Source organism: Gordonia sp. NPDC003376 (assembly GCF_053589235.1).
The window spans coordinates 25,301-82,971 of record NZ_JBSFRM010000004.1 but is presented as its reverse complement, the minus strand read 5'-3'; the positions used below and the strand labels follow the sequence as shown (position 1 = coordinate 82,971).

51 protein-coding genes (1 of these 51 cut by a window edge) are annotated in these 57,671 nt (G+C 68.6%); 14 read left to right on the top strand and 37 right to left on the bottom strand.

What is annotated here, in order from left to right:
• A protein-coding gene (gabT, locus tag ACWDUA_RS06100; protein ID WP_449750117.1) for a 4-aminobutyrate--2-oxoglutarate transaminase crosses the window boundary here: on the top strand, positions 1-918 show its 3' portion. The gene continues 459 nt to the left of window position 1, outside the view; 918 of the gene's 1,377 nt are visible here — the last part of the coding sequence; the start codon falls outside the window, past its left edge; it ends in the stop codon at positions 916-918.
• 37 nt (positions 919-955) lie between these two features.
• Complete coding sequence (locus ACWDUA_RS06095; RefSeq protein WP_449750116.1) at positions 956-2,425, top strand: NAD-dependent succinate-semialdehyde dehydrogenase; 1,470 nt, start codon at positions 956-958, stop codon at positions 2,423-2,425.
• On the opposite strand, the gene ACWDUA_RS06090 is transcribed toward ACWDUA_RS06095, so the two are convergent.
• Positions 2,343-3,236 (bottom strand): hypothetical protein, encoded by an 894-nt coding sequence (locus ACWDUA_RS06090; protein WP_449750115.1) that lies wholly within the window; start codon positions 3,234-3,236, stop codon positions 2,343-2,345. The genes ACWDUA_RS06095 and ACWDUA_RS06090 overlap by 83 nt on opposite strands.
• A 165-nt stretch (positions 3,237-3,401) precedes the next feature.
• On the opposite strand from ACWDUA_RS06090, the gene ACWDUA_RS06085 reads away from it, so the two are divergent.
• Positions 3,402-3,971, top strand: a complete 570-nt coding sequence (locus tag ACWDUA_RS06085; protein ID WP_449750114.1) for a YdcF family protein — start codon at positions 3,402-3,404, stop codon at positions 3,969-3,971.
• A 96-nt stretch (positions 3,972-4,067) separates the two neighbouring features.
• On the opposite strand, the gene ACWDUA_RS06080 is transcribed toward ACWDUA_RS06085, so the two are convergent.
• From ACWDUA_RS06080 to ACWDUA_RS06070, 3 genes are all read right to left on the bottom strand, one after another.
• The gene (locus tag ACWDUA_RS06080) at positions 4,068-5,231 is read right to left on the bottom strand and encodes an acyl-CoA dehydrogenase (protein ID WP_449750113.1); all 1,164 of its coding nucleotides are present in this window, start codon (positions 5,229-5,231) and stop codon (positions 4,068-4,070) included.
• Between the two features lie 82 nt (positions 5,232-5,313).
• Positions 5,314-6,147 carry a TetR/AcrR family transcriptional regulator gene (locus tag ACWDUA_RS06075; protein WP_449750112.1) on the bottom strand — a complete coding sequence of 278 codons (834 nt, stop codon included), beginning with the start codon at positions 6,145-6,147 and terminating at the stop codon, positions 5,314-5,316.
• A 63-nt stretch (positions 6,148-6,210) separates the two neighbouring features.
• Positions 6,211-7,911 carry an AMP-binding protein gene (locus tag ACWDUA_RS06070; protein WP_449750111.1) on the bottom strand — a complete coding sequence of 567 codons (1,701 nt, stop codon included), beginning with the start codon at positions 7,909-7,911 and terminating at the stop codon, positions 6,211-6,213.
• 134 nt (positions 7,912-8,045) lie between these two features.
• Here ACWDUA_RS06070 and ACWDUA_RS06065 point away from each other — a divergent pair, with 134 nt between their 5' ends.
• Positions 8,046-8,900, top strand: coding sequence for a response regulator transcription factor (locus ACWDUA_RS06065; protein WP_449750110.1), 855 nt, complete (start codon positions 8,046-8,048; stop codon positions 8,898-8,900).
• 45 nt (positions 8,901-8,945) lie between these two features.
• Here ACWDUA_RS06065 and ACWDUA_RS06060 read toward each other — a convergent pair whose 3' ends face one another.
• Positions 8,946-9,401, bottom strand: coding sequence for a MarR family winged helix-turn-helix transcriptional regulator (locus ACWDUA_RS06060; RefSeq protein WP_449750109.1), 456 nt, complete (start codon positions 9,399-9,401; stop codon positions 8,946-8,948).
• 169 nt (positions 9,402-9,570) lie between these two features.
• Between ACWDUA_RS06060 and ACWDUA_RS06055 the strand changes: the two genes are divergently transcribed.
• Complete coding sequence (locus ACWDUA_RS06055; RefSeq protein ID WP_449750108.1) at positions 9,571-10,803, top strand: MFS transporter; 1,233 nt, start codon at positions 9,571-9,573, stop codon at positions 10,801-10,803.
• Positions 10,804-10,936: 133 nt separating this feature from the next.
• Positions 10,937-12,901, top strand: coding sequence for an acyl-CoA dehydrogenase family protein (locus tag ACWDUA_RS06050; protein WP_449750331.1), 1,965 nt, complete (start codon positions 10,937-10,939; stop codon positions 12,899-12,901).
• A gap of 73 nt (positions 12,902-12,974) precedes the next feature.
• Here the strand turns inward: ACWDUA_RS06050 and ACWDUA_RS06045 are convergent, their stop codons facing one another.
• The 9 genes from ACWDUA_RS06045 to ACWDUA_RS06005 all read right to left on the bottom strand — a co-directional run bounded on the left by ACWDUA_RS06045 (position 12,975) and on the right by ACWDUA_RS06005 (position 21,418).
• The gene (locus ACWDUA_RS06045; protein WP_449750107.1) at positions 12,975-13,700 is read right to left on the bottom strand and encodes a hypothetical protein; all 726 of its coding nucleotides are present in this window, start codon (positions 13,698-13,700) and stop codon (positions 12,975-12,977) included.
• A complete protein-coding gene (locus ACWDUA_RS06040) occupies positions 13,697-14,197 on the bottom strand; it encodes a hypothetical protein (RefSeq protein WP_449750106.1) in 501 nt (166 codons plus the stop codon). Before ACWDUA_RS06040 ends, ACWDUA_RS06045 begins: the two co-directional genes overlap by 4 nt.
• Entirely contained in the window at positions 14,175-15,107 is a 933-nt protein-coding gene (locus tag ACWDUA_RS06035; protein ID WP_449750105.1) for a hypothetical protein, read from the bottom strand. Before ACWDUA_RS06035 ends, ACWDUA_RS06040 begins: the two co-directional genes overlap by 23 nt.
• 72 nt (positions 15,108-15,179) lie before the next feature.
• Positions 15,180-16,157, bottom strand: coding sequence for a porphobilinogen synthase (hemB, locus tag ACWDUA_RS06030; protein ID WP_449750104.1), 978 nt, complete (start codon positions 16,155-16,157; stop codon positions 15,180-15,182).
• Between the two features lie 14 nt (positions 16,158-16,171).
• Positions 16,172-17,929, bottom strand: coding sequence for a uroporphyrinogen-III synthase (locus ACWDUA_RS06025; RefSeq protein ID WP_449750103.1), 1,758 nt, complete (start codon positions 17,927-17,929; stop codon positions 16,172-16,174).
• Between the two features lie 53 nt (positions 17,930-17,982).
• The gene (gene hemC, locus ACWDUA_RS06020; RefSeq protein ID WP_449750102.1) at positions 17,983-18,930 is read right to left on the bottom strand and encodes a hydroxymethylbilane synthase; all 948 of its coding nucleotides are present in this window, start codon (positions 18,928-18,930) and stop codon (positions 17,983-17,985) included.
• Positions 18,927-20,312 carry a glutamyl-tRNA reductase gene (locus ACWDUA_RS06015; RefSeq protein ID WP_449750101.1) on the bottom strand — a complete coding sequence of 462 codons (1,386 nt, stop codon included), beginning with the start codon at positions 20,310-20,312 and terminating at the stop codon, positions 18,927-18,929. Before ACWDUA_RS06015 ends, hemC begins: the two co-directional genes overlap by 4 nt.
• 20 nt (positions 20,313-20,332) lie before the next feature.
• Entirely contained in the window at positions 20,333-21,031 is a 699-nt protein-coding gene (locus ACWDUA_RS06010) for a redox-sensing transcriptional repressor Rex (protein ID WP_449750100.1), read from the bottom strand.
• A gap of 126 nt (positions 21,032-21,157) precedes the next feature.
• Positions 21,158-21,418: a glutaredoxin family protein gene (locus tag ACWDUA_RS06005; protein WP_449750099.1), complete on the bottom strand. Its 261-nt coding sequence runs from the start codon at positions 21,416-21,418 to the stop codon at positions 21,158-21,160.
• A 113-nt stretch (positions 21,419-21,531) separates the two neighbouring features.
• On the opposite strand from ACWDUA_RS06005, the gene ACWDUA_RS06000 reads away from it, so the two are divergent.
• Positions 21,532-22,722, top strand: coding sequence for an HAD family hydrolase (locus ACWDUA_RS06000; RefSeq protein WP_449750098.1), 1,191 nt, complete (start codon positions 21,532-21,534; stop codon positions 22,720-22,722).
• 58 nt (positions 22,723-22,780) lie between these two features.
• On the opposite strand, the gene ACWDUA_RS05995 is transcribed toward ACWDUA_RS06000, so the two are convergent.
• The 10 genes from ACWDUA_RS05995 to ACWDUA_RS05950 form a co-directional block, all read right to left on the bottom strand.
• On the bottom strand, positions 22,781-23,944 hold the full coding sequence (locus ACWDUA_RS05995) for a zinc-binding dehydrogenase (RefSeq protein WP_449750097.1): 1,164 nt from the start codon (positions 23,942-23,944) through the stop codon (positions 22,781-22,783).
• 119 nt (positions 23,945-24,063) lie between these two features.
• Positions 24,064-25,203, bottom strand: a complete 1,140-nt coding sequence (locus ACWDUA_RS05990; protein ID WP_449750096.1) for a lysophospholipid acyltransferase family protein — start codon at positions 25,201-25,203, stop codon at positions 24,064-24,066.
• A 148-nt stretch (positions 25,204-25,351) separates the two neighbouring features.
• Positions 25,352-26,404, bottom strand: coding sequence for an NAD-dependent epimerase/dehydratase family protein (locus tag ACWDUA_RS05985; RefSeq protein WP_449750095.1), 1,053 nt, complete (start codon positions 26,402-26,404; stop codon positions 25,352-25,354).
• Positions 26,405-26,608: 204 nt separating this feature from the next.
• Entirely contained in the window at positions 26,609-26,710 is a 102-nt protein-coding gene (locus tag ACWDUA_RS05980) for a 30S ribosomal protein bS22 (protein ID WP_003402602.1), read from the bottom strand.
• A 259-nt stretch (positions 26,711-26,969) separates the two neighbouring features.
• Positions 26,970-27,203 (bottom strand): helix-turn-helix domain-containing protein, encoded by a 234-nt coding sequence (locus tag ACWDUA_RS05975; RefSeq protein WP_053776997.1) that lies wholly within the window; start codon positions 27,201-27,203, stop codon positions 26,970-26,972.
• Between the two features lie 220 nt (positions 27,204-27,423).
• Positions 27,424-28,254 carry a pyrroline-5-carboxylate reductase gene (gene proC, locus ACWDUA_RS05970; RefSeq protein ID WP_449750094.1) on the bottom strand — a complete coding sequence of 277 codons (831 nt, stop codon included), beginning with the start codon at positions 28,252-28,254 and terminating at the stop codon, positions 27,424-27,426.
• Positions 28,255-28,321: 67 nt separating this feature from the next.
• The gene (locus ACWDUA_RS05965) at positions 28,322-29,200 is read right to left on the bottom strand and encodes a thioesterase family protein (RefSeq protein WP_449750093.1); all 879 of its coding nucleotides are present in this window, start codon (positions 29,198-29,200) and stop codon (positions 28,322-28,324) included.
• A 77-nt stretch (positions 29,201-29,277) separates the two neighbouring features.
• Positions 29,278-30,138 carry a sugar phosphate isomerase/epimerase family protein gene (locus ACWDUA_RS05960; RefSeq protein ID WP_449750330.1) on the bottom strand — a complete coding sequence of 287 codons (861 nt, stop codon included), beginning with the start codon at positions 30,136-30,138 and terminating at the stop codon, positions 29,278-29,280.
• Positions 30,139-30,173: 35 nt separating this feature from the next.
• Entirely contained in the window at positions 30,174-32,015 is a 1,842-nt protein-coding gene (locus tag ACWDUA_RS05955) for a DoxX family protein (RefSeq protein ID WP_449750092.1), read from the bottom strand.
• A 50-nt stretch (positions 32,016-32,065) separates the two neighbouring features.
• The gene (locus ACWDUA_RS05950) at positions 32,066-33,061 is read right to left on the bottom strand and encodes a Ppx/GppA phosphatase family protein (protein WP_449750091.1); all 996 of its coding nucleotides are present in this window, start codon (positions 33,059-33,061) and stop codon (positions 32,066-32,068) included.
• Positions 33,062-33,178: 117 nt separating this feature from the next.
• Between ACWDUA_RS05950 and ACWDUA_RS05945 the strand changes: the two genes are divergently transcribed.
• A complete protein-coding gene (locus ACWDUA_RS05945) occupies positions 33,179-34,009 on the top strand; it encodes a hypothetical protein (RefSeq protein ID WP_449750090.1) in 831 nt (276 codons plus the stop codon).
• Positions 34,010-34,770: 761 nt separating this feature from the next.
• Here ACWDUA_RS05945 and ACWDUA_RS05940 read toward each other — a convergent pair.
• The 7 genes from ACWDUA_RS05940 to mshA all read right to left on the bottom strand — a co-directional run bounded on the left by ACWDUA_RS05940 (position 34,771) and on the right by mshA (position 41,944).
• Positions 34,771-35,457: a response regulator gene (locus tag ACWDUA_RS05940; RefSeq protein ID WP_449750089.1), complete on the bottom strand. Its 687-nt coding sequence runs from the start codon at positions 35,455-35,457 to the stop codon at positions 34,771-34,773.
• Between the two features lie 19 nt (positions 35,458-35,476).
• The gene (locus ACWDUA_RS05935) at positions 35,477-36,847 is read right to left on the bottom strand and encodes a sensor histidine kinase (protein ID WP_449750088.1); all 1,371 of its coding nucleotides are present in this window, start codon (positions 36,845-36,847) and stop codon (positions 35,477-35,479) included.
• Between the two features lie 166 nt (positions 36,848-37,013).
• The gene (locus ACWDUA_RS05930) at positions 37,014-37,340 is read right to left on the bottom strand and encodes a GNAT family N-acetyltransferase (RefSeq protein ID WP_449750087.1); all 327 of its coding nucleotides are present in this window, start codon (positions 37,338-37,340) and stop codon (positions 37,014-37,016) included.
• Between the two features lie 66 nt (positions 37,341-37,406).
• The gene (locus ACWDUA_RS05925; RefSeq protein WP_449750086.1) at positions 37,407-38,153 is read right to left on the bottom strand and encodes a phosphoglyceromutase; all 747 of its coding nucleotides are present in this window, start codon (positions 38,151-38,153) and stop codon (positions 37,407-37,409) included.
• Between the two features lie 123 nt (positions 38,154-38,276).
• Positions 38,277-39,878 (bottom strand): AMP-binding protein, encoded by a 1,602-nt coding sequence (locus ACWDUA_RS05920; RefSeq protein ID WP_449750085.1) that lies wholly within the window; start codon positions 39,876-39,878, stop codon positions 38,277-38,279.
• Between the two features lie 71 nt (positions 39,879-39,949).
• Complete coding sequence (locus ACWDUA_RS05915; protein WP_449750084.1) at positions 39,950-40,543, bottom strand: YbjN domain-containing protein; 594 nt, start codon at positions 40,541-40,543, stop codon at positions 39,950-39,952.
• Between the two features lie 57 nt (positions 40,544-40,600).
• Entirely contained in the window at positions 40,601-41,944 is a 1,344-nt protein-coding gene (gene mshA / locus ACWDUA_RS05910; protein WP_449750083.1) for a D-inositol-3-phosphate glycosyltransferase, read from the bottom strand.
• A 57-nt stretch (positions 41,945-42,001) separates the two neighbouring features.
• Between mshA and ACWDUA_RS05905 the strand changes: the two genes are divergently transcribed.
• The 4 genes from ACWDUA_RS05905 to ACWDUA_RS05890 all read left to right on the top strand — a co-directional run bounded on the left by ACWDUA_RS05905 (position 42,002) and on the right by ACWDUA_RS05890 (position 46,074).
• A complete protein-coding gene (locus tag ACWDUA_RS05905; protein ID WP_449750082.1) occupies positions 42,002-43,255 on the top strand; it encodes a cytochrome P450 in 1,254 nt (417 codons plus the stop codon).
• A gap of 116 nt (positions 43,256-43,371) precedes the next feature.
• Positions 43,372-44,340, top strand: a complete 969-nt coding sequence (locus tag ACWDUA_RS05900) for a metal ABC transporter solute-binding protein, Zn/Mn family (protein ID WP_449750081.1) — start codon at positions 43,372-43,374, stop codon at positions 44,338-44,340.
• 64 nt (positions 44,341-44,404) lie between these two features.
• Positions 44,405-45,199, top strand: coding sequence for a metal ABC transporter ATP-binding protein (locus ACWDUA_RS05895; RefSeq protein ID WP_449750080.1), 795 nt, complete (start codon positions 44,405-44,407; stop codon positions 45,197-45,199).
• Positions 45,196-46,074 carry a metal ABC transporter permease gene (locus ACWDUA_RS05890; RefSeq protein WP_449750079.1) on the top strand — a complete coding sequence of 293 codons (879 nt, stop codon included), beginning with the start codon at positions 45,196-45,198 and terminating at the stop codon, positions 46,072-46,074. Before ACWDUA_RS05895 ends, ACWDUA_RS05890 begins: the two co-directional genes overlap by 4 nt.
• Before the next feature lie 150 nt (positions 46,075-46,224).
• Here the strand turns inward: ACWDUA_RS05890 and ACWDUA_RS05885 are convergent, their stop codons facing one another.
• On the bottom strand, positions 46,225-46,767 hold the full coding sequence (locus tag ACWDUA_RS05885) for a DUF2599 domain-containing protein (protein ID WP_449750078.1): 543 nt from the start codon (positions 46,765-46,767) through the stop codon (positions 46,225-46,227).
• Between the two features lie 36 nt (positions 46,768-46,803).
• Here ACWDUA_RS05885 and ACWDUA_RS05880 point away from each other — a divergent pair, with 36 nt between their 5' ends.
• Entirely contained in the window at positions 46,804-47,925 is a 1,122-nt protein-coding gene (locus ACWDUA_RS05880) for a beta-mannosidase (RefSeq protein WP_449750077.1), read from the top strand.
• A gap of 28 nt (positions 47,926-47,953) precedes the next feature.
• Here ACWDUA_RS05880 and ACWDUA_RS05875 read toward each other — a convergent pair whose 3' ends face one another.
• The 5 genes from ACWDUA_RS05875 to ACWDUA_RS05855 form a co-directional block, all read right to left on the bottom strand.
• Positions 47,954-49,630: an ArnT family glycosyltransferase gene (locus ACWDUA_RS05875; protein ID WP_449750076.1), complete on the bottom strand. Its 1,677-nt coding sequence runs from the start codon at positions 49,628-49,630 to the stop codon at positions 47,954-47,956.
• A complete protein-coding gene (locus tag ACWDUA_RS05870; RefSeq protein ID WP_449750075.1) occupies positions 49,627-51,168 on the bottom strand; it encodes a glycosyltransferase in 1,542 nt (513 codons plus the stop codon). Before ACWDUA_RS05870 ends, ACWDUA_RS05875 begins: the two co-directional genes overlap by 4 nt.
• The gene (locus ACWDUA_RS05865) at positions 51,165-52,679 is read right to left on the bottom strand and encodes a hypothetical protein (protein WP_449750074.1); all 1,515 of its coding nucleotides are present in this window, start codon (positions 52,677-52,679) and stop codon (positions 51,165-51,167) included. Before ACWDUA_RS05865 ends, ACWDUA_RS05870 begins: the two co-directional genes overlap by 4 nt.
• A 10-nt stretch (positions 52,680-52,689) precedes the next feature.
• Positions 52,690-54,654, bottom strand: a complete 1,965-nt coding sequence (locus tag ACWDUA_RS05860) for a hypothetical protein (RefSeq protein WP_449750073.1) — start codon at positions 54,652-54,654, stop codon at positions 52,690-52,692.
• A 198-nt stretch (positions 54,655-54,852) separates the two neighbouring features.
• Positions 54,853-56,460, bottom strand: coding sequence for a carboxylesterase/lipase family protein (locus ACWDUA_RS05855; RefSeq protein ID WP_449750072.1), 1,608 nt, complete (start codon positions 56,458-56,460; stop codon positions 54,853-54,855).
• A gap of 32 nt (positions 56,461-56,492) precedes the next feature.
• On the opposite strand from ACWDUA_RS05855, the gene ACWDUA_RS05850 reads away from it, so the two are divergent.
• Positions 56,493-57,251, top strand: coding sequence for a LamB/YcsF family protein (locus tag ACWDUA_RS05850; RefSeq protein ID WP_449750329.1), 759 nt, complete (start codon positions 56,493-56,495; stop codon positions 57,249-57,251).
• Positions 57,252-57,671 lie beyond the last annotated feature (420 nt).

Genomic DNA, 57,671 nt, shown 5'->3' with positions numbered 1-57,671 from the left:
GTGGTGTGCTTCGACCACGCCTACCACGGCCGCACGAACCTGACGATGGCACTGACCGCCAAGAACATGCCGTACAAGCACGACTTCGGCCCGTTCGCGCCCGACGTGTACCGGATGCCGATGAGCTACCCGTACCGCGACGGCTTCGGGGCCGACGGCGTCGCGGCTGCGCGACAGGTGATCTCGACGATGTCGGTGCAGATCGGCGCGGACTCGTTGGCCGCGGTGGTCATCGAGCCGATCCAGGGCGAGGGCGGATTCATCGTCCCCGCGCCGGGTTTCCTGCCGACACTGGCCGCATGGTGCCGCGAGAACGGTGTGGTCTTCATCGCCGACGAGGTACAGGCCGGATTCGCCCGCACCGGAACATGGTTCGCATCCGACGACGAGGGAGTGGTCCCGGACCTGATCACGATGGCCAAGGGGATCGCCGGGGGGATGCCGTTGTCGGCGGTCACCGGTCGCGCCGAGCTGATGGACGCGGTCCACATCGGCGGACTCGGCGGCACCTATGGCGGCAACCCGGTGGCCTGTGCGGCGGCCCTCGCGGCCATCGAGCAGATGGAGACCCACGATCTGCCCGCCCGGGCACGACACATCGGGGAGGTCGCCGTCGGCGAGTTGACGTCGGTGGCCGAACATCTTGCCGCACTGGGAAAGCCGGTGATCGGTGACATCCGCGGCCGCGGTGCGATGATCGCCGTCGAGTTCATCGACGGCGACGAGCCGGCCGCCAAGATCCCCGATGCCGCACTGGCCAAGGCCATCGCCGCCGAGTGCGCGTCACAGGGTGTGATCGTGCTGACCTGCGGCACCTACGGCAACGTCATCCGGCTGCTGCCGCCGCTGGTGATCGGCGACGACCTGCTCCGCGAGGGACTCGATGTCTTGCGCGAAGCCATTCTGAAACTCGCCTGACCCGCACAATAGTCAACCGAGGAAGGGAATCCCAGGTATGTCCTCCACCGATGTTCTCGATTCGCAAGCCGTTCTCGACGGAGTCCCCATCGGGTTGTGGATCGGGGGTGAATCGGTCGCCGCATCCGATGGCGGCACCTTCGAGGTGATCAACCCCGCCACCGAGGAGCCGCTGACCGCGGTGGCCGACGCGGGAGTCGAGGATGCCCGACGAGCGCTCGACATCGCGACCGCGGTGGCCCCCGAATGGGCTGCCACGGCACCTCGTGAACGCGGTGAGATCCTGCGTCGTGCATACGAACTGGTCGCTGATCGTGCCGACGACCTGGCGATGTTGATGACACTGGAACTCGGCCGCGCCCTGCCCGACAGTATCGCCGAGGTGCGCTACGGCAACGAGTTCCTCCGCTGGTTCGCCGAGGAGGCTGTCCGGATCGGTGGACGGTTCACCGCCTCTCCCGCGGGGACCGGCCGGATCGTGGTGTCCCATGCACCCGTCGGCCCCAGTCTCGCGATCACACCGTGGAACTTCCCCCTCGCCATGGGAACTCGCAAGATCGGGCCGGCGCTGGCCGCAGGCAACGTCATGCTGGTCAAGCCGGCGCACGAGACCCCGTTGACCATGCTGGCGCTCGCCGAGGTGTTCGCCGAGGCGGGCCTACCCGCCGGGGTGCTCACCGTGCTGCCGACGACAAACGCACGTGAGGTGTCGTCGGCGATCATCACCGACGACAGGATTCGCAAGATCAGCTTCACCGGATCGACACCCGTGGGTCGAAACCTGTTGGCACAGGCGGCAGAACGCGTCCAGCGTACGTCCATGGAACTCGGCGGCAACGCGCCCTTCCTGGTGTTCGACGACGCCGACGTCGACAAGGCCGTCGAGGGCGCGTTCCTCGCCAAGATGCGCAACGGCGGCGAGGCGTGCACCGCGGCCAACCGATTCCTGGTGCAGTCCGGCGTGGTGGAAGAGTTCACCGAGAAGCTGACCGCGAAGATGTCGGCGGTGCGGATGGGCGCCGGTTACGAGGAGGGCGTGACGCTCGGCCCGCTGGTGACGCAGGCGCAACGTGACAAGGTCGCCGAGTCGGTGGAGAACGCCGTCGCCCATGGCGGACGAGTCCGGTTGGGCGGCAAGGCCCCTGAGGGCAAGGGATACTTCTACCCGGCGACCGTGATCGATCAGGTCGATGCGTATGCGCCGGTCACCCGCGGCGAGATCTTCGGTCCGGTCGCGGTGGTCAGTTCGTTCGAGACCGAGGAGGAGGCGATCAAGGCCGCCAATTCCACCGAATACGGTCTGGCCGCATACTTCTTCACCCGCGATCTCGACCGTTCGCTCCGCGTGGCGGCTGCGCTGGACTCCGGCATGGTGGGCGTCAATCGCGGTGTGATCTCCGACGTCGCGGCACCGTTCGGCGGCGTCAAGCAGTCGGGTATCGGCCGTGAGGGCGGTTCCGAGGGAATCGAGGAGTACCTGACGGTGAAGTATGTTGCGCTGAGCTGAGATCGCGGCATGAGAGTCGGGGCGTCCACGAGGTGGGCGCCCCGTTCGCCGAGCGCACCCCTGCACCACATTCACCGTGCCCTACGCGAAGTAGGCACCACGCTTCCGGAGGAGCGACCATCCGCTGCTTGTTGGCCCGCACCACGACCCAGCCGAGCACGCCCACCTCGTCGTCCCGGACCACGTCGTGTCGTTTCTGCTCGGGTGACGAGTGGAACTCCTCGCCGTCGTATTCGACTGCCACCCGCGGGCCCCGATATGCGAGGTCGAACCGGGCGATCAGCCGTGCGTACTCGTCGAAGACCTCCACCTGACTCTCGGGTTTGGGCATCCCGGCGTCGGAGAAGAACAGGCGCAGCCAGCTCTCCCCAGGCGATTCCGCCCGGGGATCGATGTGCGGGATCAGCTCACGGATCTGCCGGACATTCCGGGTGTGTTTCTGTTTCCGGGCGAACGCGGCCAGTTCGTCGAGGTCCACCGCCGCCGCTGCGGCGAGCGCGTCGAGGCGCCCCAACGCTCGCCGTCGGCTGGGTTGTCGGCCAAGGTCGAAGGCGGTCCGAAGTGAGGACGTGACCAGGATCCCGTCGATCGCGACGATCTCCGAGGGTTCGAGATCGCCCGCCTGTCCCACGACGGCGATGATGCGTTCAGTCGCGGACATCAGGGTCGATCGCTCGATGTGGCCTCGGCCGCGGAGACGTTGGAAGTCGGCGGCGAACTGTTCGGCGGTGAGCGCCTCCTCGGCGAGGACGTCGGGACGGCGGACGACGTCGGGAATCGTGATCGATGGATGTATGTCGGGTTTGTCCATGAATGATCAGACGCACCGGGACGTCGTCAGGTTTCACCGACTTGGCGACGGTGCCCGGTCAACGAGAACAAGCGCCCGGTCAACGAGAACGGGGGCCCGGTCGGCGTGGTCGGCCCACCCGGATTCGATTCGCACTCCTCACGAACTTCCGTACACTCTGCGGGTATGCGACTCCGAGTGATCGTGGTAGCACTGGCCATCGTCACCGCACTGGCGACTTCGCTGGCGTCACCGGCGCGCGCCGCCCCGGAACCGCGGCCGGCGGCCGGTGACTTCGGCAGTTCCGAGCTCTTCTCCCGGGAAAGCCTGTTCCTGTGGCAGAGTCCACCGACCCGCTACATCGTGGTACTCGGCGCCAAGATGGGGACATTCGGGCAGACACCGGCGATCCTGTCGGCGCGGCTCGACACCGCGGCACAACTGGCACGGTCGCACCCGTTCAACCGGGTGATCGTGTCCGGCGGCAACACCTGGTGGCTGCCGGTCTCCGAGGCCCAGTTCATGAACCTCGGACTGATCAAACGTCGGGTTCCGGTGTGGCAGATGGTCAACGAGGGCCGGTCCACCAGCACCGTGCAGAACGCGAGCTACACCGTCGGGATGCTCAAGGCGATGGGTGCGACCGGCGCACTGATCGTCACCAACGGCTTCCACATGCCGCGGGCGCTCAAGGACTTTCGGGACGCCGCCGCGAAACAGGGTGCGCGCCTGACCTTCCAGCCCGCCTACGCCTGACCACCGAGACGACGACGAAGGGCGTCCACTCCGCGGAGTGGACGCCCTTCGTCGTGTGAGAGGGAATGCAGTGGTGCGTCAGGAATACAGAACAGATCAGCGCAGCAGTGCGCGGCTCATCACCACGCGCTGGATCTGGTTGGTGCCCTCGTAGATCTGGGTGATCTTGGCGTCACGCATCATCCGCTCCACCGGGAAGTCGCGGGTGTAACCGGCGCCACCGAACAGCTGCACCGCATCGGTGGTGACCTCCATGGCGACGTCGGAGGCGAAGCACTTCGACGCCGAGCTGATGAAGCCCAGGTTCTTCTCGCCACGCTCCGCGCGGGCCGCCGAGGTGTACACCATCAGCCGCGCGGCCTCGACCTTCATCGCCATGTCGGCGATCATGAACTCGACACCCTGGAAGCTCGAGATCGGCTTGCCGAACTGCTTGCGGTCCTTGACGTAGGCGATGGCCTGGTCGAGTGCGCCCTGCGCGATGCCGACGGCCTGTGCACCGATGGTGGGACGGGTGTGGTCGAGGGTCTGCAGCGCGGTCTTGAAGCCGGTGCCCTCGTCGCCGATGATGCGGTCGAGCGGGATGGTGCAGTCCTCGAAGTACAGCTCGGCGGTGGGCGAACCCTTGATGCCGAGCTTCTTCTCCAGCGGGCCGACGGTGAAGCCCGGGTCGTCCTTGTGGACCATGAACGCGGAGATGCCGTTGGCCTTGCGCTCCGGGTCGGTCACGGCCATCACCGTGTACCAGGACGACTTGCCGCCGTTGGTGATCCAGCACTTCGAGCCGTTGAGGACCCAGTTGTTGCCGTCCTTGCGGGCGCGGGTCTTCATGCCGGCGGCATCGGAACCTGCTTCACGCTCGGACAGGGCGTAGGAGGCCATCGCCTCACCGGAGGCGATCGACGGCAGCACCTGGGCCTTGAGCTCGTCGGAGCCGTTGAGGATCAGGCCCATGGTGCCGAGCTTGTTGACGGCGGGGATCAGCGACGACGAGGCGCACACGCGGGCGACCTCTTCGATGACGATGCACGCGGCGACCGAGTCGGCACCCTGGCCGTCGTACTCCTCAGGGACGTGGATCGCGTTGAAGCCGCTGGCGACCAGGGCATCGAGTGCCTCCTGCGGGAAGCGGGCCTCTTCGTCGACCGCGGCCGCGTACGGCTCGATCTCCTTCTCGGCGAGTGCCCGGATGGCCTCGCGCAGCGCGACATGCTCCTCGGGCAGCTGGAACACGTTGAAATCCGGATTACCAAAACCCATGACAACTCCTCACGACAGTCTCCGGGCACTCAGTGCCACAAGAGTGGCTCGCTACCAGTTCAGCATGGCACGCAGTGCCATGTCAATCGACGTCCTGTTCCATTGTCCCAGCTCCGGGCCGATCGCACCCAGGTGTAGAGGCACCGAGATGGTGACGAACCGCCTCGGCCACGTCGTCGGCACCAGTACCCACCGGGTAGGTAACGACAGTGATGGCCTGCGGCGCGGGGGGGATGGCCTGCGGCGCGGGGGGGATGGCCTGCGGCGCGGGGGGGATGGCCTGCGGCGCGGGGGGGATCGCCTCGTCGGACACCGATTCCCAACTCCCGGCACCGAGTGCCAGACGAATGCGTGTGAGTTCGGTGCGCAACCGCGCGAGCGTGGCATCGGCCTCGCCCCGGATCATGGCGCGCAGGAGATAGTTGTGTGCAGCGGTGACCGCGGCGGCGAAGCCGATCAGCCGCACCGGACTCTCACCGGGCAGCCGGGCCCGCAGGTAGTCCTCGAACAACCGCTGATAGCGGGTGGTGGTGACCAGTTCCCGCTCCCGTAGCGCGGACACCTTCTGCACCACATGCAACCGGCGGACCGCCAGGTCACGGGTCGTGTGGAAGTGGACGAACACGATCTCGGCCGCATCGCACACCGTCGACCACGGATCGGCGCCGCCGTCGCCGCCGTCGTCGTCGCCCGCCAACCGCTCGGCGACCTGCGCGAGCAGCGCCTCGTGGTCGCCGAAGATCATGTCCTCCTTGGACCGGAACTGCCGGAACAGGGTGCGTCGTGACACCCCGGCGGCCGCGGCGATCTGGTCGACGGTGGTCGACTCGTAGCCGTTCTCGCTGAACAGCCGGATCGACGCCGCGACCACCTGCGTGCGCAGGTCTGGGGGATCGGCCATGTCACTCGGTGCCATGGTCACCAGTATCGACCCGACCTGCGCCCGCAGACATCCGGTCCCGGCAGTCACTCCGGGAGACTATGCCGACCCCTCGGCGGCGTCCTTGCGGAGCTCGAACTTGAGCACCTTTCCGGTGGAGGTGCGCGGCAGGTCGTCGGCGAAGACGATGTCGCGCGGAACCTTGTAGCCCGCCAACAACTTCCGCGCGTAGTCGACGAGTTCGTCGGTGGTCAGGGTGGCACCCGGGTTCAGCAGGACGTAGGCGCGGGGACGCTCGCCCCACTTTTCGTCGGGCACGCCGATCACCGCGACGTCGAGCACGGCGTCGTGGCTGACGAGCGCCTGCTCCACCTCGATCGTGGAGATGTTCTCGCCGCCGGAGATGATGATGTCCTTGGCGCGGTCGCGCAGCTGGATGTAGCCGTCGGGGTGCATGACGCCGAGGTCACCGGTGTGGAACCAGCCGCCCGCGAACGCTTCTCGCGTGGCGTCGGGATCCTTGAAGTAGCCGGCCATCACGTTGTTGCCGCGCAACACGATCTCGCCCATGGTCTCGCCGTCGGCGGGGACGTCGACCAGCGGCAGCTTGCCCTGCACGACCACGCGCGCGTCCTCGGCCTGCACCATGCCCACGCCCTGCCGGGACAGCTTGGCGGCACGCTCGGCGGGCTCGAGGTCGTCCCAGGCGTCCTGGTACTCGCAGATCGTGTACGGACCGTAGACCTCGGTGAGGCCGTAGACGTGCACCACGGTGACACCGAGTGCCTCGAGCTGACCGATCACCGTCGGCGACGGTGGGGCCCCGGCGGTGGTGATCCGCAGCTGCCGGTCCAGCCGGTGTGCCAGCGGCGAACCGGCGATGGTGGTGCACACGGTCGGGGCGCCGCACATGTGGGTCACACCGAGGTTGTCGATCGCATCCCAGATCGCGTCGGCGCGCACCGCACGCAGACACAGATGGGTGGCCGATGCGTGGGTGACCGCCCACGGCGTGCACCAGCCGTTGCAGTGGAACATGGGCAGCGTCCACAGGTAGCGGCTGTGACCGGTGAACCCGTTGTGAAAGGCCTCACCGAACGAATTCAGGTACGCCCCGCGGTGGGTGTACATGACGCCCTTGGGTTTTCCGGTGGTGCCCGAGGTGTAGTTGATCGTGATGACGGTGTTCTCGTCGTCGACCGTCCACGGGATGGGCGTGGGGTCGAGGTCGTCGGCGAGGGCGACGAAGTCGGGGTAGGCGACCAGACCGGTGATCCCGGACGCCTCGACGGCACCCTGGGTGGGCCCGAACTCGGGGTCGGTGATCTCCACGGTGGTGGCCATCTCGGGGACCTGATCGGCGATCGAGGCGACGGTGTGGCGGAACTCGGCGTCGAAGAACAGCGTGGTGACACCGGCGTGGTTGAGGATGTACACCAGCTCCGGGCCGGCCAGACGCGAGTTGAGGGCCACGAGCACGCCACCCGCCAGCGGCACGGCGTAGTGGGCGACCAGCATCTCCGGGATGTTCGGCGCCAGATAGGCGATCCGCTCACCCGGCGTGATGCGGCTCTTGAGGACGCGGGCGAGGCGCTGCACCTCGTCGGCGAGCTCGGCATACGACGCGGTGCGCTGCCCGTAGATCACCGCCGCACGGTCGGGGAACACCGACGCCGACCGTTCCAGGAACCGCAGCGGCGTCATCTCCGAACGGTTGGAACCGCCGCAGTCGATGCGGCCGAACTCGGCGTCGAGATCGGTGGTCGGGACGCCGGTGGCGTCGGAAGCCGAGACAGACATCGTCTCCTCCGGGGTTGTGATCGGTGCCGGTGAGGCCGGCGACGTTTGGACTCCTTCCACGGTATGAATCACACTGGACGGTGCACCACCCCCGAAATGGGGTGGTCGGGTGCGCGGAGTGGAGGTGATCGCCGATGGCGGACGATCCGCTGCTCCGACCCGACGACGCCGACACCGTGCGCGCAGAGCTTCGCGAGGCCCAACGATCCACCGGATTGCCGGTGCTGTTCGGCGGTGTGGTGGACGGCCCCGACCTGCTGCTCAGCGGGTTCGTCGGCACCCGCAGCACCATCCTTCGCGACCTCGTCATCAGCTCGCGCTGCGGGCTCGGCGGCCGGACCATCGTCGAGCGTCGGGCGGGATCGATACCCGACTACTTCAACTCCACCGAGATCACCCACGACTACGACCGTGAGGTGTCCGGCGAAGGCATCGAGTCGCTGCTCGCCGCACCCGCCGTGGTGGGCGGGCGCACCCGAGCGGTGATGTACGGCGGTCTTCGCTCGCCGGCCCCGATCGGCGACACCGTGGTCACCCGGGTGGTGGTGGCCGCGCGACGGCTGGCCCGCGAGATCGAGGTCCGCGACGAGGTGGATCGCCGCGTCGCGCGCCTCGACCGGGCGCGCGCCGAGACCGCTCCCATGCCCGCGTCGGTCGCCGACGGGATCATCGAGAGCTGGGTGGCATTACGGGAGATCGCGGCGGCGACCACCGATCCGGCGCTCGCCGAACAGTTGCGCGGGGTCGAGGAACGTCTGCGGGGACTCGGTGCGGTCACACCCGCACCGAACGCCGCCCGGCTGTCGGCAAGGGAGAACGACATCCTGGCCCACCTGGCACTGGGATGCAGCAATGCCGAGATGGCCGACCGCCTGGCGCTGCGGCCGGAGACGGTCAAGGGATACGTCAAGAACCTGATGGCCAAACTCGGTGTGCACAACCGCCACGAGGCCGTGGTCGAGGCCCGCCGCCAGGGACTGCTGCCCTGACGGGCGCCGAAACGCCCGCGCTCGACGATCGGTCCCGGGTCCGGTTCAGGAGGACCGGGCCGGCGCAGCGTCGTAGAGGGCCGAGACCAGGGGCGCGAGTTCGGGCAGTTCGCGCGCGCGGGACAGGGTGTCTTCGAGGACGTGATCATGGGTCGGGCGGGCCTCGTCGAGGAGCTTCTGTCCGTCCGGCGTGAGTTCGGTGTAGATGCCCCGGCGGTCGTCGGCGCACAGGATGCGAGTCAGCAGGTTCCGGTCCTCGAGCCGGGCGACCAGGCGGGTGGTCGCGCTGGACGAGAGTGCAGCGGCGCGGGAGAGCTGCCGCATACGCATATGCCAGCCGTGTTGACGGCTCAGCGCGTCGAGCACGGTGAACTCCACCACCGACAGCCCGTGCTCGCGCTGCAGTGCCCGCTCGAGCTCCGGTTCGATCATTCCGTGCAGGGCGGCCAGGGTCCGCCAGCCCTTCGCCCGGATCTCCACCGCGTCGTCGGCAACACTCATCGCTCGTATCCCTCCCTCGTGTTGGGCCCCCCGAGACTACACCACTTGCGCCGATAGTGAGCGTGTGCAACTATTCATTGTGCCGCGTGTGCAACTACCTCTGTCCGCAATAGATTGCGCACGCACCTAGAGCGCGTTCGTCGCTCAATCATCTGAGAGGAACCGCCCCATGCCCATCGCATTGCTCGCACTCGCCATCGGCGGGTTCGGTATCGGACTCACGGAGTTCGTCATCATGGGTCTGCTGCCCGAGGTGGCCGCCGACTTCGGCGTGACCGAACAGACCGCGGGCTATCTCATCTCCGGCTACGCGCTCGCTGTCGCCGTCGGTGCCATCGCACTCACCGTGGCCATGTCCAGGGTGAATCGGAAGAAGGTGCTCATCATCCTGATGGTCCTCTTCCTCATCGGAAACGCGCTCTCCGCACTCGCTTCCACCTACGAGATGATGATGCTCGGGCGGATCGTCGCCGCGCTGTGCCACGGCGCGTTCTTCGGTATCGGCTCGGTCGTCGCGGCGAGCCTGGTCGCACCGACCCGCCAAGCGGCCGCGATCTCGATGATGTTCGCCGGACTCACCGGTGCCAACGTGCTCGGTGTGCCACTGGGCACCTTCCTCGGCCAGGCCGCCGGATGGCGCTCGACCTTCTGGGCCATCACCGTCATCGGCGTGATCGCCCTGATCGGGATCATCACGCTCATCCCCGCCGCCAAGGTCGAGCCCACCCACCACGCGAGCGTCCTCGGCGAGTTCCGCATCTTCCGTTCCGGCCAGGTCTGGGCCTCGATCTTCATCACGATCCTCGGCTACGGCGGCATGTTCGGCGCGTTCAGCTACATGGCTTTCACCCTCACCGGCGTCTCCGGCTTCGCGGCCTCGATGGTGCCCTGGCTGCTCGTCTTGTTCGGCGTCGGCCTGTTCATCGGCAACATCGTCGGCGGTCGCGCCGCCGACAAGAACCTCGGCGCGACCCTCCTCTTCCTCCTGACCGGGCTGACGATCATCCTGGCGGTGTTCTCCATGGTCGCAGAGTCCAAGATCGCCACGATCATCGCGCTCCTGCTCATGGGCGGCTTCGGATTCGCGACCGTGCCTGCGATGCAGACGCGCATCATGCGTCACTCCGAACAGGCCAAGGCCCTCGGCTCCGGCGCGAACATCGCCGCATTCAACATCGGCAACGCGTTCGGCGCATGGATCGGCGGCATCACCATCGCCGCCGGTCTCGGCTACGCCTCCCCACTGTGGGCAGGCGCGATCGTCACCGTCGGAGGCCTCGTGGTGTTCCTGGTCGCCGGCCGTACCCGCGGGGGCGAACTCCGCAAGGACCACCGGGTGGTGTCCTCGGTCTCGCCGGACACAGCCGATGATGCCGCACGGCGCGTGGACACCGGTGTCTGAGCCCGCTTCGGTCGGGCGGGGGATTCGTCCATCAACCGCTCCGAACGCCCCCATCCCGACATCGGCGATCCGTACGGTGGATCCCGTGTCCACTCCCGAGACGACGACCACTCCCGAGACGACCACTACCGGCGTGCCGGCCGGCCCCGACGAGACCCCGGGTGCCGGGGATCTGCTCGTCGCCGGACTGCGGCGCACCCTCGACGGTCGCTGGCATGCCGTCCGCGACACCGTGCGGGACCAGATCGACCGCCCCGACCTCCTGCCCGATCCGTCCCGGACGCTTGCACAGGCGCGGGCCCGATCCCTCGAGCAGATGCAGGCCCTCGCCGAACGGGGTTTCGCGGCAGCCGGATTCGGCGCCGACCACGGTGGCACCGGTGACGTCGGGGCATCGATCACCGCGATCGAGATGCTCGGCTACGCCGATCTGTCCCTGATGGTGAAGGCCGGCGTGCAGTGGGGACTGTTCGGTGGCGCCGTCGAGAACCTCGGCACCGCACGCCATCACGAACGCTACGTCGCCGACATCATCGACCTCGATCTGCTCGGCTGCTTCGCCATGACCGAGACCGGACACGGATCCAATGTGCAGGAACTCGAGACCACCGCCACCTACGACGCCGACACCCGCGAGTTCGTCATCCACTCCCCGACCCCGTCGGCGCGCAAGGACTACATCGGCGGGGCCGCCGAACACGCGACGGTGGCCGCGGTGTTCGCCCAGCTGATCACGGCGGCGCCGGGTGCCGAACCGGACGGCCACGGCGTGCACTGCTTCGTCGTCCCCATCCGCGACGCCGACGGCCACGACCTGCCCGGCGTCACCACCGGCGACTGCGGATACAAGGGCGGCCTGCCCGGAGTGGACAACGGCCGCATCGCTTTCGACCATGTGCGCATCCCGGCGGAGAACCTGCTCAACCGGTATGGCGACGTCGAGGCCGACGGCACGTATCGCTCACCGATCGACAACGTCAACCGACGTTTCTTCACGATGCTCGGCACCCTGATCCGGGGACGGGTGTCGGTGGGGGCGACCTCCGGTGCGGCCGCACGCAAGGCCCTGACCCTGGGCACCCGATACGGGTTGGTCCGACGACAGTTCGATGCGCCGGACACCGACGACGAGATCCTGATCCTCGACTACCTCGGGCACCAGCGAAAACTGTTGCCTCTGATCGCGAAGTCCTATGCGATCGCGTGTGCGCAGAACGAGCTGACCGCCGAACTGCACGAGGTGCAGTCGTCCACCGACACCGGCGACGACCATGCCACCCGTCAACGTGAACTCGAAAGCGCCGCAGCAGGTCTGAAGGCCTACTCCACCTGGCATGCATCACACTCGATCAACGTGGCCCGCGAGGCATGCGGTGGCGCAGGCTATCTCGACGAGAACCAACTCTCGATCCTGCGCGGTGACATCGACGTGTTCACCACGTTCGAGGGCGACAACACCGTCCTGACCCAGCTCGTCGCCAAGGAACTGCTGTCGGCGTACGCCGAGGACGTGCGCGGACTCTCGACCGGGGGCTGGGTGCGGTTCGTCGCGGGGATGGCACGCGATGTGGTGGCCGAGAAGACCGCGGTGCGCCAGGTGGTGCAGACCCTGCTCGACAGCTCCGACGAGGACACCGAGGAGTCGGCACTCACCGACCGCGGCACGCAGATCCGGTTGTTGCGCAACCGGGAGGACCACCTCGTCCGCACCTGTGCACAACGCCTGCGGCGTGCCCGCGACGACGACAACGACGCCTTCGAGGTGTTCAACCACGCCCAGGACCACCTGCTCAAAGTGGGGCGGGCGCACACCGAGCGGGTGGTGCTCGAGGCCTTCGTCCAGGCGATCGACGACTGCGATTCCCGGGCGGCCGCCACACTGCTGAGCACCGTCTGTGACCTGTTCGTCTACTCGGTCCTCGAGGAGGATCTGGCCTGGTTCCTGATGCACCGGCACGTGTCGGTGGAGCGGGCCAAGGCCATCCGGCGCGGGGTCAACGACCTGTGCCTACAGTTGCGACCGCACGCCCGCGCCCTCGTCGACGCCTTCGGTGTGCCGGAGCGGTTGCTGTCGGCGCCGATGCTCGACCACGGCTGACGTCCCGCCCCGCACCGAGGCGTCAGCGCGGGGGCTGCATGTCGTCACGGGCGCGCAGGATCAGCGGGAACACTCACTCCGTGGAGCCGCGGGGTGGAAGGCCCAGCCGGACGGCGAGATGCGCCTCCGACAACTCGCTACGGAAGCGGGAGACGTCACGCGCCCAGGCCTGCGCCACCGCACCGGTGGAGAGTTCGACGCCCACCCCCTTGCGTCGACGCGGCACACCGTGCAGCTCGCCGAGCGCGGGCGCACTCTCCCACGTCAGTGCCTTCGGTCCGTTGTTCTCGGGGTAGATGCGCGCGATGTCGGCCAGTGCCACTGTCCGTGTGCCCTGCCGCAGCGTGGTCTCGGTGAGTTCCACACTGACGTGGCGCCGCGCGGCGACCACCTGGATCACCGAGAAACCGATCACGATGAGTCCGAAGATCGTGATGATCGGCCAGTGCACCTGCCCGGGACCGCTGATCTCCATCGCCAGGACCGCGCCGATCAAGATCGGGCCGATCGCGACCACCCACCAACTGCCACCCGACTCGGTGAACAGGACCTCACCCGGCTCGACGCGCGGCTCGGGGATCGAGGGAGGCGCGGGGACGACCTCATCGTCGGCCTCGTCGGTCTCGCCGTCCGAGCCTGCGTTGTCCGATTCTGCGTCGTCCGACCCGGCCGCCCGATCACCCGACTCGTCGTGGGTGGGCTCTGACTCCTCGTCGGTGGGCTCTGACTCCTCGTCGGTGGGCTCTGACTCCTCGTCGGTGGGTTCAGGGTCGCCCGAAGGCGTCGACGCACCGCTCACGAAGAACTCCGCCCCGGCTTCTTGCCGCGTCCGGTACCGCCCTTGGTGGACCGCTTCGAGCGACGCCCGCGCTGCTGGTCGGCCATCTCACTCGGGTCCTTGCCGGTGAACCACGCATCCGACTCCGGCCGGTAGGCCAGCAACGACCCGAACAGGCCGACGATCGCGGCGAGCAGCGCGAACGCCAGGAACATCGCCAGGAAGCTCAGGATCAACAGCATGGCCACCGACACGAGGGTCAGGGCGGCCAGCGATGACCGCCAGCGCTCGTCACCGGTGTAGGCCTTGGTGCCCATCAGCGCGATCGCCGCACCGACCACCGCGACCAGCACGCCGATGCCGACCGGCGCCAGCGTCGCATCCGACACGAACACCCCCAACACCACGAAACCGATCCCCAGCAGGATGAGCAACGCGCCCGATGTCACCCAGCAGCGATATGCCCAGACGACGATGCTCGGACGTAGTGCGGGATCAGGCCTGTTCACTGGATCCACCCCCGGGATGCTGGCGGTTCGGGTCATCGTCTCCGGCTTCGTCGTCGCTGTTGCTGGCTGGTGGGTACTGCGATTCGGCAGGTGCCGACGGCATCGAAGGATACCCACCGGACGGCGGTGAGGTCGGCCGGTCGGCGTCCGAAGCAGGCGGATACTGTCCCGCGCCCGGGTACTGACCGGACGGCGGAGCGGTGGGATACGGGGACTGCGTGGGATTGGGCGACTGTGTCGGATACGGGGACTGTGTCGGATACGGGGACTGTGTCGGATACGGCGACTGCGTGGGATACGAGGACTGGGCGGGATACGGGGGTTGTCCGGGGTACGGGCCGCCCGGATAGACCATCGACGGGAGCGGCGGTTCCTGCGGCCGTGTGGACTCGCGCCGGAACGTGGCCATCTTCTTGCAGTAGGTGTCGGATTCGCGGCGCAGGAACAACACCACGGCACCGAGGGCGGCGACCCCGCCGATCACGGTGGGCACCATCGCCCATGCCGGTGAGACATCCGCGAAGAGTGTGAAGAAGGTGGTGATCACCAGATACAGGCTGATCGCGCCGATCAGGAACCGTGCCCAGTTGTATCCGCGACGAGTCAGCAGGATCAGGACGATCGCCACCCCGAACTGGATCACGGCACCGACCACGAGCGAGCCGATGAACAGGCCCGACGACGTGATCAGGTCACGCTGCTCGGCGGTGGCATCCTTCAGCATCCCGTCGACCATGTCGAGGTACTGAGCGCGCTGCTGGTCGTAGGTGGCCACCAGGGTGACGATGTGCGCCAGGATCACCACGATCCACAGTTCGGATGCGATGACGATGGATTCGGGCAGTCTCGGCCGGGAGCCGTCGGGCTCGTCGGCCGGGTGCGGCCCGGACGAGGCAACCGGGTCGGGGGATGCAGACATGGTCCCCAGGTTAGTCACTTCGCCGCGAGCCGGGCGGCGGCTGCGACCGGCCAGGGCCCGCGGCCGCCCCGATCAGCGGAGTCGCCCGGCCATCTCCATGGCCCAGTAGGTGAGGATGATCGACGCACCGGCACGCTTGATCGAGGTCAGCGACTCGGCGATCGCGGCATCGCGATCGATCCAGCCGCGTTCGGCGGCGGCGGTGATCATCGAGTACTCACCGCTGATCTGATAGGCGGCGACCGGGACGTCGGCGAGCTCGGCAACATCGCGCACGATGTCGAGGTAGCTCATCGCCGGTTTCACCATCACGATGTCGGCACCCTCGTCGAGGTCGAGACGCACCTCCCGCAACGACTCCACGCGGTTGGCGGAATCCTGTTGGTAGGTGCGGCGATCGCCCTGCAGCGACGAGCCCACGGCCTCGCGGAACGGGCCGTAGAACGCCGACGCATACTTCGCCGAGTACGCGAGGACACCGGTGTCGGTGAACCCCTCCGCGTCGAGCGCCTCACGGATCGCCGCGACCTGACCGTCCATCATCCCGCTCGGGCCGAGCAGATGCGCGCCGGATCGGGCCTGCGCCAACGACATCGCGATGTATCGGTCCAGGGTGGCGTCGTTGTCGACACGACCGGAGGAATCCAGCACACCACAGTGGCCGTGGTCGGTGAACTCGTCCAGGCAGGTGTCGGCCATCAGGACGGTGTCGTCACCGAAGTCCTTGCGCAACAAGCGCAATGCCCGGTTCAGCACTCCATCCTCGGCGTCGGCACCCGACCCCTGGGCGTCCTTGGTCGCCGCGTCGGGCACGCCGAACAGCATGAGCCCGCCCACCCCGGCGCGGACCGCCTCCTCGGCGGCCGCCCGCAGCGAGTCGTCGGTGTGCTGTACGACGCCCGGCATCGATGCGATCTCACGCGGGGCGTCGATCCCGTCGGCGACGAACATCGGCAGCACCAGATCCTGTGGCGCCAGAACGGTCTCGGCCACCAGGCGACGCATCGCCGGAGTGGTCCGCAGCCGTCGGGGGCGGATCACCGGAGCCATCTCACGCACCTCCCTCAGGACCGCGACCGCCGCGTCTTCTTCCGCGGCGGGGGCAGCGCACCCTCGGCACGCAGCCGGGCGGCGTGCTCGGCCAGCGCATCGACCAGCTCGGTGACCGAGGCGTTCTCCGGCTGCACGTCGACGCGCAATCCGAATTCCGTTGCGGTCTCGGCAGTCTTGGGCCCGATACAGGCAACAATGGTGCGCGCGTGCGGCTTTCCGGCGATACCGACCAGGTTGCGGACGGTGGAGCTGGAGGTGAAGCACACGGCGTCGAAGCCGCCGGTCTTGATCATCTCGCGGGTCTGAGCGGGCGGCGGAGCGGCCCGCACGGTGCGGTAGGCGGTCACGTCGTCGATCTCCCACCCACGCTCACGCAGCCCCTCGGAGAGGGTTTCGGTGGCGATATCGGCGCGCGGCAACAGGATTCGGTCCACCGGGTCGAAGACGTCGTCGTACGGCGGGAAGTCCTCGAGCAGTCCGAGCGAGGACTGCTCCCCCGACGGCACCAGCTCGGGGTTGATCCCGAAGGCCCGCACCTTGGCGGCGGTGGCCTCACCGACGCAGGCGATCTTGACGCCGGAGAAGGCCCGGGCGTCCAGACCGAACTCGGCGAACTTCTCCCACACCGCGCGCACCGAGTTGGTGGAGGTGAACACCACCCACTGGTAGCGGCCGTCGACCAGGCCCTTGACCGCCCGCTCCATCTGCGCGGGGCTGCGCGGCGGCTCGACCGCGATGGTCGGGACCTCCTTGGGGATGGCGCCGTGGCTGACCAGACGCTCGCTCATGTCGGCGGCCTGGTCCTTGGTGCGCGGCACCAGCACGGTCCAGCCGTACAGAGCACGCGACTCCCACCAGGAGAGCTTGCCGCGCTGGGTGACGACCTGACCGATCGTCAGGATCAGCGGGCCGGTCAGCGCATTGCCCTGCTCGTTGAGCGTGGCGAGGGTGGCCTCGATGGTGCGCTGTGCACAGGTGGTGCCGTTGATCGTGATCGCGACCGGCGTCTGCGGGGCCAGGCCGTGCTCGGTCAGCGCGCTCGCGGTCTCGGCCAGATGACCCGACGTCGCGTGCAGCACCAGCGGGCCCGGTGCGGCGGCCAGCGCCGCCCAGTCCACGCCCTCGGCGCGGACATCGGCCTCGGTGTGCCGCGAGCCGAGCGGCATGCCGGCATAGCTGGGCACCACCGATGCGGCGGGCAGGCCGGGCAGCACCTCGAAGGTCACCGAGGTCCGGGCCACGGCGTTGACCTCGGCGAGCACCGAATCGGTGGTCAGCGGATCACCCGAGACCACCCGGACCACGTCGTCACCGGCCTTGGCGGCGGCGACCAGGGTCTTGGCGACCTCGGTGGGGTCACCGAGCGCCGGACGGACGATCTGGTCCTCGGTCTCCTCGGCGGGTCTGTCGGCCTGGACATCAGGTGCCTTGACGTCGGGGGCCGTGAGATCGGACCCGGTCGCGGCCGACGAGGTGGCGTCGTCGGACGTGGCGGCGTCGGCTTTCGCCTGATCCTTGGCGGCGTGATCTCTGGCGGCCTGGTCCTTCTTGGCCTTGGCCGTCGATCGGCGCTGGTCGTCGGCGGGTTGTTCGCGGTGGTCGGCACCGATCATCGCGACCACGGTGGCCGGGACGTCGGGATCGACGTAGGCGGTGGTCGCGGAGGTGATGACGCTCCGCGCCCGCACGGTCAGCAGGTCTGGGTCCCCGGGTCCGGATCCCACGAACAGAATCCGTCCCGGATTGGCCTTCTTCGTCGTACGGCTCATGCGTTCGCACTCTCCTGCCCTCACATGCGGAGGGCTGCAGTTCCTTGCCGGAACTAGGGAGTGTCGACGAGTTCGCCCGCTCCCAGTTCCAGCAGTTCGGCCGCGAGTTCCCTACCCAGCTGATCGGCGCGTTCGACCGGACCCACCACCGAGGCGCGGATCACATCGGATCCGTCCTCGGCCGCCACTGCCGCGCGAAGCGACAGTTCGGCGATGATGCGCCCGTCGTCATCGAGCGACTCGACCACCTCGGCGATCGCCCCGATCGGTGCAGTACATCCGGCCTCGAGGGTCGCAAGCACTGCCCGTTCGGCGTCGACCGATGCGCGGGTGGACGCGTCGTCCAACTCGGCGAGGGTTCTCACCAGTTCGGCATCGTCGGAGCGGCACTCCACGGCCAACGCGCCCTGTGCCGGTGCCGGCAACAGGACCACCGGATCGAACGCCTCGGTGACCACATCGGCCTTTCCGATTCGTACGAGCCCGGCTCGCGCGACGACGACTGCATCGAGTTCACCATCTGCGACTTTGCCCAACCGAGAATCAAGGTTGCCTCTTAGGGGGCGGATTTCCAAACCGAGACCCAATGCTCTAAGCTGCGCCGCCCGTCGCGGGGCCGAGGTCCCGATCACCGAGCCCGACGGGAGCTCGCCGAGGACCTTGCCATCCCTGCTGACCAGGGCATCTCGGGGATCCTCACGCAGCGGGACGGCCGCGATCACCAGACCCGGATCGGGTGCGGTGGGCAGATCCTTGTACGAGTGCACGGCGACGTCGATCTCGCCGGCGTGGAGCGCGTTGCGGATGGCCGTGGTGAATACGCCGACGCCGATCTCGGCGACCGGTGCCGCCGAATCGTCACCGGCGGTCCGGATGATCACCGGCTCGGCCGGATGGCCTGCCGCGATCAGCGCATCGACGATGGTCTGCGTCTGGGTGCGGGCCAACAGCGACCCGCGGGTGCCGACGCGAATGACGTCCCGGTCAGTGGGCTTGGTCACCGTTCTCCCTGTTCGGTGGAATCCCGGTCGGTGTCGGCGACACCGCGCCGGCCCTCGGGAGCCGACACCGCCTCCACCGACCCGGGCTTGAGCTCGAACAACTCACGCAGCGCCTCGGCGTAGTGGTCGCCGTTCGGCGTGGAGGCGAGCTGTTTGACGCGCACTGTCGGCGCATGCAGCAGCTTGTCGACGACGCGGCGCACGGCCTTGGCGACCTCGTCGCGCTGCGGGTCGTCGAGTCCGGGCAGCTTGGCCTCGAGGCGCAGGATCTCGGCCTCGACGACGTCGGCGGCGCGCTGACGCAGCGCGGCGACGGTCGGGGTGACCTCGGCCTGACGCTGCGCGGTGAGGTAGTCGGCGAGCTCGCCGGCGACGATCGAACGGGCCGCCAGGGTGTCGTCCTCGGCGGCCTTGGCGCCGGCGTCGCCGCGCAGTCCCGCGATGTCCACCACGTGCACGCCGGGCAGGCGCGCCGCGGCCGGGTCGACGTTGCGGGGCAGACCCAGGTCACAGATGACCAGCGGCTTGTCGGCGTCCTCGGTACGTCCGCGGGCCGCCAGCGCCGAGTGCACGTCGCCCACCCCGATCACCGAGCCGACCGAACCCGTACACGCGACGACGATGTCCGCGTCGGCCATCGCGGCGGGCAGATCGGCGAATCCGACACCCGACACCGCGATGCCGTGGTTGGCGGCGATGTTGCCCGCCAGATGCTCGGCGTTGGCGACCGTGCGGTTGACCACGGTCATCCGCGCGACGCCCTCGCGGGCGAGGTGCGCGGTGGCCAGGCCACCCATCGCGCCGGCTCCGACGACAACCGCCGAGCGTGCCCGGGACACCCCTGCGCTCTCCAGGAGCTGTCCGGCGCGGTGCAGGGCCACCGACACCACCGATGCACCGGCGCGGTCGATGCCGGTCTCGCTGTGCACCCGCTTGCCGACGCGCAGCGCCTGCTGGGCCAGTTCGTGCAGCACGGTGCCGGCGCTGTGGTTGGAGTCGGCGTCGAGGTAGGCGTTGCGGATCTGGCCGAGGATCTGTTGCTCGCCGACGACGAGCGAGTCGAGGCCTGCGGCGACGGTGAACAGGTGCTCGACCGCGGCCTCGGAGTAGCGCACGTACGCGTGGGGCGTGAGCTCGTTGACGGTCAGCCCGGAGTGGTCGCCGATGACCGTTCCCACCGCCTCGAGAGCCGGGTGGAAGGCGTCGACCACCGCGTAGATCTCGATGCGGTTGCAGGTCGAGACCAGCATCGCCTCGGAGATCGCCTGCGACGACAGGAGGTCGTCGATCAGCTTCGGGCGGTCGTGCTCGGAGACCGAGATCCGCTCGAGCACCTCCACGGGCGCACTCCGATGCGAGACACCGAACAACAAAACACTCACGTCGTCACCGTTTTCTTCACCTACCGGTCCACCACTGCACGCAGTTCACCTGCGTTGCGGGACCCCATCGGGACACGCGACGCCTGAAATGCCAACACCTGTAGTTCCAAGGCTAGATCAACCTGTCGGACGACGACATCAGAGTCCGTGGACAAGGTGATCTGCGTGACGTTGAGCAGCTGCCGCACCCCCACCGCCGCGAAGGCGTCGGCGACGGCCTGCGCCTGCTCGTCAGGTGTGGCCACCACCCCGATCTCGATCGGTCCGACCGTCGGATCCGTGCACACCTTCTCGATGTCGGTGAGTGGGACCACCACGGGCGACTGAGGGGCCAGCCCCCGGCCGATGACCGCCGGATCGTCGTCGAAGAGGGCCACCACCCGGAAGCCTCGGCCGAGACCGGTGTGGTCGAGCAGCGCCCGGCCGAGTCGGCCGGCACCGGCGAGGGCGACCGTCTGGTCGTTGTCGGTGTGCAGGGCGATCGAGATCCGGGCCGTGAGCTTGCCCACGTCGTAGCCGACACCGCGAACACCGTTGGCGCCGACGTAGGACAGGTCCTTGCGGAGGATCGCCGGGTTGACCCCGGCCGCGGTCGCGAGCTGGCGGCTGGAGGCCAGCACCACGCCGCGCTGGGAGAATGCGCGCAGGACGTGCAGATAGGTGGCCAGGCGGGCCACCGACGGCTGCGGGATGGCACCCGTCGTCGAGTTGACGCTCATTCCCGCACACCCACTTTCACCGTTCCGCGCGGCCGGAGGAGGCCACCGGACCCCTGGTTGCGGATCAGCGTATACCGGTGCACAATGCCCGCCGCGCCCACCCCGGCCCGGCCGTCCGATCAGGCCTCAGTGGGCGGCGCGGGCGGCCAGATCGGCGCGCAGCCGGGGCTCGTCGACCTCCCAGTAGCTGTGTTCCTCACCGTCGAGCAACACCACCGGCAACCGGTCGCCGTATTCGGCGCGCAGTTCCCGGTCGCCGTCGGTCGCCGCGGCGTCGACGTCGACGGTCTCGAAATCGGTGCCCAGCTCGGTGCAGATCCGGCGCAGATCGGCGGCGGCGGTCCGGCAGGCCGCGCAGCCGTCGCGGCTCAGCAGGGTGATCGACATGGGCGTTCTCCCGTTCGATGTTGGTTGCTCGCCAGAACAGTCTGACACCCCGGCTAGGCTGTACTCGTCGAGCCCCAACAGCCCGCCGACGGGCCGTCATGGAGGTGTGAACTGTGGGTGTGACCGCTGATGGTGACGCGAATCCGGGAGACGTCCGCCCGGATCCGGATGTGGCCGCGGAGAACGTGTCCGGTGGGGCCGTGATCGGCGACGCCGGGCCGGCCGAGACCGAGGAGGGCCCCTCCGCCGAGGACTGGGAGGCGCACGCCGAACGTGTCGACGGTGGGGTGGTGTCCGACGACGACGCCGTCTCCGCTCCCGACGACTCCGCTGCCGACGACTCCGACACCGCCGAGGAGGACGAGAGCAGCCGGGTGACCGCCTGGATCGCCGAGCGCGCGAGCGCCGCGGGCGGCCGGTTCCGGCAGACCGCCCAGGAACTGCGGCAGACCCTTGCCGGTGAGGCCAGCGCCCGCGCCGCGGTGGCCGCGTTGCGCGCCGGGCCACCGGTGGTCGACGACCCCGACGCCCCGCGTGACCTGACCGCCGCGGCCTTCTTCGACGTCGACAACACCCTGGTCCAAGGCGCCTCGATCGTGCATTTCGCCCGGGGGCTCGCCGCCCGCAAGTACTTCTCGTACTCCGACGTGCTGGACTTCGCGTGGTCCCAGGCCAAGTTCCGGATCACCGGTAAGGAGAACGCCGACGACGTGGCCGAGGGCCGCGAGAAGGCGCTGAGCTTCATCGCGGGGCGGTCGACGTCGGAGCTGGCGGAGCTCGGCGAGGAGATCTACGACGAGTACATCGTCGACAAGATCTGGCCGGGCACGCGAGCGCTCGCGCAGCGGCATCTCGACGCCGGGCAGCAGGTGTGGCTGGTCACCGCGACGCCGGTCGAACTCGCCCAGACGATCGCCGACCGGCTGGGCCTGACCGGCGCGCTGGGAACGGTCGCCGAGAGCAAGGACGGGGTGTTCACCGGGCGCCTCGTCGGCGACATCCTGCATGGCCCCGGCAAAGCACATGCGGTGCGCGCGTTGGCCATTCGCGAGGGCTTGAACCTCAAGCGGTGCACCGCCTACTCCGACTCCCACAACGACGTGCCGATGCTCTCACTGGTGGGCACGGCGGTGGCGATCAATCCCGACGCCGACCTGCGCGACGTGGCCAAGGTGCGCGGCTGGGAGATGTATGACTTCCGCACCGCCCGCAAGGCCGCCAAGTACGGCGTCGGTGGCGCCCTGGTGGTGGGTGCCGCCGGTGGCGGTGCCGCGGCCGCGGTGCGGCTGCTCCGGGGTCGCTGAGGCCGTTCCGGGGGCACTGAGGCCGTTCCGGGGGCACTGAGGCCGCCGAACCCACGGCCTACAGGGTCGTCACCGTCGACGTCGGGTCGATCAGCACCTTCGCGTGGTGTTCGGCCGAACCGAGCGCCTCGAAGGCGTTCGCCACGCCGTCGAGGCCGACGGTGGCGGTGACCAGCGGCGTCACGTCCACCTTGCCGTCGGCGATCAGGTGCAGGGTGTCGTGGAACTCCGCCGGGTCGTAGCCGAAGACGAACCGCAGGTCGAGTTCCTTGTTGATGCCCACCACCGGCCGGATGTGGTCGGCCTCCATGCAGACGCCCACCACCACGATCCGCGAACGCAGCGGCGCACCGGACATCACGTGATCGAGCATGCCTGGTACGCCGACGCACTCGAACACCACCGGTCCCGTCGGGGTGGCCCCGAGGCGGTCGGCGAGGTGGAACATCGACGCCCACGGCACCAGCGGGATGCGGCGCAGGGTGCGCATGCCGTCGAAGGCCGCCCCGAAGAGTTGATCGACGTTCGCGACGTACTTCCCCTTCGCCACGGCGACGTCCCACGGGGAGTCGATGGCGGGATCGACCACGATGTCGGCGCCGACGCGACGGGCGAGATCACGACGCCCGGCGGACGGGTCGGAGGCGACGACGGTCCGCACACCGGTCGCCTTCAAGACCGAGATGACGGCCAGACCGATTGGGCCACAACCGATCACCACGGCAACGTCGCGTCGTCCGACGTCACCGCGACGCACCGCGTGGTAGGCCACCGCCATCGGCTCGGTGAGCGCGGCGGCGTCGAGGGACACCCCGTCGGGCACCTCGATCGTCATGTCCTCGCTGGTCACCACGAAATCGGCGTAGGCGCCGGGGGCGAGTCGGGAGAGTCCGGTCAGCTGCGGGCCGTGCTCCCCCCGGACCATCGGCAGCGCCACCACCCTGGTTCCCGGCGCCCACTTCTTGCGGCATCCGGGCCCGTAGGAGACCACCTCGCCGACGAACTCGTGTCCCATGACCACAGACTGCGCAGAACGCATGAAATCGTTGTAGCCGACCTCCTGTGCCGCGTCGGCGGTGTCATCGCAGCAGCGGCGCGCATGCAGGTCCGACCCGCAGATCCCGGCGCGCCGCACGCGCAGCACCATCTCACCCTTGCCGGGTTGTGGTGCGTCGAGCTCCTCGACGGTCAGCTCTCCCTGATGACAGACCACTGCCCGCATCCGATTCCTCCCTGCATCGTGACACCGTATGGTGACGAGACTAGCGCTCGGCACCGACGCCCACACCGAAAAGCGAATGGGGTCAACCGAAACGATCGACGCGATCCGAACAGCGCAGGTCAGCCGAAATACACGCTTCCGCGCCGGCTGAGCATCCGGAACAGGGTCTGCTGGATTTCCTCGCGGACGTGATCGGTCAGATCGAAGACCACCATCGGGTCGTCGGCGGAGGACTCGTCATATCCCCCCGTCTCGATCGGACGACCAAAATGGATGTGCCACTTGGACGGCAGCGGGACCAAACCGAGCGGGCCGAGCCACGGAAATGTCGGGGTGATCGGAATATAGGGCATTCCGAGAATGCGCGCCAACGGTTTGAGATCGCTGATCATCGGATAGATTTCCTCGGATCCGACGATGGACACCGGAATGATCGGAACCGCATTCCGCAGCGCCGTGGTCACGAATCCGCCCCGGCCGAACCGCTGCAACTTGTAGCGGTCCTTGTACAGTTTGCCGATCCCCTTGTAGCCCTCCGGCCACACCGCGGTGAGCTCGCCCTGACGGAGTAGGCGGTCGGCGTCCTGGGCGCACGCGAGCGTGGCGCCGATCCGGCGCGCCACCTCACCCACACCGGGAGAGTCAAATGCCATGTCGGCGGCAAGAATTCGCAGATACCGGCCGGTCGGATGGTTGTCGCGCACGGCCAGCGAGGTCATGATCGCGTCCACCGGGATGGAGCCGGCGTGGTTGGCGACGAGCAACGCACCGCCCTCGCGGGGCAGGTTCTCCACCCCGGACACCTCGACCCGGAACCACTTCTCGTAGATCTGCCGGATCGCCGGAAACCAGACCGCATCGGTGAAATGCGGATCGAATCCGAAGTCGTCCACCTCGTAGTCACCGGTCATCCGCTCACGAATGAAACCGGCTGTGGCAGTGAGGGTATCGGCCACGGCCCCGCGAACTCCACCGAAACTGAACAACGGTGAGGAACGGACCGGCCGATGTTCTGCTCCCAGTGTCTCGTCGACGACGACCTCATCACTGATCGGTGTCACCGATGCCGGTGTGATCCCGAATCCGTCGGTGTTGGGATGCCCGGCCGGCTCGACCTTTCGCGCCGTCCGGGAGACCCCGTGCTGGCTGGGATGTCGCTCTCTCCCGGCGTCGACGCCGGTCGTAGGGCGACGGACGTCAGGGCTTGCATAGAGTTGAATGACCTTGGCGGTGCGTGTCTCAGGGATGGGTCCACCCACTACCTCGTCACCCCCACAGTGATCTTGGTTACCGAATCGGGTCTCAGGTGATGTACGCAATCACTCCGCACCGGTCTGGCTCTCAATAGTACGGCGCCGACAGGCCCTCTGCACAGGGGACTCCACAAACGTCCGAGATGACCGAGTCTCATCTCAGCTGTAATGCCGCGGAGACGATCCGCTTCTCGAGACCCCGCCACGCCCCGGGCTCGATCAGCGGGGTGACCCCGCTGCGCGCGACGAAGTCGTCGAGGGTCTCCAGCGTCGTGTACCGCGGCGCGAACCCGAACTCGGTCCGCATGCGGGTGGTGTCGAGAACCCGACCGTAGGTGAGGAAGTCGGTCTGCGAACTCCGCAGCTTGGCCGATCGCAGGTCCTGCAGCACGCCGGTGATCGGCGCGAGCAGCTGACTGGGCACCGGGAGCTCGAGATGACCGATCCGCCGGATCGCCTGGGTGAGCGTGACGACGCCGTCGGCGGCGACGTTGAACGTGCCGACCTTGCCGGCGAGCGTGGCATGTTCCATCGCGGCGAGGGCGTCCTCCTCGTGCAGGAACTGCAGGCGCGGCTGGAAGCCGATCACGGTGGGCACCACGGGCAGGGAGAGATACGACCCCATCCGGGTGTTGATCCGCGGCCCGAGCATGGCCTGCGGACGCACGATGGTGACGTCGATGTCCTGTCGCCGACGACCCAGTCCGCGGACATACCCCTCGGCGTCGAGCAGGTCACGGCCGTACCCGCGGGTGGGCTCGCGCTTGGCGGGGATCTCCTCGGAGAAATGCGAGGGATCGCCGGAACTGGCGCCGTAGACCATCGCCGTCGACCGCAGGACGAGCCGCTTGACCGAGGGACTGCGCTGCGCGGCGGCACACACCTGCATCGCGCCGAGCAGGTTGAACTCCTTGATCGCCGTCGAGTGTGGCGCGGTGTCCATGATCGAGGTGGCGGCGTGCACGACGGTGTCGACGTTGCAGTTGGCGATGGCCTTGGCGATCGCGGGGCGTCGGATGTCGATGCGCAGGAACTCCGCACGACCCATCCGGCGCATGAGGTCCTTGCGCGGCACACGGGAGTCGACCGCGATCACCCGTGCGATATCCGGATTGTTCGCGAGCCGCGCCACCAGATAGCCGCCGAGGAACGTCGACGCCCCGGTGACGAGGACTGTCCGGGGCCGGTGTTCGGACGCGTCTGCCATGGGCACCAGGCTAGGGCATCCGGATCGACGGCGAGCAGCACCCGGACGGTACGGCCACCGGCCGGATCGAGCGCCCGGCGTACATGGTCCACCGGACCCGGTGAACGCGAAAGGGCGCCCACCCGAGGTGGAGGCGCCCTGAACACGGACTCGTGGGTGAGCCGGACCCGGACGGGGCCGGGTCGGCTCAGAACCCGAGTCGGCTCACTTACCGAGTTTGCGACGCTGCACCCGGGTGCGACGCAGCAGCTTGCGGTGCTTCTTCTTCGACATGCGCTTGCGGCGCTTCTTGATCACTGAGCCCATCGGGGTGCTTCCTCACTTCAATGCAATGTTCTGTGACCGGCAGGTCGTGACCACGCGTGCAAGCCGCGTTCACCGGTACGCAACCGTCAACACTACCGGCCGCCTCTGCCGAACAGAAATCACCCCCCGCGAAGTGCCGCGAATCGCCCGCGAGACGACGACGGCACGGCGGGATCGCCTCCGACACAACCGCGTGTCGGACGAGATCCGGCCGTGCCGGACGAGGGCTTCGCACCCCGACGCGAACCGTCCCGGAGGACTAGCCTGCGTCGAAGTACGAGGTCTCGAGGTAGTCGTGCACCGCCTTGGCGTGAACGCGGAACGAGCGGCCCACGCGGACGGCGGGCAGTTCGCCGCTGTGCACGAGACGGTAGACCGTCATCTTGGACACACGCATCAGCGAGGCGACCTCGGCGACGGTGAGGAACTGCGAGCCGGACGCCGTGCTGCTCACCGCGGCCGGCCTATCTCCTGGGGTCTCTGCAGGTGCCATGAAATTCTCATACCTCCGGAGCACGTGTCGCGGCCGCCGGCTTCCCCTCCGGCGGACATCAGACACGCACGTGCTTGGAGAAGCTTAGCGTGGCTGGTGTGAAAAAAGCGACGGGAGTGGCCAAGATTTGGGCGATTTGACGAGTCTGACCACAAGATACTGTGGTCACCTCGATCTTGACCACTAATTGTGGGATTCGGCCGAGGCCGCGTCGTGGACCCTAACCCTCAACGTCCACTCGACGTCCAGCCCGTGCGGAGACGTCTGCGGCAGCCTGGGTACCGGCGTAGAAGGCGCCCCGGAACCCGTGGGACTCGAGCTCACGGACGGCCGCTGCGGTGGTCCCACCCGGCGAGGTGACCGCAGCCCGCAGATCCACCGGGGACAGGCCGGAATCGCTGAGCAGGATGCCCGCACCCCGAATGGTCTGCACGGCCATCTCGGTGGCCTGGGCGCGCGTCAGGCCCAGTGTGACGCCCGAGTCGATCAGCGCCTCGGCCATCAGGAACACATACGCCGGCCCCGAGCCGGACACCGCGGTGACCGCGTCCATCTGCTTCTCCGGCACCACCGCGACGCGACCGACCGATTCCAGCAGGCGGGTGACCGCACGGAGCTGCCCCTCGTCGACGTGGCGTCCCGCCGACACCGCCGACATGGCCTCGTTGACCAGCATCGGTGTGTTGGGCATGACCCGGATGACCGGCGATCCGGCCTGCAACAGCTTCTCGCAGCGGGCGAGGGTGACTCCTGCGGCCAGGGAGACGGTGACGCGCTCGGTGTCGGCGGTGTCGTCGGCAGCGGCCAGCTTGCGCAGCACCGGCTCGACATCGTCGGGCTTGACTGCGAGGAACACGAACTGCGCGGACTCGGCCGCCACGGTCACGTCGTCGGTGACCAGCACCCCGTACTCGTCGGCGATCTCGGTGGCCCGCGCCGGGACCCGCTCGACGACGACGAGGTCCTTGGTGGGTTTGCCCGATCCGATGAGTCCGGCGAGGAGCGCCTCGCCGATCTTGCCGCCCCCGACGATGGCGATGCGTTCGGTCACGAGTGAACAGCCTTTCTGCTTGATGGTCTGTTGTGCAAGGGCCCGGCCGGTCCGCCGGCGATGCCGGTCACTTCGAATTGTGTTCGGCCGGGATGAGGGCGAGCTGCCGCGACTGCGCGACGACCGTCCCCGTCGAGTCCACCACGAGGTGGTCCTCCTCGAACATCCCGGGCCCGACCTCAGTGCTCGTCGCCACGAATCGCAGCCATCCGGGCGCCGGATCACGTCGGATGTAGGTGGTCAGCTGCACCGTCGGCGCCCAGCCGAACAGGGCGAGGTTCATCACCACCGGCGGCGAGATGTCGCAGACCAGCACGGCGAAGTCGGCGTCGGGTTCGACCTCCTTGGGTCGGGTCCAGCCGCGCACCACCGGCTCACCACGCTCCCCCCGGACCACGGGGAAGGAGTCGGCGTCGAGGACGAAGTCCAGCGCGGCCCCGAGGTGGACGACCTTGCCGACCGGCGAGTGGTGCACGTCGATGCCGCCGTCGGGTGGGGTGACCGGGGTGGCGTCGAGCAGCGTCGGAGCCGAATGATGCGGGGTGCCGTGGTCGTGACGGGCAAGGGTCACCGACGAGGACACCATGGTGCGACCGTTCTGCGCGAGGTCGACGCGCATCAGCGTCACCTGTCGCCCGCGCTTGCGCAACGACACGGTCAGGGTGACCTCGGCGGGGTCCGGCGCCGACAGGAAGTCGCTGGCAATGGCCACCGGCACGATGTCGGACGGGGCCGACGCCGCCTCTCCGGATGTCCTGTCGAAGTCGTCCGCGGCGCGACGGGCGGCACGTGCGACGATCATCTGCATCGACCCGCCGTGCACCTTGGGGCCGATGGTGAACGCCGGATCGATGACGGTGGTGTAGGTGAGCTCCGGGAACTCACCGTCGGTCCGGACCTCGCCGACCCGGGTGAGGTCCAGCAATGCGGTCAGCTTGTCGCTCATGTCACCTTCCGACGGCATCGCGTACCGACGGTCGTGCCGTTCCGCCATGCCCTGTGTCCGGGCGGCCGGACGCCGCACTAGCCGGCGCGACTCGCCTCACGTTTGAGATGCTGTCGCGCAAAATCTAGCGAACGCGCCAGCATCGCGCGCCGCTCGGGCCTGGTTCGCGCCGCCGACGTGGTGACCTCGAGGATCACCGCCCCGGCGAATTCGCTCTGCGCGATCCGCCGGCACACCTCGGCGCACGGTTGCGTTCCGTCCCCGGGGATGAGGTGTTCGTCGTGGGCGGCGCCGGACCCGTCGGCCAGGTGCAGATGCGAGAGGTTGGTCCCCATGCGGTCGTAGAGGCCGAGGGCGTCGGTGCCGGCGGTCGCCGAATGCGACAGATCGAGGGTGTAGTGGCCGTAACCGTCGTCGGTGGGGTCGATGGACTTGCCGAACGCCGACATCGACGCGCCGGGGCCGCCACCGCGTCGGGCCATTCGCTGCGCCGACCGCTCCCCCGCCCCGAACAGCCGGTCCGCGCGCATCGGGAACATGTTCTCCACCGCCACGGCCACCCCGCTGGACTCCGACAGCTCACCGACGGTGTCGTCGAAGGCCTCGACGTACTCGCGCTGCCACCGGAACGGGGGATGGACGACGACGGCCGAGGCGCCGAGGATCTCGGCGGCCTCGGCGGAGCGCGCGAGCTTGCGGAGCGGATCACGGCCCCACACGCGTTGCGAGATCAGCAGGCACGGCGCGTGCACCGACAACACCGGCACCTGATATCGCTCCGACAGATACTCGATGTGGCGGATGTCCTGGCTGACCGGGTCGCCCCAGACCATCAGTTCCACACCGTCGTAGCCGAGTTCGGCGGCATACCCGAAGGCGGCCTCGGTGTTCTGCGGATAGACCGAGGCCGTGGACAGGCCGATCGGGATGTCGGCCATCGGACGGGCGGCGGAGAAGATGCCGGAGGGTGGGGTCACGTCGCCAGCAGGACGAGCGGACCGATGGTGACGATCAGTCCGACCGCGAGCGCCAACAACGTGGTGACCAGGTCGCTGGACTTGCGTACCAGATGCGAGAACGTGACGATGCCGAAGATCACCAGCACGGCCAGCACCAGCGCGAAGTAGACATTCCAGCGCCACAGTTCGGTGAAGCCCCAGAACAGGCCGACGCCGACGGCGAGGCCGGCCACGACCTCGCCGATCAGGGCGAGCCAGGCCAGCGCGGGTGACCGTTCAGGCTTCCCGGCCTTGTCCGCCTTGTCCGCCTTGTCCGCCTTGGCCTTCTCCGCCTTGGCGGCCTGCTTCGCCGCCTTCGCCTCGGCCCGCAGCTCGGCCTTCGATGTCACCGGGGCGGTATCGGTGCGATGTTCGGTGTCGGCGGACCCGTCGTCCTCGAGATCGGCGAGGGACATCATCGCTGTGTCCTCACCCGCGTCGCCGGCAGTCACGGCTGCGGTCGTGTCCGCCGATCCGGCCTCCGCTGCAGCGGTGTCGGATGCTGCGGTGTCGGATGCTGGCGTGTCCGACACTGCGGTGTCCGACACTGCGGTGTCCGACACTGCGGTGTCCGATGCTGCCGTGACCAGTGCTGCGGTGTCGGTGAGGTCGGCACCCCGATAGGTCTCGACGTTCTCGGCGAAATCCGGGTCGTCCGACTCGACGGTGGCACCGACGGGTGCCGTCCCGAGCCCGTCGGGCGTCGGCGCGTTCGCCTCGTCGTCGGTATCCGCCGGCTCGTGGGGGGTGTCGGTGACCGGCGGGATGGCGGTGGTGACCTCGCCGGCGTTCACCTCCTCGGCAGCGGGGGTTCGGGCAGCGGGGGTTCGGGCAGCGGGGGTTCGGGCTTCTGGGGCGACCGACGTCGCGCCGTGCGGTTCCGACGACGGCGCAGTGGTGTCGTCGGGGACCACATCGGCCTCGGCGGCCGGGTGGGTGGCCGGCTCGGGTGTGGTCACCGGCACGGCGATCGGTGCCGCTGCCGGCGTCGCGGTCTCCTTGGCGGCCGCCGCACGCGACGGCGCGGCGTCAGCCTTCTTGCGCCGCGAGAACCAGCCGCGCTTCTTCTTGGGCTCCTCGTCCGGGACCTCGACGTCGGCGAAGTTACGGTAGGCGTCGAAGTCGTCCATCACCTCGCCGAAACGACTTCCCTCGGCGGCGTCGGCGGCCACCGGCTCGGTGTCGGCGACCACCGGGATGATCCCGGTGACCTCGTTCGACGAGTCGTCGGCCCCCTGATCGGTGGCGGAGCCGGTGCTCAGGCGATCGGCGACGTCACCGGAGTGGAAGTCACGCGTGGGCGGCGGCGCGAACCCGGGCATCCCGCTGGCGGTGTATCCCGAGGTCGGCGGTGCGAACGGGGACGGGTCGGGCTGCGGACGGGTGTCGGCGATGCGACGCGCGACCGGATCACCCGACCGCGGGAAGGCGGTCGGTGTGCCCACCGTGGGCGCACTCGGGGTGGTGGGCGCACTCGGGGTGGTGGGCGCACTCGGGGTGGTGGGCGCACTCGGGGTGGTGGGCACACTCGGGGCGGTGGGCACACTCGGGGCGGTGGGCACAGAGGTGGCGACGGTCGAATCGCCAACCTGATCGTCGGTGTCCGACGGTGCGCTCGTGATGGTCGGGATCTCGCCGGTCAGCTCCGACACCGAGACCGCGCCCGACCGGCCGGCACGCCGACGTCCGCGGCCCTCACGACCACCCGATGTGGTGCTCGACGCCGCGTCACCGGACTGGGACCGCGCCAACAACTCGGACACCGAGATCGGCCGCGAGTCGGGCCCCGAATCTTGCTTCCCGGGATCATTCGCCATGGCTGTGCGCTCTCCGTCCTTCAGGTCGTGCCGGGGTGCCGCAGGCCACGTCAGCGTGCGTCTCTGCCCCCGGCGCTTCCGCTGCCCCCGCTGCCCGCGACCACCGGATCCGTCAGGTCGGCCGGCTCGGCGTCGAGTCGACGAAGGATCACGCCTTCACGCAACGCCCACGGACAGATCTCCAGTGTATCGACACCGAGTGCCCGCATCGCCGCCTCGGCGACCAGCGCACCGGCGACGAGCTGTCCGGAGCGATCGGCGCTGACCCCTTCGAGCTCGGCGCGATCGGACCGGGTCATCCGAGAGATGAAGGCGATCAGCTGGCGCAGACCACTCGCGGTGAGGGTGCGCTTGACGCGCGGTCCGGCCCCGGACGGCGCCGCACCGGTCAGGCGGGCCAGGCTGCGGAACGTCTTCGACGTCGCGACCGCGATATCCGGTTTGCCCGGCTCCAGCAGCTCTTTGGCGACAGGACGCAGCTCGGCGTCCAGCCAGTCGCGCAGCACCCCGATCCGACGGCGGTCCGGCGGATCGTCGGGCAGCCAGTCCCGGGTCACGCGGCCGGCGCCGAGCGGCACCGACAACGCCACGTCGGGCTCCTCGTCGACTCCGTTGGACATTTCCAGCGAACCGCCGCCGATGTCGAGCGCCAGGATGCGGCCGGCGGACCAGCCGTACCAGCGCCGCACTGCCAGGGACGTGAGGCGGGCCTCGTCGCGACCCGACAACACCTCCACCTCCACCCCGGTCTTGGCGGCGACCCGCGCCAGCACCGCGTCCGAGTTGGTGGCATCACGCACCGCGGAGGTGGCGAACGCCATCATCTGCGAACACCCGGAGGTGGTGGCGATGTGGGTGAATTCACCGATCGAGTCGACGAGGCGTTCGGCCGCCCCGTCGTCGAGGCGACCCTTGCCGTCGATGTGCTCGGCCAGACGCAACACCGACTTGGTTGAACTCATCGGCGACGGATGACCGCCCCGATGTGCATCGACGACAAGCAGGTGGACCGTATTGCTGCCCACGTCGAGGACTCCTAAGCGCACGTGTACACGGTAGTGCGTCGCCGGGTGCACACCTGCGCATGGGTCCCGCCGACCGCAGCTTCGCCCCGTTCTGGGGCTACCGTTGTCGATGTGCCCTCATCTCGGACCATCGCGCGCATGAAGCCCGCGCCGGAAGTCGATCTCGACTTTCCGCGCGAATGGTATGAGTTCGGTGATCCGGACGATCCCGACCACGTCGTCAAGGCCGACCTGACCTGGCTGCTCTCGCACTGGACCTGCGTGTTCGGGACGCCCGCATGCCAGGGGATCGTGGAGGGACGTGACGACGACGGATGCTGCTCCCACGGCGCGTATCTGTCGGACAAGGACGACCGCAAACGCCTCGCCAAGGGCGTGTCCATGCTCACCGAGAAGGACTGGCAGTTCTACAAGAAGGGTTCGGGCAAGGACCCGCTCGGCCCGCGCGGGTATCTCGTCGAGGACGAGCTGGAGGACGAGCCCGCCCTCAAGACGCGACGCCACAAGGGTGCCTGCATCTTCCTCAACCGGCCCGACTTCGAGCGTGGCCCGGGATGTGCTCTGCACGCCATGGCATTACGCAAAGGCCTGGAACCACTGACGGTGAAGCCCGACGTGTGCTGGCAGCTCCCGGTACGCCGCGAACAGGACTGGGTGGAACGCCCCGACGGCACCGAGGTGCTGCGCACCACCATCACCGAGTACGACCGACGCGGCTGGGGTGAGGGCGGCCACGACCTGAAGTGGTACTGCTCGGGATCGCCGGATGCGCATGTCGGCGCCACCGCGGTGTGGCAGTCCTACGCACCGGAGCTGATCGAGCTGATCGGCCAGGCCGCCTACGACGTCCTCGCCGACGCGTGCCGTCGCCGAACCCAGCTGGGACTCATCGCCGTTCACCCCGCAACCGCGGCGGCCACCACCCGCCGCGAGACAGACATCAAATACGAGCAACTCGACGACGAGTAGGCCCGATCACCAACAACGATGGTTGAGCCGACGAGGAGCGCAGCGACAAGTCGAGTCGAAACCCCCGCCGGCCGAACCCACCAACGCAACCACCCCGAGGTGGCCACCCCCAACACACACTCCAGAGATTTCGACACGGGTCCTCGCTCCGCTCGGTCCCGGCTCAATCACCAACAGTCCATCGATGGTCGAGCCGACGAGGAGCGCAGCGACAAGTCGAGTCGAAACCCCCGCCGGCCGACAACGACACGCCACCACCTCCAGACCCCAGTCACCTCCCAACACACACTCCAGAGATTTCGACACGGGTCCTCGCTCCGCTCGGTCCCGGCTCAATCACCGTCCGAGACTGCCGGAATCAGCACTCGAGACTCCCGACCCGATCACCAACAGTCCATCGATGGTTGAGCCGACGAGGAGCGCAGCGACAAGTCGAGTCGAAACCCCCGCCGGCCGAACCCACCAACGCAACCACCCCCGAGGTGGCCACCCCCCAACACACACTCCAGAGATTTCGACACGGGTCCTCGCTCCGCTCGGTCCCGGCTCAATCACCGTTCGAGACTCCCCGCCCAATCACCGTCCGAGGCTCCCGGAATCAGCATTCGAGACTCCCCGCCCAATCACCGTTCGAGACTGCCGGAATCACCGTTCGAGACTCCCAGCCCAATCACCGTCCGAGGCTGCCGGAATCAGCATTCGAGACTCCCCGCCTGATCGGCAACCGGCCGTCGACGGTCGAACCGACGACGAGCGCAGGCTCAGGGCTCGAACTTGTAGCCCAGGCCGCGGACGGTGACCAGATGCTTCGGTGACGCCGGATCGGGTTCGACCTTGGAACGCAGACGCTTCACGTGCACGTCGAGGGTCTTGGTGTCGCCCACGTAGTCCGCGCCCCACACCCGGTCGATCAGCTGACCGCGGGTGAGCACCCGGCCGGAATTGCGCAGCAGGTATTCGAGGAGGTCGAACTCCTTGAGCGGCAGGGTGATCGGATCTCCGTTGACGGCCACGGTGTGCCGTTCGACGTCCATCCGCACCGGACCGGCCTCGAGCACCGACATCGCGAGATCCTCGTCCATCGCGTCGCCGCCGCGCCGCAGCACCGCCCGAATCCGCGCGATGAGCTCCCGAGCCGAGTACGGCTTGGTGACATAGTCGTCGGCGCCCAGTTCGAGGCCCACGACCTTGTCGATCTCGCTGTCGCGGGCAGTCACCATGATCACCGGCACACTGGAACGCGCACGCAACGCCTTGCAGATCTCGGTACCCGACATCCCGGGCAGCATGAGATCGAGCAGGACGATGTCGGGGCTGATGCGCTCGAACGTCGAAAGGGCCTGCGCGCCGTCGTTGACGACACTCGCCTCGAAACCCTCCTTGCGGAGGAGGAACGCCAGCGGATCCGCCAACGACTCCTCATCCTCGACGATCAGTACGTGCGTCACCTGTGAGACTCCTTAGCTTTCATGCGATCTGCGCCTGCGCAGCGTCATCGGCCCCCACGTCCTGGGGGATCGACAGGGTGAAGGTGGACCCGGTTCCGGGCTGGCTCCACAGATTGATGTTCCCGTGATGGGTGGCCGCCACGTGTTTGACGATGGCCAGGCCCAGGCCGGTGCCGCCGGTGTGCCGGGACCGCGCCTTGTCGACGCGGAAGAAGCGCTCGAACACCCGCTGCTGGTCGCTCGGCTGGATGCCGATCCCCCGGTCGGTGACCGCGATCGCGACCATCGGCACACCGTCGGCGACGGTGACCCGTCGGCTCAGCGACACGGTGGTGTTGGCCGGCGAGTACGCGATGGCGTTCACCAGCAGGTTGCTCAATGCCGTGAGCAGGAGCATCCGGTCGCCGAAGATGGAGATCCCGATCTTGTCGTCGCAGCGCAACGTGATCCCGGCGGCCTCGGCACCGACCGCTGCCCCCTCGACGGCGTCCTCGACCAGCTGGTCGACGTCGACGGCGGTGAACTCCGGGGTCTCGCCGCCCTCGAGCCGGGACAACGCGATCAGCTCGGAGACCATGCGGCCCATCCGGCCCGCCTCGGCGACCACACGGTGGCCGAAGTGGCGGACCGAGTCGGCGTCGTCGGCGGATTCGAGGAGCGCCTCGGCGAGCAGGCTGATCGCACCGACCGGGGTCTTGAGCTCGTGGGAGACATTGGCGACGAAGTCGCGGCGGGTGGCCTCGACGCGGATGTTCTCGGTGTCGTCGGTGCCGTAGATGACGACATACTCCTCGTCGTCCTGGGCGACCAGGCGGGCCAGGCATCGCACCGACTCGGCGCCACGCCGCGACGACCGGCCGGTGGCCAGAAAGCCGAGGGCGGAGATCGGCGGGACGAAGTCGAAGCGCTCGTCCTCGTCGGTCTCGAGGACGGAGACGACCGCATCCCAGACCGGGTCGGCGAGCAGCCGGTCGTTGACGATGCCCAGTTCGATGGCCCGATGGTTGTACAGCACCACGTCGCGGTAGCTGTCGACGACGGCGACCCCCACCTCGGTGTGCCGCACGATCAGACTGAGCAGACCGGCCTTGGTCATCCGGCCGTCGGCGGTGACCGACGCCACATCGGTCACCCGCAGAGCCGCGCCCTCGGAGACCTCACGGGGACGGTCGGCGGGGACGGGCGCATCGGTTCCGAATACTCCGGTGTCCGCCGCCGGGGCGGAGACCTCCGTCAGCACACCGGGAGTCGGGCTCTCGCGAGGAGCATGTCGGGTGAGCCGACGACGCGCCGCCAACCGGGCGGTGCGGTCACTGCGACCCAGCACGATTCCGAACAGAAGCGCCAGGACGATCGCCGCGACGGCCGCAACAATGAATCCAGCGCTCACACACGCAGCTTACGACCCCGGAAACGGCGAACACACTTTCGTCGCGTTTATTCGGCAGTTGTTCACGCGGCGTTGGGCGGCCCGACGAACGCCGACGACCCCCGTCACCGGGCCGCAAGCAACCGTCAGGTGACCACCCATCGGCGATCGGCGGTGTCGGAACCCCTCACTGGGGTACCGCGACCGCCATGTCGGCGTACTCGGGATTCCGCTCGATGAACCGTTGGACATAGGAGCAGACCGGCACGACCTGCTTCCCGCTGCCCCGGATGTCGTCGAGTACCGCCCGGACTAGTTGCCCCGCATAGCCGCGCCCGGAGTAGTACTCCGGGATCACGGTGTGCGTCAGCACGACCTGGTAGGTCTCGGAGACGTAGTCGACGTAGCCGACCGTCTCGTCACCTCCCATGCCGTCAGGGTCGGTGCTCAGAATCGCCTCGTAGCGTTCCCGTGCAGGCGAATGCACGATCCGCAGTGTCCCCACATCTGCCATGGACCCAATGTAGCGCGCGTCACACAACCGACGCCATGACAATTGTGTTACGGCTCACATATCGGGCTACTTCTGCCCCTGTGCGGCGACGGCGGCGGCACCCGCGGCGGCGGCCTCGGGGTCGAGGTAGGTCCCGCCCGGGTTCAGCGGCTCGAGGTTCTCGTCGAGGTCGTAGCGCAGCGGGTTGCCGGTCGGGATGTTCAGCTCGGCGATGTCGGCGTCGGAGATCTTGTCGAGGTGCTTGACCAGGGCGCGCAGCGAATTGCCGTGTGCGGCGATCAGGACGGTCTTGCCGGCCTTCAGGTCGGCGGCGATGACCTCTTCGAAGTAGGGCACCAGCCGCACGACGACGTCCTGCAGGCACTCGGTCAGCGGGACCTCGGCCAGATCGGCGTACCGCGGGTCGTCGGACTGGCTGTACTCGCTGTCGGGCTCGATCTTCGGCGGCGGGGTGTCGTAGCTACGACGCCACAGCATGAACTGCTCCTGGCCGTACTTCTCCAGGGTGTCGGCCTTGTTCAGGCCCTGCAGGGCACCGTAATGGCGCTCGTTGAGGCGCCAGTCGCGGGTCACCGGGATCCAGTGGCGGTCGGCCGTGTCGAGGGCGATCTGTGCGGTCGAGATCGCACGACGCAGCAGCGAGGTGTAGAGAATGTCGGGCAGCACGTCGTGCTCGACGAGCAGTTGCCCGGCGCGCACCGCCTCGGCCTTGCCCTTGTCGGTGAGGGCCACGTCGACCCAGCCGGTGAACTGGTTGGACGCGTTCCATTCGCTCTCGCCATGACGCATCAGGATGAGGGTGCCGTTGCTCATGCGTGCCAGTTTCTCACAGAGCCCCCACACGCTCGCGTTATGTCCCGACCGGTCGGGGCGGCCGGGCAGACACCGATGGCCGGCACCCGCGGGCGGGGTACCGGCCATCGGCGGGCGCGGGGACTACTTGCGGAGATCCTTGCGCAGGATCTTGCCCGAGGCCGACTTCGGGATGGCCTCGATGAACTCCACCACGCGAACCTTCTTGTACGGGGCGACCTTTGCCGCGACGAACTCCATCACCTCGGCCTCGTCGAGCTCGGTGCCCGGCTGCTTGACGACGAAGGCCTTCGGGATCTCCTCACCGTCTGCGTCGGTGGTGCCGACCACCGCGGTGTCGGCGATCTTCGGGTGGGTCAGCAGCAGTGCCTCGAGTTCGGCAGGCGGCACCTGGTAGCCCTTGTACTTGATCAGCTCCTTGAGCCGGTCGACGATGTAGACGCAGCCGGTCGGGTCGACCTGCGCCATGTCACCGGTGTGCAGGAAGCCGTCGACATCGATGGTCTCGGCGGTGGCCGAGTCGTTGTTGAGGTAACCGGCCATCACGTTGGGGCCGGAGATCCACAGCTCGCCGGGCTCCGACAAGCCCTCCGACGGCAGCCCGATCTCCTCGCCGGTACCGGGATCGACGATCTTGTTCACGGAGTTGGGTACAGCCCAGCCGGTCGACGACAGCGGCGGCTTCGGCAGGCCGAGCACGCCCATGTCCACCGGGATCAGGTGACTCACCGGCGACAGCTCACTCATGCCGTAGCCCTGCAGCATGTTGACATCGAGGCGCGCGCCGACGGCCTTGCCGAGTTCGTCGTCGAGCGGGGCGGCACCGGACATGATGGTCTCCAGCGACGAGAGGTCGTAGTTCTCCACCACCGGATGCTTGGCGAGTGCCACGGCCACCGGCGGCGCGATGAAAGCGTAGGTGACGCGGTGGTTCTGGATGTTCTCCAGGAACTCGACCAGATCGAAGCGCGGCATCACCACCAGGCTCGCGCGGGCCTTGAGCGCGGCATTGAGCAGCACGGTCATGCCGTAGATGTGGAAGAACGGCAGGACGGCGATGATCACGTCGTCGGCACCCATGCCCTGCAGCGGCCGGATCTGGGCCACATTCGACACCAGGTTGGCGTGGGTGAGCATGACACCCTTGGGATTTCCGGTGGTCCCGGAGCTGTACGGCAGCACCGCGAGGTGGGTGGCGGGGTCGAAGGAGACCTCCGGCGCCGGCAGGTTGGGGCCGAGCAGATCGACGGCGTTGGGGTGTCCCGACGCCTCGAGGCCCTCACCGTCGAGGACGACGACGCTCTCGGCGGGGATCCCGACCTCGGCGGCCGCCTCGATGGCCTGCGGGGCCAGCGCCGAGATGGTGACCAGCAGCGTGGCCTGCGAGTCACGCAGCTGCTTGGCGATCTCGCGTGCGGTGAACAGCGCGTTGAGCGTGGTCGCGGTGGCACCGGACCGCAGGATGCCGTGGAAGACGGTCGCGAATGCCGGGATGTTCGGCGAGAGCAGCCCCACCACGTCGCCGACACCGATTCCCCGGGCAGCCAAAGCACCTGCGGCAGCGTTGATCTGACCGATCAGCTGACGGTAGGTGGTCTTGCTGTCGGACTTCGGGTCGATCAGTGCGACGCGGTCGAGATCCTGCTCGGCGACATCGCCGAACAAGTACTCGTAGACGCTCGCAGTGGGGATCTCGACATCGGCAAACGGACTCGTGAAGCTCATGGCATCTCCATCGGCGGTGCGGAATGTGGGGCAATCCTAACAACACCGACTGTCGAGATGTGACGACGGACTCAGCCGGGTCGGTCCTGTTCACCCGCCCTGGTCAGGGCGGACTCCGCGGCGGCCGATCCACCGGCGAGGGGCGCGATCTCCGGGAGCGCCTCCTCGTCGATCAGGTGCTCGAAGGCCAGGAGGTTGCGCAGCGACTCCCCGCGCGCGACGCGCCAGGCCCACTCGCGTCGGATCGCGGTGATGAAGCCGATCTCGAGGAGCTTGTTGAAGTCGGTGTCGGCGGCCTCGAGGACCTGGCCGAGGACCCGGTCGACCTCGTCATGGGACAGCGCATCCCCGGAGATCCGGCCGACGAGGTAGATGTCGCCGATGTTGTCGATCGTGTACGCCACTCCGTAGAGTCGGCGATTGCGCTTGAGCAGGAAGCGGTAGACGGCCTCGTGATTCTCGTCGGGACGGCGACAGACGAATGCCTCGACCCGTACGCCGTGCTCGCCCGCGGTCAGCAGCACCGTCGTCTTGAGTTTGGTCTCGCCGGGTAGCTCGATGACGATGTGCTCGGCCTTCGCTCCCCCGGAACTCTTTCTGGTGTACGGGATCTCACGCTCGGTGAGCACCTTCTCGAGAACGTCGACGTTGTCGGTGTACCCCATCAGCATCCTTTCCACGACCGGCGTCAGGGTGCGATGACCACCCTGGATACCGTTGGCTCACAGTCCGGTTCGTGCCCTGCGTCGTCGCCAGCGGCGGGTGGCTCGCAGCAGTTGCGGACCCACCGCCACACGCAGCGAGGCGGCGTCGGCGAAGGAGTCCATCGCCCGCGCATAGCTGGCCAGCAGGGCGTCGGTGGTGTGCTCCCAGGAGAACTGGGCGGCATGGTCACGTGCACCGCGTCCGAGGACGGCCAGCCGATCGGGGTCGGAGAGCATCTTGTCCAGGGCGGCGGTCCAGTCGGCGATCTGGTGGCCGTCGACCAGCATGCCCGACCGGCCGTCGGCGACCGCCACGCCGAGCCCGCCGACCCGGGCGGCCAGCACCGGCACCCCGCAGGCCTGCGCCTCCACCGCAACCAGGCCGAAACTCTCCGAATAACTGGGCACGGCAACGAGATCCGACGCGCGATAGACCTGGGCCAGTCGGGTCGACGGCTGCGGCGGCAGGAACGTCACGTCGTCGGAGATGCCGAGCTCGGCGGCGAGGTCGATGAGGGCGGTGGGCTTCTCCAGGCCACTACCCGACGGTCCACCGACGATCAGCAACCGCACCGGCGGTCGGCCCGCCTCCCGGAATCGTTCGATCAGCGGTGCAGCGGCCCGGAGGAGGACGTCGGGTGCCTTGAGCGGCTGGATCCGACCGACGAAGGTGACCAGGGCGGCATGCGGGTCGAGGCCGAGTTCGGCACGCGCCGCAGCACGCGAACCCGGTGTGTAGCAATCGAGATCGGCACCGGGGGTCACCACGTCGATCCGCGACGGGTCGGCCCCGTACATCCCGATCAGTTCACCGGCCTCGGTGTCGGTGTTGGCGACGAGTCGATCGGCCTCGGCGATCACCTGTTGCTCCCCGATCACCCGCAGGCGCGGTTCGGCCGAATCCCCCTCGGCCAGTGAGGCGTTCTTGACCGCGGCGAGGGTGTGGGCGGTGTGTACGAGCGGCACACCCCATCGTTCGCGGGCGAGCCAGCCCACCTGTCCCGACAGCCAGTAGTGCGAGTGGATCAGGTCGTAGTAGCCGGGGCGCTGCATCGCCTCGGCGCGCATCACACCGGCGGTGAAGGCACACAGCTGGGCCGGCAGGTCGCGCTTGTCGAGACCTTCGAACGGCCCGGCGACGACATGGCGGACGGTGATGCCGTCGGCGGCGCCGACCGCGGGGGCGTCACCCGAGGAGGTGGCCCGGGTGAAGATCTCCACCTTGACCCCACGACGGGCCAGTCGCTGGGCGGTCTGCCAGACATACACGTTGAGCCCACCGGCGTCGCCGGTACCCGGCTGCGCCAGCGGGGAGGTGTGCACCGAGACCAGTGCGATCCGCCGCGGCCGGGGAGAACTCATCCCTCCAGCTTAGAGAACCCGGGTCCACGCGGTCATGTCAGGCGGCATGATCGGCGCATGGACACCGATCGGCAGATACCCCGGTTCGGCCTGCGCTCCCGATCCGGATGGGCGGACCCGTTCGGGATGTACGCGCGGTTGCGGCGGGACTCCCCGGTGCACCACGTCTCACCCGGCCCGACGCCGGCCGACGACTACTGGGTGCTGACCCGCTACGCCGACGTCGCCGACGCCGCCTGTCACCCGGCGACCTTCTCGTCGGCGGCCGGCCTGACGGTGACCCGTGGCGAGCTCGAGGCGATCGGCATGGCCGACAACCCGCCCCTGGTGATGCAGGACCCGCCGGTGCACACCGCGTTCCGGGCGCTGGTGGCACGCGGGTTCACCCCGCGGCAGGTCACCACGCTGGAACCGCAGGTACACGAGTTCGTCGCCGACCGGCTCGACCGTCTCGCCGATGCCGCCCGCTCCACCGACGGCCCGCTGGACGTGGTCGGCGAGCTGCTCAAACCACTGCCCAGCATGATCGTCGCGCATTACCTCGGGGTGCCGGAGACCGATCGCGCCCACTTCGACGAGTGGACGTCGGCGATCGTCGGCGCGGTGGGCCCGACGGCCGCAGCCGACGGGGAGCCGGTGCGCGCGTCGGCCGGCGCCGCGACCGGTGAGCTGCTGGCGTACTTCGCCGAGCTGATCGACCGCCGGCGCAACGAGCCGGGCGACGACACGGTGTCGGCGCTGGTGGCGGCCGGGCGTGCCGACGACGACGCGGGCCTGGTCTCGATCCTGGCGTTCGTGTTCACCATGATCGCCGGCGGCAACGACACCACGACGGGATTGCTCGGCGGAAGCCTGGAGCTGCTGGCCGCCCACCCCGACCAGCGGGCACGGCTGGTCGCCGACCCGGACCTGATCCCCGATGCCCTCGAGGAACTGCTCCGGCTGACCTCGCCGGTGCAGGGACTGGCACGGACGACGACGCGCCCGGTCGCCTATCCCGACGTGGCGGTGGAGATCCCGGCCGGGGTCAAGGTACTGCTCTGCTACGCCGCGGCCAACCGCGATCCCGAGGTCTTCGGTGCGGACGCCGACACCCTGGACATCACCCGCCGGCCGCGCCGGATTCTCGCCTTCGGCCGCGGTGATCATCACTGCCTGGGGGCCGCGGCCGCACGGATGGCGGGGCGTATCGCACTCACCGAATTGCTCGCACGCTTCCCCGAGTTCGATGTCGATATCGACGGAATCACCTGGGCTGCAGGCAATTACGTACGCCGTCCGACTTACGTCCCGTTCCGCCCGGTCCCGTGACCAGCCGCGGCGCCACCCGTCCGGGCGGGGCCTGAGGATCCGTGTTCGCATCGTCGGTACCGATCCCCTACACTTCATTCGGTAACGATTGTCATTTGCGTGAACGGAGTGGACATATGAGGCGTGCCCTTGTCGTCGGAGCCGGCCTGCTGAGCGCGGCCGCGCTGACCCTGGCCGGATGTTCGGGGGATTCCGGCAACGGTTCGGGCGGCGCACCCACCATCGTCACCTCCACCAACGTCTGGGGTTCGGTGGCCTCGGCCGTCGCCGGCGACCACGCCACGGTGACCGCCCTCTACACCAACACCGACGGCGACCCGCACGAGTTCGAACCGTCGGCGTCCGACACCGCCGAGGTTGTCGACGCCTCGGTGGTCGTGATGAACGGCGGCCACTATGACGAATACATGGAGCGGGCCACCGCCAACTCCGGCGCCACCGTGATCAACGCCTTCGACCTGCTCGCCGGCGACGACCATGACCACGGGACCGGCACCGACCACGAGACCGGCACCGACCACGAGACCGGGTCCGGCCACGACCACGGCGACCAGAACGAGCACGTCTTCTACGATCTCGCCGTGGTCGCCCGGGTCGCCGACAAGATCGCCGACGCCCTCGCCGACAAGGACTCGGCGAATGCGGCGGCCTACCACGAGAACGCCGACCGCTTCACCGGTCAGATCACCGGACTGCGCACCCGGCTCGCCGACATCAAGCAGGCCCACAACGGCACCAAGGTGGCCCAGACCGAACCGCTCGCCGGGTACATGCTCACCGAGGCCGGACTCGTCGACGTCGCGCCGGCCGGATTCACCTCGGCCGTCGAGGAGGGTCAGTCGCCGTCGGCCGCCGACCGCGCCGCGCTGCAGGATCTGCTGACCTCGCGGACCGCCAAGGTGTTCATCTACAACACCCAGGCCGTCGACCCGGTGACCGAGGCGTTGCTCACCGTCGCACAGAATGCCAAGGTACCGGTGGTGAAGTTCACCGAGACCCTGCCCGACGGGGTCACCGACTACATTGCGTGGCAGCAGGGGCAGATCACCTCGCTGACCGACGCGCTGAACACACCCCCGGCATAGTCGGCGCCGGAACCCGTCCACCCAGCCCGGCCGTCGCCCGGCCGCCCGAGAAGACAAGCAGCCCATGAGTACCGCGCACGTTGCGACGTTCTCGCATGCCACCCTCGCCTTCGGCGACCGGGTGCTGTGGAACGACCTCGACCTGACCATCGAGGCGGGCGAGTTCGTCGCGGTCCTCGGCCCCAACGGCTCCGGCAAGACGTCGTTCCTGCGTTCGCTGCTCGGCCAGTACCGGCTGACCGGCGGTGCCATGACGGTGACCGAGGCGGTCGGGTACATCCCCCAGCAGCATGCCGCCGATGCCGACACGATGGCCCTGCGCGGCCGTGACCTCGTCGGCTTCGGCGTCGACGGTGCGCGCTGGGGCATCGGGTTGCGTGGATACGCCGCGCGACGCCGCAAGGTCGACGCCGCCCTCGCCGAGGTCGGGGCGTCCGCATACGCCGACGCCCCGGTCGGGCTGCTCTCCGGTGGTGAGCAGCAACGTCTGCGGGTCGCGCAGGCCCTCACCGGCAACCCCGAGCTGCTGCTCTGCGACGAACCCCTGGCCAGCCTCGACCCGGCCAGCCAGGAGCGCGTCGTCGAGCTCATCGACCGCAGGCGCCGCACCGCCGGCACCGCGATCGTGCTGGTCACCCATGAGATCAATCCGGTGATGCCGTATGTGGACCGGGTCCTGTACCTGGTCGGCGGCCGGTTCCTGGCCGGTCCGCCCGACGAGGTGATGACCACCGAGACCCTGTCCGAGCTGTACGGCAGCCGTGTGGAGGTGGTCCGCGTCAACGGCCGCCTGCTGGTGGTAGGCGGCGAGGAGGGCACCGCCCATTGTTCGGGGCCTGAGGAGCTTGATCACCCGTGACGACCACTCCGCTCGCGGCCGCCGCCGACATCACCATCAGCGACTTCTGGAACTTCTCCGAGACCATCCGACTCCTGGGCTACGACTTCGTCTGGCAGGCCCTGCTCGCCCTCGCGCTCCTCGGCCTGCTGTCGGGTGTTCTCGCGCCGATGATCGTGGCGCGACAGATGTCCTTCGCCGTCCACGGCGCGAGCGAACTGTCGGTGACGGGTGCGGCCGCCGCCCTGCTGATCGGATTCAGCGTCAACGTCGGCGGCGTGATCGGCGCGGTCATCGCGGCCGCGGTGTTCGGCATCATGGGCAACCGCGCCCGTGAACGCGACTCGGTGATCGGTGTGGTGATGGCCTTCGGCCTGGGTCTCGGCGTGCTGTTCCTCGCGCTGTACGGACGCATCGGAACCGGCTTCGCGCTGCTCACCGGTCAGGTGGTCAGCGTCGGCGTGCAGGGTCTGACGGCGATCGCGATCACCACCGCGGTGGTGTTGGTGGTGCTCGCGGTGATCTACCGGCCGCTGCTGTTCGCCTCACTCGATCCACGCGTCGCCGAGGCCAACGGGGTCCCGATGCGGCTGATGTCGGTGGTGTTCGCGATCCTGATCGGGCTCGCCGCGGCACAGGGGGTGCAGATCATCGGCGCCCTGCTGGTGATGTCGCTGATGATCACGCCGGGGGCGGCGGCGGCCCGGTTGTCGGCCAATCCCACTGTGGTGATCGGGCTGTCGGTGATCTTCGCCGAGGTCGCCGCGATCGGTGGCCTGCTCCTGTCGCTCGCCCCACAACTGCCGGTGTCGGTGTTCGTCACCACCATCTCGTTCATCATCTACCTGATCTGCCGCTGGATCGGTCGGCACCGGACGCACGCGACCCGCGCCTGAGCGGACGGCCGACACCCTCCCCCACCCCAGAAGCGGTCGCCACCCGACATCGACCGGCGGAGGTGTCGACACATCTCGTCGCTGCGCTCCTCACCGGCTCGACCAGCACCGAGCGCGCCTCACCCCGTCACGTGGCCACCACCTCCGGGACTACTCCTCAGGTCCGCCGGGATTGCAGCGGGAGGCGACCATCTCCTCCTGGGAGACGACCGGCCGGCGCGGTTCGAGATTCCAGCTCGGCTTGTCCGGGGCGACGAGCCGCGCATAGGTCCAGTGGCAATCGAACTGGGCGCGCATCCCCGGGGTGTCGGCACCGGGCGCCATGCCGAGCACCTCGGCCCACGCGACATCGGCCCCGTCGGTGGAAGAGGTCCTGCGCCCGTCGGGCGTCGGATGGACCTGCAGACTCGGACCCACCGCGGTCTGGACCCACTCCACGTGATCGACGTATGGCGGCGGATGGGCGGCGTCGGTCGCCGGCACCGCGCCGGTGGCGGCCGCGGACGTGTCGCCGGTCGACGTCACGGTGGTGGTGGTCGTCACCGCGCCCTGGGGCGCACCGGTCGACGAGGCACCGGTCGGCCCCGCATCGTCACCGCAGGCGACGACACCGAGCGCGATACCCAGCACCACCACCGGCGACATGATCCGTGCCCGGGCCGCGGTCCGGCGAGGACATCGCTCTGCGCTCACCCCGCCACGATAGCCAGACCGAGTAACGTTCGGCGGGTGCCGCGACCCGCCCCCATGATCCGCATCGTGATCACCCTGATCGCAATCATCGTGGTCGCCGCGTGCACGCCACCGGAACCGGTGCAGACATCCCCCTCCGCTCCCCCGACACACGTGTACGGGGGCCGGGTGGCCACCACCCCCACCGGACTGGTCCTCGACGGGAAACCCTGGTGGCCTTCAGGTTTCAACGCCTATCAACTCGGCACCGACTGGTCGTCGAATCTCGGATGCGGCGCCGAGGTCGATCTGGATCACTACTTCGACCAGGTCCCCCGCGGCAGCCTCACCCGTTTCAATCTGTTCTCCTCGCTGGCCACGTCGCGTGAGACCGGGCGCCTCGACTTCTCGCGCTTCGACGCGGTGTTCGCCGCGGCCACACGCCACGACCGGATGGTGCTACCGGTGCTGACCGGGTCGAACGGGGCGTGTGAGGACGAGCGGTACAAGGACCGCAGCTGGTACGTGGACGGCTGGAAGCGGGACCAGGGGCCCGCGGACCTCACCTTCGAGCGCTGGATGATGATCGCCGTCCAGCGGTGGGGAGGCGAACGCTCCCTGGCGGGGTGGGAGATCGTCGGCGAACCGGAGGCCGGGGTCTGTGGCGCCGAGGGCTGCGACTGGCAGCACCGTACCTGCCCCGCCGGCGCGGCCGCCGTGCTCCGTACCTTCTTCGACACCGTCGGGACCGAACTGACCGCGATCGACGCCCGACACCCGATCTTCGCCGGCACCACCGGGGGCGACCAATGCGGCATCGCCGGCGGCGACATGCTGACCGTCGGGGCGTCCCCGCACATCGACGTCCTCGACTTCCATGACTACCGCGACGCCGAGGGTGTCCCGCCGGCGGACAGTTCACTGCCGGAACGTCTGGCACAGGCCCACGAACTCGGCAAACCGCTGATCGTCAACGAACTCGGCATCAAGGGCGGGTCGTGCCTGTCGCTGCCCGCACGGGCCGCGTCGTTCCGCTCTCGGATCTACGCCAACCGGGCCGCCGGGGCCGCCGGAACCCTGCTCTGGGCGTTCGTCCCCGATCCGCGCCCCGGTGAGTGCACGTACGACATCGGCTTCGACGATCCGGCATGGGCCGTGGTCGCCGAGGTGGTGGACTGAGCGCGACCCGATCGACGGATGGGTCCGGTCAGGTCCCGATCACCCGGTAGATCCGCCAATCCGGCAGGTCCGCGCCCTGGTTACGCGCGATCAGGGCGAGTACCGAGATCTGCGCCCCGTTCTCGTACAGCGTCGGGTACCGCTGGTTCAGCGCGTCGGACTCCCCCCGCCCGGATCGCGGGACCGTCAGCATGAACTGCACCCCGTGGTCGGCCGGATCGTTGAGCACCGCGGTGAAATCGCTGTCCGAGGGGATCACGAACTGCTTCGGGTGGGTGGATTGCACGACCACGGCGAAGCCGTAGACGGTGTCGACCAGGACGCTGCCCTCGGGCAGCCCCAATCGATCCAGATACCGCGCGAGGTCACGCTCGGTGGAGAACGACCGGACGATCTTCCGCTCGTCGAGGTACTTCTCCGAGACCGAGTCGGGCCGTGGCCACACCACCGAACCCACCGCGAACTCCTGCGGCGCGTACTTCGGCGAGGTCATGCCGTAGGCGGTGACCGGCACCGACACCGCCATCACCACCACCGCGGTCGACGCCGCCACCACCGTCCGCGTTCGCGTGCGTCGGCGGGAACGCAGCGGCGAGGTGACCATGTGCGGGCCGGGCCGGCGGACCGGTGGATGACGTCGCGCGGGAACCGACATCACCGCCACCACCGCCGCCAGCAAGATCACGGTCATGTAGAAGCGGAGGAACCCGAACGTCGATCCCCGCGTATAGCTGATCACCTGGAAGGCCAGCACCGCACCGATCATCAACAGCGCGGGCAGCAGCGGGTACACACGTCGCCAACGCAGCCGCAGCGCGACGACGACGACCGTGAGCAACGGCAACAGCGGCGCCAGGATGGCGAGCTCGATCATCGAGAAGCGCAGCGCCTCCGCGGTTCCCGACGACCCGCTACCCCCCGACTGCTCGATGATGGCGGCATTGCCGTACTCCGAGGTGAACTGCGCGAAGGCGTCCCCGGTGATCAGCCACCCGGCGAAGGCCCACCCGACGAACGCCAGCGCGGCCGGGGACACCACCAGCACCACGTCGAGCGCGGTACGCCACATGCGGTCGCGGCGAGGGGCCGGTACACGCCGGTCACGGCGGTAGGTGACCCAGGCCACCAGACCGCCGGCGGCCAGCACCGCGGCACCGCCGTCGTAGCGGGTGAGATACGAAAATGCCAGGGCGACACCGGCAACCGTCAGATCGTGCACGTCATCGGTGTCCACCCATCGCATCAGGCGACGGGACGCCAGCGCGATGAAGAACAGGTAGGGCGCCTCGCTCATCCCGTTCGCCGCGTACAGCACGACCATCGGGTTGAGCGCGAAGCAGGCCACGGCCAGCGTCGACACCGTCCGGTTCAGTCCGCGATCGCGAGCGATGCCCGCCACCTGCACGACGGCGGCGGTCATGAACACCGACGACATGATCACCGCCGAGACCGCGGCGGTGGTCATCTCCGGAATCCAGGGGGTCAACGCGGTCAGCGGCAACTGCACGATCACGGTGAGCGGGGTGAAGATGAACCCGATGGCCGCCAGGTGGGGATTGCGGCTGAACAACACGCTCTGGGCCGACTGCACACGCGACAACGCGTCACCGAAGTAGAAGTGCGCCACCAGCGCGAGGTACAGACCCACCGCCAGATAGAGCAGCCAGAGCGCCGCGAAGAGGACGATCCGGCGTCGGCGGGTCACCGCTGCGCCCCCGTGTCGGCAACCGACTCCTCGGCGTCACCGGTGGCCGTCGCGGACGCGGCACTCGTCGACAGGCCGTGAAAAGTCTTCTCCCAGTACGAGGGATTGACCAGGATCTGCCACATCCCCTTGATCGAGGCAATACTCATGAGCACCCAGTACGCGGGTACCAGAAGCGCCGCGACGAGGAGATCAGGGCGGCCGTCCTCGCGGATCGCCATCAGATTCATGTACAGCGCGGCGCCGTTTCCGAACACCAGGGACAGTCCCGCCAGGTAGTAGATCGGCCCCGGGAACAGTTCGGCGACCACCGGCGGCTGGCCGGCGATCCACACCAGCAGGACCAGCCAGAACACCATGTTCATCGCGGCGATCAGCGGGGTACCCGCGATCAACAGCGTGAAGCGCACCCAGGCCACCGGGCCCAGGATGCGCCACAGCGCCAGTGGCCGGCGCATGTGGACCAGCCAGGTCTGCATGTAGCCCTTGTACCAACGTGAGCGCTGCCGTACCCAGTTGATCGCGTCGACGTTGGCCTCCTCCATGGTGACCGAGTCGAGTACGACGGTGCGGTAGCCGTGGTCGGAGATCCGCACACCGAGATCGGCGTCCTCGGTGACGTTGAACGGGTCCCACGCCCCGATGGCGTCGAGGACGTCCCGTCGGAAGTGGTTGGAGGTGCCACCCAGGGGAATCGGGGCACGGCTGACCATCATGCCGGGCAGCAGGAAGCCGAACCAGATGCCGTAGTCGGCCGTGAACCATCGGGTGAGCAGATTGTCGTGGGCGTTGTGGAAGCTGAGCTTTCCCTGGACGCAGACCACCGTCTCGTCGCCGACATTGTCGAACACCCACACAGCCCTACGCAATTGAAGCGGATCGGGCTTGTCCTCGGCGTCGAAGATGGTGACGATGTCGCCGGTGGCGAAGTGCAGTCCATAGTTGCACGCCTTGGGTTTGGTCCGCGGCTGGGCGGGCGGGGTGAGGACCACGGTGACCACCCCGCCCTCGTCCTCCATCGCCCGGGCGGCGACGATGGTCGGCTCGTCGTCCTCCTCCAGCAGCAGGAGCACCTGCAGCTTGTCGCGCGGATACTCCAGCGACTCGACCGCCTCGATCAGATCGCCGACCACCTCGGGTTCACCGTAGGCAGGGACCAGCACCGTGTAGTAGGGCAGTTCGCTGTCGGGAATGGCCCGCGCCTGGTCGTCGGTCACCGAGATGGCACCGTTGACCAGTCCCCGCCGAAAGATGACCAGCCGGTCGAGCAGGCTCACCACGTAACCGAGGGTGGCGATCGAGACCAGGGTGGCCAGCGTGGGGACGGTGAAGAACACGAGCAGCACCGCGAGCACGACGAGGATCGCGATCCCGCCCACCTTCTGGGGCCGATTGAACGCCACCGACGCGCTCATGTCCGCGTCCGCCTCCCGCAGCCGCTCCACCGCATCGTGCAGCGCCACCGCCCGATACTCCTCGTCCACGAGGAGTTCCCGGATCGGCCGGCCGCCACCCGGTCGGTGGCCGACCGGCCTCACGCGCCACCTCCGGCCCGCTCGACCTGGGCGTTGACCAGATCGGTGGCCAGCAACGTCAGCAGCCCACGGTCCTTGTAGGCCGGGTCGGTGTCGGCGATCGAGGCGTTGCCACGGAAGAACACGGTCATCATGGTGTTCAGGTTCTGTCCGATCGTGATCCGCGGCGGCGGGAACTGGGCGTCGGGTTCATGGTTGTCGACCGCCCACATGATGATCTGCTGGGTGCGCACACCGTTGTTCCACCACCAGGACAGCACGGTGTAGGTGAGATATCGCTCGTCGTCGACGACGCTCCACACCCACGACCGCACGCCGTGCGGCAACGGCACCTCCACCGCCGGCCCGAACCGGTCACCGACGAGGTTGTAGCGGAAGATGTACGGATACACCTCCAGCGCGAGCGGTCGCGCGGCGTCGACGGAGTCGACCATCACCCGGCGGGTTCGGGCGTCCTTGTCGAACGCGGTGCTCCCCACCTGCTGGACCAGCAACTGCCGGTAGAGGACCGACGTCGTTCCGTAGAGTCGTCGGACCCACTCGTATCGCTGCTCGGACGCCTGGCGCCAGCCGGCGGGCACCACCAGCGGCTTCCCGATCGCCATACCGGGGATGGTCGCGCTGGGCCAGGTACCCACCTGCGGCAACGGCACGAACGCCGTCAGGACCGTCGCCGCCACCAGGAGCAGCGCCGGACGCCCGACCCGCCGTAGGGTCGGGTCCAGCAGCGGCCGCCCCATCGGACTCCAGGAGCGCCCGGGTCTGCGCCGATAGTCGACGTACATCACGCTGAACGCGACCGCCGCGCAGAGAAGTGCCGGGATCGTGGCCACCAGGACCAGGCGACGGATGTCGAGGACCACATACATCGTGACGATCGCCAGCGATCCCACCAGCGCGGCCAGGCCTGCACCGATCAGCCCACGACGGACCGTACGTCCGGTCGCGACCGCGGTGGCCGCGGCGGCGAGCAGCACCATCAGGAAGGCCGCTCCGAGCGCCCCCCGGCCGACCGACAGGATCAGCACCCGCAGCGGGATCGGCCAGATCATCAGCAGCACCAGCCAGGCCCACCGATAGCGCGACACCGGGCGCAGCCCGAACAACAGGATCGCCGCACCGAGGACGAACAACCACATGCTGAGCAGATCCATGTGGACCGTCAGGTAGGCCTGCGAGTACCGCGGGTTGACCATCACCGCCACGGCGAGCGCGATGAACAGCACGATGCCGCCGACGATGACGTCGGTCTGCCGGTCGTAGATGGGCGGTTCGTCATGACGCCGCAACGCGGTGCCCGCCGCCGCCATCGCCGCGAGAAGCACCACCACGGGGACGATGACGATCAGGGTCTGCGCCCCGGTCTCGGTGACCAGCGCCGCCAGCGTCCGCCAGAATGCCACCGCGGTGGTCGCGATCAGCGCGACCCACCGCATGGTGATCGTCCATGCCGGTGTGCCCCAGGGCCGACGCACCGCCGCCGTCGTCGTCGGCCGGGGTTCGGTGACCGTCATCGCGACACCATCAACCGCGGGGAGTGGTTCGCCGGCGCAGGCGGACGAGAAGGATCACGACGGCTGCCACGATCATCGCTCCCACGATCACCCCGACCACCACCGCGGTCGCGGCGCCGATGCCGAACGACGAGTCGTCGGCGGGAACCGACACCGCGCTCGCGGAATCGACGTACACCGGTTGCCGCCCGGACACCTGGATCACCGCATCACCGTTGACGCCCTGCCATCTGTCCTCGGCGGACAGCCAGGTCAGCAGCCGGTCCAGATCGGCGGCATCGGCGGTGGAATTCGCGACGACGACCGTCCGTCCCCCCTGCTGCGCGACCTGCACTGCGCCGTAACGGATCTGAGGGGTGAGGGTCACCGTCGAGGTCGATCCCGACGCCGACCGGACCGTGACCGTCGACCCGTCCGAACTCACCGGCAGCGGCAGGTCCGGCAGTCCCTCGCCGTCGGCGGCGATCAGGATCGCCGGGAGCTCCGACGACACCGCCTCCGACATCGGCACCACATCGATCCCCAGCGGCACCGACGACAGGTGCGCGAGTCCGGCGACGAGGGCCACGCCGCGGGCGACATCGTCGACGTCCCCGCGGGTCCAGGCGAGCTGGGCCCACGGCATCATCGACTGGGGCACGGAGTCGAATCCGGCCGGACTGGGCGGATCGGCGAGGGCGGTGGAGACCTCCCCGGCGGCGCTGAGGGACAGCGACGATCGGGTTCCGGTGCCGCACCCCTCCTGCACGCCACCCCGTTCGAGGGTCACCGTGACCTCGGTGTAGCGCTTCATCGCGTCACCGGGGATGTCGACCCACGCGTTGAACGTTCCCGACGAATCGGTGGGAAGCGTGGCCAGGACGCGATCGCCGACGCGCACCGACAGCACCGTGCCGTCGCCACCGGCGGGCGCATAGGAACCGATGAGTTGCACCCGCACATCCCGGGACGCCCGTCCCAGTCGGGTCTGGTCGATCCCGAACGCGATCGACGGCCACGACGACGAGATCACCTGCTGGTCGGCGACGCCGAGGTCGGACAGCCGCTGGACGTCCATCGCGACCTGCGGGGCGTCGTACAACGGTCCCGCCACCGCCGAGGAACTCATCGCGATGGAGGCGAGATTGCTGGTGAGCAACTGGGTCTGGACCTCGAGCTGATCCTCGGGACCACCGATCACCAGGTACGTACTGCCACCGGGCCCGGAGCGGAGGGTCAAGCCGTTGTCGGCGTCGGAGTCGATCACGATCTGACGTTGGAGGGGACCGGGGGCGGCCGCCGGACGCAGGTCCGATCGCGGCCGGCCGACGGTGTCGATGCCGGTGGTGGCGGTGCCGTAATGTGCCGTGACCGCGGCGGCGAGATCCACCGCGGCGGCACCCTCCGCCCCGTTGACGTCGTCGGGCACGATGATCGTCAGATTCCTGAGGACGGGGGGAAGGAACTCCGACACCGTCCGCGGGATCGATTCTCGACCGGTGAATGTCACCGTCGAATCGGTGATGCGAAATGCCGTATCCGGGGTGAACCGACAGATTCCGTCGACCGTCAAATACGTGCGCAACGTCAGGTCGGCAGCATTGTCTGTGACGCGGAGTCCGTCGAGGGGAATCACGATCGGCGCACTCGGCCGGGGGTCGATCTCGGTCCGAGAGACCAGTCGATCGCCCTGCATGACGTCGACCTGACCACCGGTCACGAACGCCGGCAGATTGGTCGTCCCACGCAACTCGGCGGGGGTCAGGTTCTGCGGCACCGGAATCGACAGACTGACCTGACCCTGTTGGCCGAGGAACGTGACCGTGGGTGAGGAACCGATCTCCTCGAGACCGAGCGGCGGCGGCGGGTCACCCGGGGCGGCGGCGACCACCGCGGCAGGCCCGGCCCCCACGGCCGCGACGAGGACGCAGACGAGTGCGGTGCGAACCGCTCGACGAATCCCCTGGCCGGGGGGAATGCACGGACGGAGGAGCATGAAGATCCCTTGCGGTCGAAGCGGGTGGACGTGTCAGCTAGAAACTTATGCGGTTTTCCAATACTCGTAAAACCGGCGCCACGAAGACGTAGCAAATCGTGACACTGTTCGTTTCGACAAATTCCACATTCACCCGAGATTGACACACATCCGGGTCTCAATTCGACCGGCTAAAGACCGTGGTCCGGGCGCCCCCGATCAGCGTGCGGAGATCTCGCCGATCCCCTCGGGGTGGTCGGGGGTGCCGGCCGCTGCGATCAACGTTCCACGGCCGCGATGCCACACCTCCCGACGCCGCCCGTCGGGATCGGATTCGACACGGACCTCGCGATCGATGATGAGCACCGACCTCGACACGTCGTCGTAGTCCGGCCAGTCCGGGCCGGGAACACCGTTGCGGGCGAACCCACCCCAGCGCGACTGCATCTGCTCGACGACACGACGGGTCGCCCGGAGGTCACCCACGGCGAGACCACCGAGCATCGGGGTTCGGTAGGCGTCGAACACGGCGAACAGTTCGGTCGCGTGGGTGGCGCCCACACCCGCGGCACCGAGGGCGCGGGTGAAGAAGTCGTAGCGGTAGACGTGGGTGGGTGCGACGAGGCGGTGGGCGTCGGCGAAGCCGGCGACCGGGGCCCAGAAGATCCCGTCCGCGGCCAGCCGGATGCGATCGGCGTCACCCCCGGCGTACGCCTCGAGGATCTCGTCGCGGGCGGTGGCGTCCTCCACACGCAGCAGGGTGCGCTCCGGGTCGGGCAGGATGTTCCAGAACTTCTCGAACAGCATCCCCTCGTCTCGGTTGGTGCCGACGATCAGCGGCACCGGGGCGGAGTCACCGGCCCGCGCAGCGTCGAGGGGTGCCTGTGGCAGCGACTCGCCACCGAACACCGGCCCGTAGGGGAACGGATCGACGGTCCCCGCGTGGCGAGCGAAGCCGAGCAGACGACGACCGGCGCGGTGCAGGTCACCGGTCGATGCCCCGTCGAGGAGTTCCCGGGCCCGGTCGGGGCCGAACGGCTCGGGCCGGTCGACGATCTCGGTGCTCCGACGCGTGGGATCGGCGAGCAGACGCAGGTACTCGTCGGCGAACAGTGCCGCATTGTCCTTGCCGATCACGAGGTCGGCGACCGGGCTCTCCGCGATGGCCCGGGCGAACAGGCCGCGCGCCGGCGGTGTGGCCAGCAGGGTCAGCACCGCCGAGCCGCCGGCGCTCTCACCGAAGACGGTCACGTTGTCGGGGTCGCCGCCGAATCCGGCGATGTTGCGCTGCACCCACTGCAGGGCCGCAACCATGTCCTTGAGTCCGGGGTTCTCGTCGAAGCGCCGCCCCGGACCCGAGTAGCCGCTGAAGTCGAGCATGCCGAACGGGCCGAACCGGTACTGGATGGTCACGACGATCAGGTCCTGCGCACGGGCGAGGAAGGTGCCGTCGTAGATCGGTGTGGCGGCGGTGCCGAGAATGTAGGCGCCACCGTGAATGAACACCATCACCGGCCGCGGACGCGTGGCGGTCTGTTCCGGGGAATAGACGTTGAGGGTCAGACAGTCCTCGCCGGTCGGCTGGAAACGACCGGGCCCGGTGGCCGTCACGAACTTCTCCTGGACCGCGGCGTCACCGAAGCCGGTGCACCACCGCACCCCCGGCCACGGGGTGACCGGCTGCGGCGCGTCGAACCGGCCGCCGCCGACCGGCGGCGCCGCGAAGGGGATGCCCTTCCAGCTGATGGTGCCGCGGCGCAGGCGGCGACCGCGGACGCCGCCGACGATGCCGTCGAGGGTGGTGACCTTGGGGTCGATCAGAGCCATGGATCCGAATCTACAATGCGGATGTGTCGGGAATTGCTCACTCCTCGGTGACCGTCGATCTCAACGCAGACCTCGGCGAGGGCGTCGGCGACGACGAGGCCATGCTCGGGATCGTCACCAGCGCCAACGTGGCGTGCGGCTTCCATGCCGGTACGCCGGCCGAACTGCTCGCCACCTGCCGTGCCGCCGCGGCCGCGGGTGTGCGGGTGGGTGCGCAGGTGTCCTACCCCGACCGGCAGGGATTCGGGCGCCGGTTCATGGACATCGCCCCCGCCGAGCTGACCGCCGACATCCTGTACCAGATCGGCGCCCTCGAGGCCATCGCGAGATCGGTCGGGACGTCGGTGACCTATGTGAAACCCCATGGAGCGCTGTATAATTCGATCGTCCACCACGAACGGCAGGCCGACTCGGTGATCCGCGCCCTGCTCGAGCTGGGTGGGACCCTACCGCTGATGGGGCTGGCAGGCTCACCCGTCCTGCATCGCGCCACCCGCGCCGGACTCCCGGTGATCGCCGAGGCCTTCGCCGACCGGGCCTACACCCCGGAGGGCACACTGGTACCGCGTACCGAGGCCGGTGCGGTGCTCACCGACAGCGCCGCCATCGCCCGACGCGTCGTCGACCTCGTCACCAGCGGTACGCTGACCGCGATCGACGGCAGCGACCTGCGAGTCGAGGCCGAGTCGGTGTGCCTACACGGCGACACCCCCGGTGCCGTCGAGCACGCACGCGAGGTACGCGAGGCACTTCGCCGCGCCGGGGTGTCGGTGGCGTCTGTGCCACGGTGACCGGAGCAGGTACCCCACCGCCGGCCAAGTCGCGAGCCCTCACCGCTGATCGAGCCGGGAACCCTCACCGGTGATCGAGCCGCGAGCCCCCACCGGTGATTGAGCCGGGACCGAGCGCAGCGAGGACCCGAGTCGAAATCTCGGTAACCTGCGCTGGACGGTGACCACTTCCGAGGTGGTCGCGTCGGCGACCCCAGCCGACAGAGGTTTCGACACGCCTCGTCGCTGCGCTCCTCATCGGCTCAACCACCAACCGCCCCTTGCTGATCGAACCGCGAGCCCCCAACCGGTGATCGAGCCGGGACCGAGCGCAGCGAGGACCCCAGTCGAAATCTCGGTAACCTGCGCTGGACGGTGACCACTTCCGAGGTGGTCGCGTCGGCGACCCCAGCCGACAGAGGTTTCGACACGCCTCGTCGC

Coding starts and splice junctions, on each gene's coding strand:
- ACWDUA_RS06095 (WP_449750116.1), top strand. CDS start 956: ATGTCCTCCACCGATGTTCTCGATTCGCAAGCCGTTCTCGACGGAGTC.
- ACWDUA_RS06090 (WP_449750115.1), bottom strand. CDS start 3,236: ATGGACAAACCCGACATACATCCATCGATCACGATTCCCGACGTCGTC.
- ACWDUA_RS06085 (WP_449750114.1), top strand. CDS start 3,402: ATGCGACTCCGAGTGATCGTGGTAGCACTGGCCATCGTCACCGCACTG.
- ACWDUA_RS06080 (WP_449750113.1), bottom strand. CDS start 5,231: ATGGGTTTTGGTAATCCGGATTTCAACGTGTTCCAGCTGCCCGAGGAG.
- ACWDUA_RS06075 (WP_449750112.1), bottom strand. CDS start 6,147: ATGGCACCGAGTGACATGGCCGATCCCCCAGACCTGCGCACGCAGGTG.
- ACWDUA_RS06070 (WP_449750111.1), bottom strand. CDS start 7,911: ATGTCTGTCTCGGCTTCCGACGCCACCGGCGTCCCGACCACCGATCTC.
- ACWDUA_RS06065 (WP_449750110.1), top strand. CDS start 8,046: ATGGCGGACGATCCGCTGCTCCGACCCGACGACGCCGACACCGTGCGC.
- ACWDUA_RS06060 (WP_449750109.1), bottom strand. CDS start 9,401: ATGAGTGTTGCCGACGACGCGGTGGAGATCCGGGCGAAGGGCTGGCGG.
- ACWDUA_RS06055 (WP_449750108.1), top strand. CDS start 9,571: ATGCCCATCGCATTGCTCGCACTCGCCATCGGCGGGTTCGGTATCGGA.
- ACWDUA_RS06035 (WP_449750105.1), bottom strand. CDS start 15,107: ATGTCTGCATCCCCCGACCCGGTTGCCTCGTCCGGGCCGCACCCGGCC.
- hemB (WP_449750104.1), bottom strand. CDS start 16,157: ATGGCTCCGGTGATCCGCCCCCGACGGCTGCGGACCACTCCGGCGATG.
- ACWDUA_RS06025 (WP_449750103.1), bottom strand. CDS start 17,929: ATGAGCCGTACGACGAAGAAGGCCAATCCGGGACGGATTCTGTTCGTG.
- ACWDUA_RS06010 (WP_449750100.1), bottom strand. CDS start 21,031: ATGAGCGTCAACTCGACGACGGGTGCCATCCCGCAGCCGTCGGTGGCC.
- ACWDUA_RS06005 (WP_449750099.1), bottom strand. CDS start 21,418: ATGTCGATCACCCTGCTGAGCCGCGACGGCTGCGCGGCCTGCCGGACC.
- ACWDUA_RS05995 (WP_449750097.1), bottom strand. CDS start 23,944: ATGCGGGCAGTGGTCTGTCATCAGGGAGAGCTGACCGTCGAGGAGCTC.
- ACWDUA_RS05985 (WP_449750095.1), bottom strand. CDS start 26,404: ATGGCAGACGCGTCCGAACACCGGCCCCGGACAGTCCTCGTCACCGGG.
- ACWDUA_RS05980 (WP_003402602.1), bottom strand. CDS start 26,710: ATGGGCTCAGTGATCAAGAAGCGCCGCAAGCGCATGTCGAAGAAGAAG.
- ACWDUA_RS05975 (WP_053776997.1), bottom strand. CDS start 27,203: ATGGCACCTGCAGAGACCCCAGGAGATAGGCCGGCCGCGGTGAGCAGC.
- ACWDUA_RS05965 (WP_449750093.1), bottom strand. CDS start 29,200: ATGAGCGACAAGCTGACCGCATTGCTGGACCTCACCCGGGTCGGCGAG.
- ACWDUA_RS05960 (WP_449750330.1), bottom strand. CDS start 30,138: ATGGCCGACATCCCGATCGGCCTGTCCACGGCCTCGGTCTATCCGCAG.
- ACWDUA_RS05955 (WP_449750092.1), bottom strand. CDS start 32,015: ATGGCGAATGATCCCGGGAAGCAAGATTCGGGGCCCGACTCGCGGCCG.
- ACWDUA_RS05945 (WP_449750090.1), top strand. CDS start 33,179: ATGAAGCCCGCGCCGGAAGTCGATCTCGACTTTCCGCGCGAATGGTAT.
- ACWDUA_RS05930 (WP_449750087.1), bottom strand. CDS start 37,340: ATGGCAGATGTGGGGACACTGCGGATCGTGCATTCGCCTGCACGGGAA.
- ACWDUA_RS05925 (WP_449750086.1), bottom strand. CDS start 38,153: ATGAGCAACGGCACCCTCATCCTGATGCGTCATGGCGAGAGCGAATGG.
- ACWDUA_RS05920 (WP_449750085.1), bottom strand. CDS start 39,878: ATGAGCTTCACGAGTCCGTTTGCCGATGTCGAGATCCCCACTGCGAGC.
- ACWDUA_RS05915 (WP_449750084.1), bottom strand. CDS start 40,543: ATGGGGTACACCGACAACGTCGACGTTCTCGAGAAGGTGCTCACCGAG.
- mshA (WP_449750083.1), bottom strand. CDS start 41,944: ATGAGTTCTCCCCGGCCGCGGCGGATCGCACTGGTCTCGGTGCACACC.
- ACWDUA_RS05905 (WP_449750082.1), top strand. CDS start 42,002: ATGGACACCGATCGGCAGATACCCCGGTTCGGCCTGCGCTCCCGATCC.
- ACWDUA_RS05900 (WP_449750081.1), top strand. CDS start 43,372: ATGAGGCGTGCCCTTGTCGTCGGAGCCGGCCTGCTGAGCGCGGCCGCG.
- ACWDUA_RS05895 (WP_449750080.1), top strand. CDS start 44,405: ATGAGTACCGCGCACGTTGCGACGTTCTCGCATGCCACCCTCGCCTTC.
- ACWDUA_RS05865 (WP_449750074.1), bottom strand. CDS start 52,679: ATGACGGTCACCGAACCCCGGCCGACGACGACGGCGGCGGTGCGTCGG.
- ACWDUA_RS05860 (WP_449750073.1), bottom strand. CDS start 54,654: ATGCTCCTCCGTCCGTGCATTCCCCCCGGCCAGGGGATTCGTCGAGCG.
- ACWDUA_RS05855 (WP_449750072.1), bottom strand. CDS start 56,460: ATGGCTCTGATCGACCCCAAGGTCACCACCCTCGACGGCATCGTCGGC.